This window comes from Bacillus sp. AY18-3, assembly GCF_008042305.1.
Classification (GTDB): Bacteria; Bacillota; Bacilli; order Bacillales; family Bacillaceae_G; genus Bacillus_A; species Bacillus_A wiedmannii.
Window position 1 is genome coordinate 1 of the sequence record NZ_QKQR01000032.1, and the last position, 57,671, is coordinate 57,671.

At 34.4% G+C, this 57,671-nt stretch carries 49 protein-coding genes and 6 pseudogenes (1 of these 55 running past the window's edge); 44 read left to right on the top strand and 11 right to left on the bottom strand.

Translation table 11 applies throughout. From position 1 onward, the window contains the following. Nucleotides 1-935: 935 nt before the first annotated feature. The 16 genes and pseudogenes from DM800_RS24485 (at nt 936) to menA (ending at nt 16,514) form a co-directional block, all read left to right on the top strand. Nucleotides 936-2,102, top strand: a complete 1,167-nt coding sequence (locus tag DM800_RS24485; protein WP_147787805.1) for a serine hydrolase domain-containing protein — start codon at nt 936-938, stop codon at nt 2,100-2,102. 93 nt (nt 2,103-2,195) lie between these two features. After that, complete coding sequence (locus DM800_RS24490) at nt 2,196-4,280, top strand: serine hydrolase domain-containing protein (protein ID WP_147787806.1); 2,085 nt, start codon at nt 2,196-2,198, stop codon at nt 4,278-4,280. A gap of 216 nt (nt 4,281-4,496) precedes the next feature. Beyond that, nucleotides 4,497-4,679, top strand: a pseudogene (locus DM800_RS29985) (S-layer homology domain-containing protein); the annotation flags it as partial. A gap of 945 nt (nt 4,680-5,624) precedes the next feature. Beyond that, a complete protein-coding gene (locus tag DM800_RS24500) occupies nt 5,625-6,245 on the top strand; it encodes a DsbA family protein (protein WP_137015114.1) in 621 nt (206 codons plus the stop codon). 294 nt (nt 6,246-6,539) lie between these two features. Further along, the gene (locus tag DM800_RS24505) at nt 6,540-7,361 is read left to right on the top strand and encodes an MBL fold metallo-hydrolase (protein WP_147787807.1); all 822 of its coding nucleotides are present in this window, start codon (nt 6,540-6,542) and stop codon (nt 7,359-7,361) included. 4 nt (nt 7,362-7,365) lie between these two features. After that, complete coding sequence (locus tag DM800_RS24510; RefSeq protein ID WP_060486500.1) at nt 7,366-7,758, top strand: nuclear transport factor 2 family protein; 393 nt, start codon at nt 7,366-7,368, stop codon at nt 7,756-7,758. A 141-nt stretch (nt 7,759-7,899) separates the two neighbouring features. Next, a complete protein-coding gene (locus DM800_RS24515; protein ID WP_087984491.1) occupies nt 7,900-8,424 on the top strand; it encodes a nuclear transport factor 2 family protein in 525 nt (174 codons plus the stop codon). A gap of 372 nt (nt 8,425-8,796) precedes the next feature. Continuing rightward, nucleotides 8,797-9,102, top strand: a complete 306-nt coding sequence (arsR, locus tag DM800_RS24520; RefSeq protein WP_000046014.1) for an arsenical resistance operon transcriptional regulator ArsR — start codon at nt 8,797-8,799, stop codon at nt 9,100-9,102. 60 nt (nt 9,103-9,162) lie between these two features. Then, nucleotides 9,163-9,600, top strand: coding sequence for an ArsI/CadI family heavy metal resistance metalloenzyme (locus DM800_RS24525; RefSeq protein ID WP_087984492.1), 438 nt, complete (start codon nt 9,163-9,165; stop codon nt 9,598-9,600). Between the two features lie 17 nt (nt 9,601-9,617). Further along, nucleotides 9,618-10,658, top strand: coding sequence for an ACR3 family arsenite efflux transporter (arsB, locus tag DM800_RS24530; RefSeq protein ID WP_046954878.1), 1,041 nt, complete (start codon nt 9,618-9,620; stop codon nt 10,656-10,658). A gap of 25 nt (nt 10,659-10,683) precedes the next feature. Continuing rightward, nucleotides 10,684-11,088 carry an arsenate reductase (thioredoxin) gene (gene arsC, locus DM800_RS24535; protein WP_147787808.1) on the top strand — a complete coding sequence of 135 codons (405 nt, stop codon included), beginning with the start codon at nt 10,684-10,686 and terminating at the stop codon, nt 11,086-11,088. 275 nt (nt 11,089-11,363) lie between these two features. Continuing rightward, nucleotides 11,364-12,347 carry a phosphotransferase enzyme family protein gene (locus DM800_RS24540; RefSeq protein WP_147787809.1) on the top strand — a complete coding sequence of 328 codons (984 nt, stop codon included), beginning with the start codon at nt 11,364-11,366 and terminating at the stop codon, nt 12,345-12,347. A 55-nt stretch (nt 12,348-12,402) separates the two neighbouring features. Then, nucleotides 12,403-13,002, top strand: a complete 600-nt coding sequence (locus tag DM800_RS24545; protein ID WP_147787810.1) for a DJ-1/PfpI family protein — start codon at nt 12,403-12,405, stop codon at nt 13,000-13,002. Between the two features lie 288 nt (nt 13,003-13,290). Next, nucleotides 13,291-14,286: a CgeB family protein gene (locus tag DM800_RS24550; RefSeq protein WP_147787811.1), complete on the top strand. Its 996-nt coding sequence runs from the start codon at nt 13,291-13,293 to the stop codon at nt 14,284-14,286. A gap of 167 nt (nt 14,287-14,453) precedes the next feature. Beyond that, nucleotides 14,454-15,126: pseudogene (locus tag DM800_RS24555) on the top strand (alpha/beta fold hydrolase); the annotation flags it as partial. 476 nt (nt 15,127-15,602) lie between these two features. Continuing rightward, complete coding sequence (gene menA / locus DM800_RS24560; RefSeq protein ID WP_088122548.1) at nt 15,603-16,514, top strand: 1,4-dihydroxy-2-naphthoate polyprenyltransferase; 912 nt, start codon at nt 15,603-15,605, stop codon at nt 16,512-16,514. A gap of 428 nt (nt 16,515-16,942) precedes the next feature. Here the strand turns inward: menA and DM800_RS24565 are convergent, their stop codons facing one another. Continuing rightward, complete coding sequence (locus DM800_RS24565) at nt 16,943-17,143, bottom strand: DUF1657 domain-containing protein (protein ID WP_000218933.1); 201 nt, start codon at nt 17,141-17,143, stop codon at nt 16,943-16,945. A 211-nt stretch (nt 17,144-17,354) separates the two neighbouring features. Between DM800_RS24565 and DM800_RS24570 the strand changes: the two are divergent. Continuing rightward, nucleotides 17,355-17,842, top strand: a pseudogene (locus DM800_RS24570) (phospholipase D-like domain-containing protein); the annotation flags it as partial. Nucleotides 17,843-17,907: 65 nt separating this feature from the next. Here DM800_RS24570 and DM800_RS24575 read toward each other — a convergent pair. After that, nucleotides 17,908-18,207, bottom strand: coding sequence for a hypothetical protein (locus DM800_RS24575; protein WP_001191994.1), 300 nt, complete (start codon nt 18,205-18,207; stop codon nt 17,908-17,910). Nucleotides 18,208-18,756: 549 nt separating this feature from the next. Between DM800_RS24575 and DM800_RS24580 the strand changes: the two genes are divergently transcribed. The 5 genes from DM800_RS24580 to DM800_RS24600 all read left to right on the top strand — a co-directional run bounded on the left by DM800_RS24580 (nt 18,757) and on the right by DM800_RS24600 (nt 22,037). Beyond that, nucleotides 18,757-19,665, top strand: a complete 909-nt coding sequence (locus DM800_RS24580; RefSeq protein ID WP_000957101.1) for an acyl-ACP desaturase — start codon at nt 18,757-18,759, stop codon at nt 19,663-19,665. 215 nt (nt 19,666-19,880) lie between these two features. After that, nucleotides 19,881-20,342 carry a CarD family transcriptional regulator gene (locus DM800_RS24585; protein WP_000486301.1) on the top strand — a complete coding sequence of 154 codons (462 nt, stop codon included), beginning with the start codon at nt 19,881-19,883 and terminating at the stop codon, nt 20,340-20,342. Between the two features lie 547 nt (nt 20,343-20,889). Beyond that, complete coding sequence (locus tag DM800_RS24590) at nt 20,890-21,036, top strand: BC1881 family protein (RefSeq protein WP_000738548.1); 147 nt, start codon at nt 20,890-20,892, stop codon at nt 21,034-21,036. A gap of 295 nt (nt 21,037-21,331) precedes the next feature. Continuing rightward, the gene (locus DM800_RS24595) at nt 21,332-21,565 is read left to right on the top strand and encodes a hypothetical protein (RefSeq protein WP_000340034.1); all 234 of its coding nucleotides are present in this window, start codon (nt 21,332-21,334) and stop codon (nt 21,563-21,565) included. 238 nt (nt 21,566-21,803) lie between these two features. Beyond that, nucleotides 21,804-22,037, top strand: coding sequence for a YuzF family protein (locus DM800_RS24600; RefSeq protein WP_000120818.1), 234 nt, complete (start codon nt 21,804-21,806; stop codon nt 22,035-22,037). Nucleotides 22,038-22,078: 41 nt separating this feature from the next. On the opposite strand, the gene DM800_RS24605 is transcribed toward DM800_RS24600, so the two are convergent. After that, the gene (locus DM800_RS24605; protein ID WP_001087713.1) at nt 22,079-22,354 is read right to left on the bottom strand and encodes a hypothetical protein; all 276 of its coding nucleotides are present in this window, start codon (nt 22,352-22,354) and stop codon (nt 22,079-22,081) included. A gap of 392 nt (nt 22,355-22,746) precedes the next feature. Here DM800_RS24605 and DM800_RS24610 point away from each other — a divergent pair, with 392 nt between their 5' ends. The 7 genes from DM800_RS24610 to DM800_RS24640 all read left to right on the top strand — a co-directional run bounded on the left by DM800_RS24610 (nt 22,747) and on the right by DM800_RS24640 (nt 31,366). Next, nucleotides 22,747-23,109 carry a Na-translocating system protein MpsC family protein gene (locus DM800_RS24610; RefSeq protein WP_001968557.1) on the top strand — a complete coding sequence of 121 codons (363 nt, stop codon included), beginning with the start codon at nt 22,747-22,749 and terminating at the stop codon, nt 23,107-23,109. A 620-nt stretch (nt 23,110-23,729) separates the two neighbouring features. Further along, nucleotides 23,730-25,253, top strand: coding sequence for an NADH dehydrogenase subunit 5 (locus DM800_RS24615; RefSeq protein ID WP_147787812.1), 1,524 nt, complete (start codon nt 23,730-23,732; stop codon nt 25,251-25,253). Further along, on the top strand, nt 25,253-27,877 hold the full coding sequence (locus tag DM800_RS24620; protein WP_147787813.1) for a DUF2309 domain-containing protein: 2,625 nt from the start codon (nt 25,253-25,255) through the stop codon (nt 27,875-27,877). Before DM800_RS24615 ends, DM800_RS24620 begins: the two co-directional genes overlap by 1 nt. A gap of 79 nt (nt 27,878-27,956) precedes the next feature. Then, nucleotides 27,957-28,469 carry a carbonic anhydrase gene (locus DM800_RS24625; protein ID WP_147787814.1) on the top strand — a complete coding sequence of 171 codons (513 nt, stop codon included), beginning with the start codon at nt 27,957-27,959 and terminating at the stop codon, nt 28,467-28,469. An 85-nt stretch (nt 28,470-28,554) separates the two neighbouring features. Continuing rightward, nucleotides 28,555-29,985: a cryptochrome/photolyase family protein gene (locus tag DM800_RS24630; protein ID WP_147787815.1), complete on the top strand. Its 1,431-nt coding sequence runs from the start codon at nt 28,555-28,557 to the stop codon at nt 29,983-29,985. Between the two features lie 111 nt (nt 29,986-30,096). Continuing rightward, the gene (locus DM800_RS24635) at nt 30,097-30,552 is read left to right on the top strand and encodes a TspO/MBR family protein (protein ID WP_147787816.1); all 456 of its coding nucleotides are present in this window, start codon (nt 30,097-30,099) and stop codon (nt 30,550-30,552) included. Between the two features lie 103 nt (nt 30,553-30,655). Then, nucleotides 30,656-31,366, top strand: coding sequence for an alpha/beta hydrolase (locus DM800_RS24640; protein ID WP_147787817.1), 711 nt, complete (start codon nt 30,656-30,658; stop codon nt 31,364-31,366). A 102-nt stretch (nt 31,367-31,468) separates the two neighbouring features. Here DM800_RS24640 and DM800_RS24645 read toward each other — a convergent pair whose 3' ends face one another. Then, entirely contained in the window at nt 31,469-31,834 is a 366-nt protein-coding gene (locus tag DM800_RS24645; protein WP_147787818.1) for a YxeA family protein, read from the bottom strand. Nucleotides 31,835-32,408: 574 nt separating this feature from the next. Here DM800_RS24645 and DM800_RS24650 point away from each other — a divergent pair. Further along, on the top strand, nt 32,409-33,947 hold the full coding sequence (locus tag DM800_RS24650) for an alpha/beta hydrolase (RefSeq protein WP_106382932.1): 1,539 nt from the start codon (nt 32,409-32,411) through the stop codon (nt 33,945-33,947). Nucleotides 33,948-34,063: 116 nt separating this feature from the next. Here DM800_RS24650 and DM800_RS29750 read toward each other — a convergent pair. After that, nucleotides 34,064-34,215: pseudogene (locus DM800_RS29750) on the bottom strand (acyl dehydratase). A 119-nt stretch (nt 34,216-34,334) separates the two neighbouring features. Between DM800_RS29750 and DM800_RS24660 the strand changes: the two are divergent. From DM800_RS24660 to DM800_RS24690, 7 genes and pseudogenes are all read left to right on the top strand, one after another. Continuing rightward, nucleotides 34,335-34,721: a YflT domain-containing protein gene (locus DM800_RS24660; RefSeq protein WP_088063907.1), complete on the top strand. Its 387-nt coding sequence runs from the start codon at nt 34,335-34,337 to the stop codon at nt 34,719-34,721. Nucleotides 34,722-34,806: 85 nt separating this feature from the next. After that, the gene (locus DM800_RS24665) at nt 34,807-35,208 is read left to right on the top strand and encodes a hypothetical protein (RefSeq protein WP_061671948.1); all 402 of its coding nucleotides are present in this window, start codon (nt 34,807-34,809) and stop codon (nt 35,206-35,208) included. A gap of 35 nt (nt 35,209-35,243) precedes the next feature. Continuing rightward, nucleotides 35,244-36,269 carry a ParM/StbA family protein gene (locus DM800_RS24670; protein ID WP_147787819.1) on the top strand — a complete coding sequence of 342 codons (1,026 nt, stop codon included), beginning with the start codon at nt 35,244-35,246 and terminating at the stop codon, nt 36,267-36,269. A 295-nt stretch (nt 36,270-36,564) separates the two neighbouring features. Continuing rightward, nucleotides 36,565-37,515 (top strand): magnesium transporter CorA family protein, encoded by a 951-nt coding sequence (locus DM800_RS24675; protein WP_147787820.1) that lies wholly within the window; start codon nt 36,565-36,567, stop codon nt 37,513-37,515. Between the two features lie 476 nt (nt 37,516-37,991). Beyond that, a pseudogene (locus tag DM800_RS24680) lies at nt 37,992-38,354 on the top strand (MarR family winged helix-turn-helix transcriptional regulator). Between the two features lie 218 nt (nt 38,355-38,572). After that, a complete protein-coding gene (locus DM800_RS24685) occupies nt 38,573-39,451 on the top strand; it encodes a LysR family transcriptional regulator (RefSeq protein ID WP_147787821.1) in 879 nt (292 codons plus the stop codon). Nucleotides 39,452-39,506: 55 nt separating this feature from the next. After that, nucleotides 39,507-39,590: pseudogene (locus DM800_RS24690) on the top strand (DDE-type integrase/transposase/recombinase); the annotation flags it as partial. Between the two features lie 179 nt (nt 39,591-39,769). Here DM800_RS24690 and DM800_RS24695 read toward each other — a convergent pair. The 4 genes from DM800_RS24695 to ycaC all read right to left on the bottom strand — a co-directional run bounded on the left by DM800_RS24695 (nt 39,770) and on the right by ycaC (nt 43,693). Then, nucleotides 39,770-41,605: an amidohydrolase gene (locus DM800_RS24695; protein WP_147787822.1), complete on the bottom strand. Its 1,836-nt coding sequence runs from the start codon at nt 41,603-41,605 to the stop codon at nt 39,770-39,772. Between the two features lie 13 nt (nt 41,606-41,618). After that, nucleotides 41,619-42,212 carry an antibiotic biosynthesis monooxygenase gene (locus DM800_RS24700; protein ID WP_147787823.1) on the bottom strand — a complete coding sequence of 198 codons (594 nt, stop codon included), beginning with the start codon at nt 42,210-42,212 and terminating at the stop codon, nt 41,619-41,621. Then, entirely contained in the window at nt 42,209-42,853 is a 645-nt protein-coding gene (locus tag DM800_RS24705) for a hydrolase (protein ID WP_000067162.1), read from the bottom strand. Before DM800_RS24705 ends, DM800_RS24700 begins: the two co-directional genes overlap by 4 nt. Nucleotides 42,854-43,048: 195 nt before the next feature. Beyond that, complete coding sequence (gene ycaC, locus DM800_RS24710) at nt 43,049-43,693, bottom strand: isochorismate family cysteine hydrolase YcaC (protein ID WP_000131218.1); 645 nt, start codon at nt 43,691-43,693, stop codon at nt 43,049-43,051. Nucleotides 43,694-44,194: 501 nt separating this feature from the next. Here ycaC and DM800_RS24715 point away from each other — a divergent pair. The 6 genes from DM800_RS24715 (at nt 44,195) to DM800_RS24745 (ending at nt 53,122) form a co-directional block, all read left to right on the top strand. Then, a complete protein-coding gene (locus DM800_RS24715) occupies nt 44,195-45,031 on the top strand; it encodes an alpha/beta fold hydrolase (protein WP_147787824.1) in 837 nt (278 codons plus the stop codon). A 106-nt stretch (nt 45,032-45,137) separates the two neighbouring features. Beyond that, nucleotides 45,138-46,778, top strand: coding sequence for a catalase (locus DM800_RS24720; RefSeq protein ID WP_147787825.1), 1,641 nt, complete (start codon nt 45,138-45,140; stop codon nt 46,776-46,778). Nucleotides 46,779-47,477: 699 nt separating this feature from the next. Then, nucleotides 47,478-49,067 (top strand): bifunctional metallophosphatase/5'-nucleotidase, encoded by a 1,590-nt coding sequence (locus DM800_RS24725; RefSeq protein WP_147787826.1) that lies wholly within the window; start codon nt 47,478-47,480, stop codon nt 49,065-49,067. Between the two features lie 433 nt (nt 49,068-49,500). After that, the gene (locus tag DM800_RS24730) at nt 49,501-50,832 is read left to right on the top strand and encodes an erythromycin esterase family protein (protein WP_147787827.1); all 1,332 of its coding nucleotides are present in this window, start codon (nt 49,501-49,503) and stop codon (nt 50,830-50,832) included. Nucleotides 50,833-51,330: 498 nt separating this feature from the next. Continuing rightward, nucleotides 51,331-52,488, top strand: coding sequence for a serine hydrolase domain-containing protein (locus DM800_RS24740; protein WP_147787829.1), 1,158 nt, complete (start codon nt 51,331-51,333; stop codon nt 52,486-52,488). A 343-nt stretch (nt 52,489-52,831) separates the two neighbouring features. Then, a complete protein-coding gene (locus DM800_RS24745; protein WP_147787830.1) occupies nt 52,832-53,122 on the top strand; it encodes a cytochrome in 291 nt (96 codons plus the stop codon). A gap of 265 nt (nt 53,123-53,387) precedes the next feature. Here DM800_RS24745 and DM800_RS24750 read toward each other — a convergent pair whose 3' ends face one another. Together DM800_RS24750 and DM800_RS24755 are read right to left on the bottom strand one after the other, a co-directional pair. Then, entirely contained in the window at nt 53,388-54,500 is a 1,113-nt protein-coding gene (locus tag DM800_RS24750; protein ID WP_147787831.1) for an RNA-guided endonuclease TnpB family protein, read from the bottom strand. Nucleotides 54,501-54,803: 303 nt separating this feature from the next. Beyond that, complete coding sequence (locus DM800_RS24755; protein WP_147787832.1) at nt 54,804-55,955, bottom strand: anion transporter; 1,152 nt, start codon at nt 55,953-55,955, stop codon at nt 54,804-54,806. Nucleotides 55,956-56,912: 957 nt separating this feature from the next. Between DM800_RS24755 and DM800_RS24760 the strand changes: the two genes are divergently transcribed. Further along, nucleotides 56,913-57,671 carry the 5' portion of an alanine/glycine:cation symporter family protein gene (locus DM800_RS24760; RefSeq protein WP_097888723.1) on the top strand. Its footprint extends 666 nt past the window's final position, so 759 of the gene's 1,425 nt are visible here — the first part of the coding sequence; its start codon is at nt 56,913-56,915; its stop codon lies beyond the right edge, outside the window.

Consider the following 57,671-nt stretch of genomic DNA (forward strand, 5'->3'; position numbering starts at 1 on the left):
TTAGCAAGTAGGAAAAAAGGAAAAATTTACTGTAGTTTTCATAGTTAAAAATATACTTTTCTGGTTCAAAAGCCCCACCTTATTTTCGAGAAAAATTTGGGGCTTTTTTTGTTTTGGTGGCGTTTATTCTCCTTAAGTTGATGGATGTGGGGTAGCACCACATTACTATCAAGCTAAGGTTTTAATATATCTCCTAAATGAACATTTTCTTTTTCTACAGGTAGTTACTTTGAGAAGGTAGCTTATTTTTTCGTTTTGAGGGCGTTTATTTTTCTTAAGCTGATGGATATGGAGTATCCGCCCTAAGTTAAATAAATTTTGACTTAAAAACAAGTGATTTTAACAACAAGTGATTTTAACAACGTTAGGAGTGTTTCATGCAGCACAATGTCATTTGTGTTGTATTGCAAGAAAAAAATTACATTAGAAAAGAGCCAGAATTCATCCTGTTAAGGGTAAATCGACTCTTAATATTTAAAAGGATGGTAAAAAGAAACACAGAAGTAAAAAAAACTGTGTTTCTTTTTGATTAATATATTTACTGAACTTTACGGCACAGATGCTCCTTCAATCCTATTATAAAAGCGATTTTGAAAGTAAGTAATTTGTAAGAAATGGGTAAGAAAAAAGAAATTTTCATTGTGTATGATAAAAATATAAAGAAGCGTGAAAGGCGGAACAGATATGACTTATATATGAAAAACAGACCAGTAACAAGACTGTTTCAAGGAAAAGAAGTAATTTATGTGGTTAACATATATGTGGAAAAAGAGGGATTTACCCAGGACAGAATGGCGTTTGTAAAAATAATAAATATGAAGATGATTACGAATTCAATGTTGACCTTTTTTCATTGGTGGAGATGGTAGCTGTGTGGTTAATACGAAATAGCAAGAAACCACCTATACAATATGAATAGAGGAGAGGGATGCCTTATGAAAACATGTAGTCAAATTACATGTGCAAGTCTGGCCCTTTTAATAGCTGGAAGTTCTCTGTTATACACAACGCCAACCTTAATTGTAAAAGCAGAACCTACTCAAAGTGTATCTAGTTCGGTACAAACAAGTACTCAACGAGATCGTAATTCTGTCAAGCAAGCAGTGCGGGATACATTGCAACTTGGATTCCCGGGGATACTTGCTAAAACTTCTGAGGGTGGAAAAACATGGAGTTATGCCGCTGGGGTAGCGAATCTGAGCAGCAAGAAACCAATGAAAACAGATTTTCGCTTTCGCATTGGTAGCGTGACGAAGACGTTCACGGCAACAGTTGTACTTCAATTAGCCGAAGAGAACCGCTTGAATCTAGACGACTCTATTGAAAAATGGTTGCCTGGTGTCATTCAAGGAAACGGATATGATGATAAACAGATTACTATCCGGCAAGTATTGAACCACACAAGTGGTATCGCTGAATACACAAGGTCAAAAAGTTTTAATCTTATGGATACAAAAAAATCGTATAGGGCTGAAGAATTAGTAAAGATAGGGATTTCGATGCCCCCAGATTTTGCTCCAGGAAAGAGCTGGTCTTATTCAAATACAGGATACGTATTACTAGGGATCCTTATTGAAACAGTAACCGGGAACAGCTATGCGGAAGAGATTGAAAATCGGATTATTGAACCGCTTGAATTATCGAATACATTCTTACCTGGCAATTCAAGCGTGATTCCAGGAACCAAGCATGCCCGTGGATATATCCAACTAGACGGAGCAAGTGAGCCAAAAGATGTTACGTATTATAACCCAAGTATGGGGAGCTCGGCTGGAGATATGATTTCTACTGCTGATGATTTAAACAAATTCTTCTCTTACTTACTTGGAGGTAAATTAATAAAAGAACAGCAACTAAAACAAATGCTTACTACAGTTCCAACAGGAGAAGCTGCACTTGGCAGATATGGTCTTGGAATCTATGAAACTAAGCTTCCAAACGGTGTCTCAATATGGGGACACGGAGGTAGCATTCCAGGGTTTGTTACTTTTGCTGGAGGTACACTTGGAGGCAAGCATACATTAGCTGTCAATTTGAACAGCCTTAATGCTGATAGTCCTGATCCTTTTAAAAATATTTTACTTGCTGAATTTAGCAAGTAGGCCAAAAGGAAGAACGGATAAATTTTATCATATTTTCATAGTTAAACAAACAAATGATGAAATTGATCACTTATCTAAGGAGGCAATTCCCTCATGAAAAATAAACTAACTGGTGTATTAGCCGCTACATTAGCGCTAACTATGATTCTACCAACAGGGGCGAAAGCATTTTCTGATAGTAAGACTACAGTTGTATCTAACGTAGAAGTAGCTAGCCAAGAGCTGAAGAAGATTGCAGCAGAGAAGGCTGCGCTACTCACGAAGTCCCATGGGACGACTAGCGTGCAGTATGCGCTAATTGATAATGGCAAGCTTACTTTGTCGGGGCAGGCTGGAAAGAACGATATGGAAGGGGAACAGCCACTAACCAAAGATACTCTATACGGGATTGGTTCAGTCAGTAAAATGTATGCAACAGCGGCTGTAATGAAATTGGTCGACGAAGGAAAAGTCGATTTGGATGCTCCTGTGGTTAACTATGTTCCTGATTTTAAGATGAAAGATGGGCGGTACAAACGCATTACCCCGCGTATGTTGTTGAATCACTCCTCCGGCTTGCAAGGTTCCACGTTAAGTAATGCATTTTTATTTAACGATAATGATACCTATTCCCATGATTTCTTGTTGCAGCAATTGTCCAACCAGAGCCTGAAAGCAGACCCTGGCGCGTTCTCGGTATACTGCAACGATGGTTTTACTCTGGCCGAAATTTTGGTGGAAAGAGTCAGCGGTATGAGCTTTACCGAATTTCTACATCAACGGTTTACAGAACCCTTAAAGATGAATCATACAAAAACGCCGCAGGACAAATGGAGAGACGAAAAGCGGGCTGGACTTTATTTTCCGGCGTACCAAGGTCAGCTTCCAATTGAATCGGTGAATGTGATTGGTACGGGAGGGGTCTCTTCCACGGCAGAAGATATGGTACGATTCTCACAATTATTTATGGGACAGGGAAAAGGGATCCTCTCTGATAAGGTAGTCAAGGCGATGGAGCAAGAGGAATATAAAAAAGGAATGTGGCCGGGGGATGGAGATAATATTTTTAACTATGGTCTTGGCTGGGATAGTGTGAAACTATACCCATTCAGTGAATATGGGATAAAAGGCTTGGCTAAGGGCGGCGACACGGCACTGCAACATGCTATACTGGTCGTGCTTCCGGAACAGAAAATGGCAGCGGCTGTGTTGTCATCCGGTGGACGAAGCTCTACAAATCAACTGCTGGCAACTGAATTGCTGCTCGCCGTGCTTAAAGAGAAGGGGACAATTAAGAACATCAAGCCGAACAAATCTTTTGGCAAGCCGGTCAAGGTCAAGATGCCTCAAGACGTGGCAAAGAAAGCGGGCTTTTATGGCAATAGCGAAACTCATTTCAAAATTGAAATTACGAAGAATGGAGAACTGTTCTTACCATCTAATCGAGAAGAAAAATATGTATATACTATGGATGGAAGCTTTATTAATGAGAAGGGTACTTCTAAGCTCAACTTTGTCACCGAGAAGAATGGAAGAACTTATTTGAGGGAGAGCACATATAAATCGACACCAGACTTAGGTCAAGGTGCGATGACTCACTATTTAGCCGAGAAACTAGAAGACAATGTGCTATCGAAGAAAACCGCTGCCGCATGGGCGAAGCGGGAAGGTGTCAAGTTCTATCTCGTGAATGAGAAATTTAGTTCTATTGAATATCTCGTACAACCGAAACTTATTACCACACAAATTACTCGTAAGGAAGGCCTGGCGGGCTATTGGGAGGGCAGAAAAATTACAGGTCCGAACACCGCGGCGCATCAGCTCCAGATCCCTGTGATGAATGGCCGTGATACGACGGAAACGCATTTCTATACAGAAGGCGGCAATGAATATATGGAAATGGCCGGGTTGTTATACGTAAGTGGAAACAACGTAAAACCACTTGATGCTGGCCAATCATCCAAAGTTACTCTGCAAGCAAATGGGCATGCTAAATGGTTTACGATTCCGCAAGCGGCAGCAGGAAAAAGGATGACCGTGACATTGCCATCGAAGGGTGCGTTCGCGGTGTATGATGAGAATGGAGTATGTGTCAACTTTACCATCGTGAGCGGCAATAACAAAGTAAAACTGCCGAAGAATGGAACGATTGTAATTGCTGGGGTACCGAACTCAGAATTTGCAATTACGTTGAACTAGCTACAATTCAAAATGGACTTCAACAAAACCAGTACGACATAGGAACGTTGTTTTGCTGGTTTTGTTTGTATTTACGTATTATCTTTAAGAAGAGAATTTCAAAGAATAATATCACGCTCAAACTCTGCAAAAACAGCTATCAAACCAATTTAGGGCAATCATCATTTGCTCCATTAATCTTCTTGATGTAAATACGTTCGCAGCTGGTATTATGATGTACAAGCCCTATACGGTACAGGAATTATCCGAGGTGTTTCAGCTACTAAGTTTACGCCATATGGCACACTCACACGTCAACAGGCAGCACTTATGTTAGAACGAACTCTAGAATATCTAGGTGTAGAAAAAGAGTCAAATATAGGGCCCTACCACATCGCTATCAAGCTAAGAAAAGCATAAATCCCCAAATAGTAAAATTGAGATCCCCAGAGTAAAAATCATTGTTTTTGGGTAGCATAAAACCTTAGTATGTTAGCGATGTGATGCTAACCCAAATTTGAACCCTATTCCTCAATGAATCAAACAATTTAACATGGTAAAAGTATATTTGGATGAGAGTCCAATACTTACTATTGAAATTGTGATGGTTCACATTGAAAGAAGGCACTTTAGGGTGTCTTTTCTTTATGAAAAAAATTCCCGCACAATGTACAGGGATAAAAAATTATAAGTCATGGTGGGACAGTTCCTGTTTTAGTTAATCAGGTAGTTTCTATTAAAGGTAAAAACAAAATGTAATGCTTTGAAAAAAACTATGTACTAGAACTGGTACTCTGTCGGTAAGCCATGAAAGAGGTATTTATATTATTTGTTTTGTAAATTATCTTGAATTTGTTGTTCCATATTTACTAGTGATGTTTTTAGGGAATTACTAAGCTTTTTAACAAATTTAAGAACAAGAAGCCAGTTTTTAATAATAGAATTCTAAAAGCGTTAGGGTAGAAATTTATTGTTTTTGTTAAAAAAGAATTGACTTCTACTACAGTTGTAACTAATATGGTTACATAAGGTTGTAATTGAGTTAGTTACAACTTATGGATATTTAAAGTGAAAATAAGGTTTATATATTTAATTAAGGATGGTAGTCCACATGTTATCGCCCGGTGTAGAAAGTTACTAACATATTTAAATCAAGATATATTCCGAATTTTAGTATCTTCTATTTTGGAGCAATGATGTGCAGCGCTATCTTTCATTAGAAATCTTATCTAATCTTTTTGGGAAAGGTTAGTTTTGAAAAATATAGTAAGGTAACTCAAAAAAGAACAAGATATAAAAAGATGTACTTATATAAACCAGAAATTTAGCTGAGCTGGATAATAAAAATAAAGGTAGGAGATTTAAATGGAGACGAAACAAGATAACCTTATTTATGTATGGGACGCTTATTGTGGATGGTGCTATGGCTTTTCAGAAAGTATTAAAGGGTTTTACAAAAACCACACTGAAATGCCGTTAACCGTTTTATGTGGAGGTTTATTTTTAGATAATTTACCAATAAAAAATTTCTCATATATAGAAGAGGGGAATAAAAGAATTAATCAACTTACAGGTGCAGAATTTGGTCCTTCATATCAAAAATTGGTGGAAGAAGGGACTTTTAAAATGAATTCGAAAGATGCTGCAATTGGCTTTTCAGCTTTACGCTCATTAGCACCAGACCGTTTGTTAGAATTCACTGCGGCTATGCAAAAAGCGTTTTATTATGAGGGCCAAAGTCTGAGTGATCCTGAAACATATCGTAAGATTGCAATCGAGCATGGTTTGGACCCTGAACAAGTACTAGAACGTTTAAACGCTCAAGAAACAATAATAGATGTCCAAAACGATTTCAATAAAGTGCGACAACTTGGTGTTAATAGCTATCCTTCATTACTTTTACAAAAGGATAATCAAATAATCCCTATAGGTGGCGGGGTAATGACGCCGGATAAAATTGAAGCACGTTTTAAAAATTTATATTAAAAAATTTTAAGTTAAAGTATATAGCATTTAACGTTTTAAAAAAGGCTAGAAGTGGATGGACTTAAACCTTTTTATAACAGTCATAGTTTCAACTTATTTTTAAAAAGAGTCCAATTTTAATGTTTCTATTGACTATAGTAGCAAACATGTTAGCTTACACCAACCGACATTCATCTCTCGCCTATTTGCTGGTGCTATCACACTTTCAGGTAAATTGAAGAGGGAGCTTCTGTCGGAACAAGATAAAAATATGTTAACTAGAAAATAACTTTAACAAAAGGAGAGTAACATTCTATGTTTAAAACAATTGATACAAATCAAAAAGATGTGAAATTGACGGTGTTTAGTTCAGACGAAAAAAGTTTTATGGTCACTGCAACCTTAGTTGAGAAAGCGGGACATGCATTTTTAATAAACTCAAAATTTACTCAATCTGATTCGAAAGAAATTGTTGAGTATCTGAAAAAAAACGACTTATCTTTAGATAAAATCTTTATTATTCATGGGGATCCTGATTACTACTTTGGATTAGAAGTTATTAAGGCTGCTTACCCAGAAGCTATAGCGTATGCTACAGAGCCTACTGTTGAACATATTGTTCATTCTGTCTTAGGTAAATTAAAAGTTTGGAAAGGTGCCCTAGGAGAAAACGCACCAAGCAACGTAGTATTACCTCAAGTGTTTAAAGAAAAAACGATTGATTTTCAGGGGTTAACATTTGAACTAGTAGGCTTAGATCATTACAGAACTAGCTTATTTAATAAAGAGCTAAAAGTATTAATTGGTGGTATTGATGTATTTAACGAAATACATGTATTCTTAGCGGATACTAGCTCAAAAGCGGCTATGGAGGCATGGATTGAGAACTTGAAAGTATTACAAGCATTAAATGCTGACATAATTGTACCTAGCCATGGATCAATTGAAAAATCCTTAGATAATCAAGCGATTATTGCAACTATGGATTACCTAAGAACTGCGGTTCAAGCTTCTGAGGAAAGTAAAACTTCAAAAGATTTTGTAGCGAAACTTGAAGCAGCATATCCAGACTATGCAAATAAAGGTGTATTAGAATTAAGTGCAAAAGTTGTAACAAAAGAAATGCCTTGGGGTTAATGCTATGAATAAATATCAAAAACTATTACATGAAACGTATGTGTTAACTGGCGAGGGGAAAATGGATGCTTTCAAAACGTATTTAAGTGAAAATGTATCTTGGACAGAAGCTGCTGGGTTTCCATATGCGGGCACTTATACAGGTCCTGATGCAGTAGTGAAAAATGTACATGAACGTCTTGGCACGGAATGGGATAACTATAACGCTAAAGATGAAATTTATGCTTTTAATAACAATACTGTTATCGTGTATGGAAAATATAGTGGAACATATAAAGTAACAGGGAAATCATTCATAGCAGATTTCTGTCATCTTTATGAGTTTGATGAGAACGATAAGGTTAAGAAGTTTATTCAAATTGTGGACAGTGCAACTGTTAATGAGGTATTAAGTTAGAGTTATTAGTTTCTAACATGCCTTGTATAAGGGGGAGTGTAATTTCCTAACATTCCCCCTCACATTACATTTTTGGGAAGGTTTCTACTTCTCAAGTGTGTTATGGAAGATAACTTATACGATTAGAAGAGGTAGGCATAAATGAAATTAGAGAAAAATTTAATAGTAATAATTATTTCTGTGTTTATTTTAGGAATTGTGTCGACTTTGATATTTCAAGCTTCAACTGGTAATACCAAAGGTCACTCAATAAAGAGTGAGAATGTTGCATCGGTATCGAAAGAAGCGACAGAAAATGAAAAGAATAAAAAGATGGTAGTTGATTTCTATAATGAAGTTTTTAACAAACATGATATCGATATTATCCCTAAATATGTAAGTGAAGATTATAAGCAACATAATCCTTTTGTTGCTGACGGACGAAAAGCCTTCATGGATTTCTTTAAGGAGGACTTTGTTAAAAATCCTAATTCTTCTGCAGAGATTAAACGAGTAGTAGTAGAAGGAGATACAGTTGCTCTTCATGTACATTCTCGTACTAATTCTCAAGATAAGGGAGTTGCTATAGTCGATATATTTCGTATAAAGAATGGTAAGATTGTTGAACACTGGGATGTAATTCAAGAGATTCCAAATGAGGCAGCTAATGATAATACTATGTTTTAGACAGAAGGTATATTCAATTGTTAGTGATGTATAGAATCTAGAAATTATAAAATGAAGGGGATGTCCTAGGTATACTACTAGGACATATCTTTTTGTTTTAACGAGATTTAATATATTATCATTTGTAGAGTGCTTACTTCATATGTTTTCTGATAACTTACCCCTGAAACTGCACCATGTTAATATTAAATTATCGTATTAATTTGTAAGAAAGCTATTTTATATTGAGCAAGAAAAAGTATTCAAGTATAGATTTTGAAGAGGAAGTTTTTTTGATAAATCAAAAAAAATTGATGAATTAGTTGCATATAGAACTCATCTGCGTATATACTATAAATATCAAAAAAAATTGATGAAGGGAGAGTGACTACAGTGGCACAAGATTTTCAGCTCTATGAGAAAAAGTTTAAAGCGTTGGCGGATCAGAAGCGTCTAGAAATCATGTATGAACTTTGCCAGCGAGGCCAGACTTGTGTATGTGATTTAACAGAGATTTTTGAAATGACGCAATCTAAGTTGTCATATCATTTAAAGATCTTATTAGATGCAGGTTTAATTGTAAAAGAAACAAAAGGTACGTGGAGTTATTATGATTTAAATGATGCGGAAGTAAATAATTTATTATCAGAAGAATTATGCTGTATCTTTAGAAAAACAGGCAAAGGTAGTTGCTGTTAAAATTTTGCACCATTAATCAAAAAAAATTGATTAATGAAATATAAAGAGGAGGAATTAGCTATGAGATATGTTCACGTTGGTATAAATGTTACGGATTTAGAGAAGTCTATTGAATTTTACGAAAAGGTATTTGGTGTGTCACCAGTTAAGGTGAAAGTGGATTATGCAAAATTTTTATTAGAGACGCCAGGACTTAATTTTACACTGAACGTAAGAGATGAAGTGAAGGGAAATCAAGTAAATCATTTCGGTTTCCAAGTGGATACAGCTGAAGAAATTACATTACATAAAGAAAGGTTAGAAAAAGAAGGTTTCTTCGCGCGTGATGAGATGGATACGACTTGTTGCTATGCGGTTCAAGATAAGTTTTGGGTAACAGATCCTGATGGGAACGAGTGGGAATTCTTTTATACGAAAGCACATAGTGATGTTCATAAAATTGAAGAGCCTTCTTGTTGCACGACTTCTAACGTAGTAGAAAAAAATTCTTGTTGTTAATAGGAGATGGAAATAAAATGAAACGTTTATCTTTTCTAGATCGATATTTAACGCTATGGATTTTTCTAGCTATGGCTGTTGGGATTGGTTTAGGGTTTGTGTTTCCTAGTGTAGTAGACGGACTAAATACATTACAAGTTGGAACGACGTCTATCCCGCTCGCTGTTGGTTTAATTGTCATGATGTATCCACCATTAGCGAAAGTTCGCTATGAGGAAATGGGCCGAGTATTTAAAGACGTAAAAGTATTGGTTTTATCTTTAGTACAAAACTGGATTATCGGACCTGTACTTATGTTTGTTTTAGCAATTATTTTTCTTCCTGATAAGCCAGAATACATGGTCGGGCTCATTATGATTGGTTTAGCACGCTGTATTGCAATGGTAATTGTTTGGAACGACCTTGCGGATGGGGATAAAGAGTATGCTGCAGGTTTAGTAGCTTTTAACTCAGTATTTCAAATGTTATTTTTCTCCGTTTATGCATACGTGTTTGTAACAGTCATTCCAGAATGGTTAGGGATTGAAGGGGCTATTGTTGATATTACAATGATAGAAGTAGCGAAATCCGTATTTATCTATTTGGGAATTCCTTTTATAGCAGGTATGTTGACACGCTTTGTACTCGTTAAGTTAAAAGGAAGACAGTGGTATGAAAAGGTGTTTATACCGAAGATTAGTCCACTTACATTGCTGGCACTACTATTTACAATCATCATTATGTTCTCTTTAAAAGGGGAAATGATTGTTAGCGTACCATTAGATGTAGTAAGAATAGCAATTCCATTACTCATTTATTTTATTGTCATGTTTTTTGTTTCTTTCTTTATGGGAAGAAAAATTGGTGCAAACTATCCAGTGACTACAACGTTAGCATTTACAGCAGGTAGTAATAACTTTGAATTAGCGATTGCTGTAGCAGTTGGTGTGTTTGGTATTCATTCAGGTGCAGCATTTGCAGCTGTTATTGGTCCGTTAGTGGAAGTACCTGTAATGATTGCACTTGTAAATGTCGCTTTTTGGTTTAAGCGTAAATATTTTAATGATCAACCAGTATAATTTAAAAACAAAGGCGGAAAACAACATGGAAAACAAAAAGACAGTCTATTTCTTATGCACAGGAAATTCATGCCGAAGCCAAATGGCAGAAGCATGGGGCAAACAATATTTAGGTGATAAGTGGAATGTATATTCTGCAGGAATTGAAGCACACGGAGTAAATCCAAATGCTATTAAAGCAATGAATGAAGTAAATATTGATATAACGAATCAAACATCGGATATGATTGATTCAAATATTTTAAACAACGCTGATTTAGTTGTTACCCTTTGTAGTCATGCAGATTCTGTTTGTCCTTCGACACTTCCGCACGTAAATCGTGTTCATTGGGGATTTGACGATCCAGCAGGAAAAGAGTGGTCTGAATTTCAACGTGTTCGCGATGAAATTGGAGAACGTATAAAGCGATTTTCTGAAACAGGGGAGTAAATAAAGGAAAGAGCCAATCTTCTATTGTATAGGGGATTGGCTCTTTTTTCTATAGATAGTCACCACTACATTGGTTTACAACAACTATCTCAACAAATGTAGAATATTATGTAAGGATGATATAGTTAGAATAGTCATCCCCTTTTATTAAATTTATACATATAAAACACTATTGATAGTTAATAATGAATAAAATTTGGTTTTTATAATAATCGAGATAGTGGTTATAAAAAGTAGTTTGTAATAAAAAAATTTTCACATGAAAGGAAAAAAGGATGAAACATATAATTAAAGATGTATTAATGAACTATTTTAAAGAAATCCGTACATTAATAGTTGAAGAAGAACTACATACGAACAGTTGGCATACCGATCTACACTATAAAATCATCGTAAATGGAGATCGGTACTCAGCACGGTTTATAAATAGCGATCGAACAATCAATCCGGCCTTTGGGACGTTATCAAATGAACAATTGAAAGAGCAAGTGCGGTTTACGTATTATTTACGAGAGCATGGAATTCCATTTATGCAGATTAAGGAGAATAGGGCGGGAGAGTCCTTTACATTACTCACTTGGAATGAGGAACAGTACCGGTTTGTATTGTCTACTTGGATGGAAGGGGAACATGTCACTTATTGTACAGAAACGATGGCAGAAGTCTTTGGAAAGGAAGCAAGAAAGATACATGATATTTCTAGTACGTTTCAAAGCCCGATTTTTCAAAAGAAATCTCATTTAGATGGATATGGTGAGTTTATAAGATTATTAGAAAATAAGGGTGGTACACGCAAGGAATTGCAGAGATATATGGATTTAGCTAAGTATCATATAGAATGCGCACATACGAGTGATTTGGAGTTTATTGTACAAACTGATTTAAATCCTTTAAATGTCATATGTGATTCAAATCAATGTGTAAAAGGGATTGTAGATTTTGAATCGATTGGATATGTAGATCGTATTGAAGGTTTAGCCTTTTTAATAAAATGGTATTCCCGGACAGAAGGAATAGAGTCGCATGAAGTATGTTCGAAAGTTGCTAGAGCATTTTTAGAAGGGTATAAGGGCCATAATATTTTAACATCAAATGATTATAAAAGGCTTTCTTCATTATTATGGTTATCCGGTAGTTTAAATTGGAACTTTGTGAAGAAAACGCTACTTGTAATAAGTGATGAGAGGGAATTGGAAAAACATTTGGAAGTTTATAGAGTGAGAGGAGAAAGACAATCTTCATTGTTAATTTGTAGATAACATTTATTCTCTTAATTTTGGATGCGAAAAAGAAAGCATATGAGGTGTTCAAAAAATGAAAATACAAATTGTATTGTTTGACGGTTTCGGAGAACTTGTCTCCTTTGCACCTTTTGAAGTACTAAAAAGAGCGATAGAAGAAGGGGCTCCATTTACGGTTGAACTCGTATCAAGTGAACGAAAACAAGAAGTTACTACTTCGTTCGGAGTTACGATTAAACTACATGATTTTTTACGAATGGATAATCGTCCAGATTTATTAATTGTGCCTGGTGGTGGCTGGAATCATAAAGCTGAACATGGGGCGCGAAAGGAAGCTGAGCTTGGTACTTTGACTAAAATAATTAGAGAGATGCACAATGAAGGAACGATCGTTGCTGGAGTTTGTACTGGAGGTATGTTACTAGCTGCATCCGGTATATTGAATGATAAAAAGGCGACAATGCATCATTTGGCGCAGAATGAAATGAGTGAATATGGAGCAGAACTGCTTCCTTACAGAATTGTGGATCAAGGGAATGTTATTAACGCAAGAGGAGTTACTTCAGGAGTTGATTTAGGACTTTGGATCACGGAAAGATTCGCAAGTCCTAAAATTGCAGCTGCTGTTGAATATAGAATGGAATATGAGCGGCGAGGTGTTGTTTGGAAGTAATTTGACCGTAATCATAGTTTTTTTGCTGTATAGCGTATTAGATATTGTAAAAGAGAAAGAGCCAACTTATACGAGCAGGCTCTTTTTTTTTTATGTATTCATTCTCTATGTTTAATAATTGGGCTGAATATAACCTAATTTTATTCCTTTCGTGACAGCTTCTAAAATGAGGGAAGTGCAACATAATGGACATAAACGTTGCTTATACATGTAAAGTAAGATGTCATAAAATGAATAAAGACTGCTAATTTTCGTGCACTTTGATTATGTAGAAATAGGGGGGATGACATGAAAGACAATACGCCTAAGAAAATTTTATTTATTCAATCAGGAATTCCTTTTTATTACCCAATGATCGAAGCAGCAATTTTGAATAGTTTACAAAAGGTAAACAGTAATACAATTATGGTGAACCCAGAAAGAGCGATAGAAACCGCATTAAAAATGAAACCGGATTTTATTTTGGTACTCGGTGGTTTAAACGAGGGAATTATTAGTGTCATGCCAGTACTAAAGAGTGCGGGTTTTACTACTGGACTTTGGCTGACAGATGATCCGTATTATACGGAGGTAACACAACATCTTGTGCCGTATTATGATTACATATTTACGCAAGATTTAAATTGTATCAAGTTTTATAGAGGGTTAGGATGTAAGAATGTGTTTCATCTTCCGTTAGCAGCAAATCAAGATGTGTTTAAACCTTCTCAGAAAGAAGATACATATAAGTATGATCTTAGTTTTATAGGCACAGCATTTGAAAATAGACTTACCTTTGTTGATTCTATTTCAGAGTATTTAGCAGAAAAAAACATAAAAATTGTGGGATTCGGTTGGGAGAAGTTAAAGAATTACGAAATGTTAAAGGATAAAATACAACTTTTGCCACTTGCAAAGTATGAAGATGCGTTACAATTTTACGTATCGACTAAAATCAATATAAATTTACACCGTTCACCAAATGATCAGGAATTGAATTGTAATGCTGCAAATATCCAAGCCTATTCAGTAAATAATAGGACGTTTGAAATTAATGCCGTAGGTTCTTTTCAATTAACTGATATACGACCAGATGTAGCGAAGCATTACATACCTGGTGTTGAAATAGAAACGTTTAATAGTGCACGGGAGTTTATACAAAAAGCGGAGTATTATTTGGAACATGTACAAGAAAGAAAACAAATAGCAAAAAATGGACTGGATAGAACTTTGAAACATCACACATATGATAAACGTATATTACAATTATTAAACTATATTAATTTCATAGGCGTGAAGATGTAATCTAACCATTAACTTAAATGATAAGCGTTTGGTGCTTTCTAACTCTCGTATTCTATAAAAATTATTTACGAAAAATAGATTTGGATAATTTTGTTGAATTTATTTATTATGAAAATACAATTTTATATTCAAACTAATTTATATCTAACAATTAGAGGAGATTAAAAATGAATCACTTTTTTGTAGAATTTGGTGAATATGAAGCAAGTGTTTGTGAATGGGGAGATAAAAGTAATCCTCAAATCATTTGTTTTCATGGTCTAGGAAGTACAAAATTAAGTTTTATAGAAATAGCGGAACTTTTAAAAGATAAATTTCATATTGTATCGTTTGATCTACCTGGACATGGGAAAACACCAAGTTTCGGGAAGGATGAAGATTACGGTGCATCTCATTTAACAAAATGGGTAGTAGCATTACTTGAGCAGCTAGGAAAAGAAACATTTCATATAGTAGCACATTCATGGGGAGCAAGCGTTGCGCTTCACTATGCAGCAGAATGTCCAGAAAAAGTGAATAAAATGGTATTGTTAGATGGTGGTTATCATCATGGCAAAATGAATGCAGATTATTTTGCGAAGCAGAGGTGCGAAAGAAGGAGAGTGTCCACCGCGATCATTAGAAGAAGAAATCACCCATTACGAAAAAGATTTTGATGAATACATTGTTGACAGTAAAGAAGCATTCATCCAATCAGAAAAAATGGTTTACAGCAGGTGGTCACCATTAATAGAACGTGCGGTTTATGACTTAATGCGAGAAGAAGATAATAAAGTGAAATGGCATGCTACTGGCGATATCGCTAGAAGTGTAATTAAGTTTCAATCTTGGAGTTATAGGGTTTAGGCAAGAGAAAAGCGCACTAGCGATGATAATTATGGGAATATGTGCCTTTGCTCTAGTCGTTCTATATACTTATGCGATTATAAGTTTTCTTGAGCATTAAGCACCCTAAAAAAGAAACGAACATATATGTTCGTTTCTTTTTTAGGGATGATTATTATAAAATAGCCTCTTCTAATGATTGGGTGCTGAATCCAAGAATTAATTTTTGAATGTTATTTTCATGATCTTTTACAATGATATATGGAACGCCCTGTACGTTAAAGGATTCAAACTCTTCTTTTTCTTCTGGGGTATTAGGGGTACCACCTCATATTAGAAAAAATGATATTTAGATGCAAAGTTATCGTGCAAGCAAGAGCATTAAAGTTCTATCGCCAATTCTTTTTTTGCTATAATAGATGCGTGGCAGGAAATAGATAGAAAAATACTGCTAGTAATTTATACTTAAAGTAGGGAGATTGAAAAGAGTTATGGGGACAGAAAAAGAAATTAGTTCCGCTAAATTAATATGGAAGATGACGCGCCCGCATACATTAACGGCGACATTTTCTCCTGTAATTTTAGGGACAGTGGCATCACTTTATGTTGCCGAAATTGATTGGCTTTTATTTATTGCGATGATGGTTGCGTGTTTAGCATTGCAAATCGCAACGAACTTATTTAATGAGTACTATGATTTCAAACGTGGATTAGATACCGCTGATTCTGTTGGCATCGGTGGTGGAATTGTCCGTCACGGATTGAAACCAAAAAATGTGTTAACAGTTGCGCTTTTATTGTATGTAGTAGCAGCAATTATTGGAGTTTATATTTGTATGAATAGCAGTTGGTGGTTAGTCGTCATTGGTTTAATTGGGATGGCGGTTGGCTATTTATATACAGGTGGTCCATTACCAATTGCGTACACTCCATTTGGAGAATTAGTTTCTGGATTGTTAATGGGGACATGTTTTGTACTCATCGCTTTCTTTATTCAAACGAATACGATAACAATTGAAAGTGTATTGATTTCCATTCCAATTGGAATTTTAGTCGGTGCAATCAACATGTCGAATAACATCCGAGATATCGAAGAGGATATTAAAGGTGGAAGAAAGACATTAGTAATCCTCCTCGGTAGAGAAAAAGCAATAGTAACACTGGCTGTAGCCTTTTTCATTGCTTATTTATGGATCGCGGTGATTGTATTGATGGGTTATATAAGCCCTTGGGCATTAGTTATGTTCCTAGGTTTGAGAAAACCAATCTCTGCCATTCAAAGTTTCCAAAAAGGAGCAAAGGATCCTGGGTATATGCGCATCGCAATGAAATCAACAGCGATGACAAATACGATTTTTGGCTTTTTATTATCGGCAGGATTATTAATCAGTTACTTGTTTTAAATAAAAAATATTATTACGTGACTAAACCCCAATTTCTCAATTTTAATATAGAGAAATTGGGGTTTTATTTTTATAGCGTGTATTTTCCCTTTTAATCAAAAGCAAACTTTAAAAACAAATAAAAATATCGAGCATGTGAGCATCAAGAAAAGAAGTGCATGGAATATACATCTTTAGCTTGATGGGTATGTGGCGGTACCCCTATGCCAATCAAGCTAATATTTTGAAATGCCCAAAAACGAAAATTTTATCTTTTCATAGGTGTCCATGAGAGTTGAACTCATTTTTTCATTTTGGGGTAATTTTGAATGCTTAAATTGATGGCAATATGGTGAGACCCTTTAATCGTAATTAGCATTATGATAATCGTTATTTAAGCTGGGCACTCTTCCATGGGGACGATATTCTATGTGAAAGGTATTATGTTATTACTTGTACTGAGGCTCTTCATGTTCAATTTGTTGAAGACGAGGATTTAAAGATTCAATAATTTCTTGAGTTTGTTGTGCTGCACCTTTATATAATTGTTTTGCTTGCTTGTTATCAGTATCAAGAACAAATCCTTCTAGGCATGCTTGAGCACTCTTTAATCCAGCGATAGTTTGTTTAAGTTTAGTGCTTACTGTCATGTAGTATTCCTCCTTGTAAATGTACTTCAAAATATAGAATGCCTATTTTGTTATCATCGTACGACTTCCAATTTTAGGGTTATGCGAATGAGAAATTTTATAGTTAATCATTCAAAGAAGGATTTTGTTAGCTAATAGATGCATGGAATAGTTTTGTCCCAATAACAAAAACTAACAGAAATAAAACGATAATATATAAAGGAGATTAAATATGCTGAAAAAGATAGGAAGAATTTTCCGAGTATTCCTCTTTTTATTTATCGGTGGATGTTTAGTTCTGTTTGTTTGGGGTGAAATTGACAGAACGATAGCCGAAAAAAATGGGGTATTTAGCCAGAATTCTAGTCAATACCCTATGCGTCAAAGTGATATTACTTTGTATACAGATGGGAAACAGTTAAACAATCAACTATTCTCAGATATAGAGAAAGCAAAGCATTACGTGCATGTTAACTTTTTTTCTATTGCTGATGATAAAGTAAGCCATCAGTTTCTAGAGTTATTACGGAAAAAAGTCAAGAAGGTGTAGAAGTATACTATGCTTTGGACAGGTTAGGTGGAATTTTACTAAAGAAAAAGGAAAGAGAATTATTAGTTAAAAAAGGAGTTCATTTTACATATTACAATAAACCTGCTTTCCCTTATCTTTTTTCTTCTTTGGATCATCGGAATCATCGTCGTATTTCAGTTATTGATGGAAATGGGGCGGTACCCCTGGTTTTAAGTTAAAAAAATCCCCGGAAATAAACCTTTTATAAATATGATTATTTTATTTCGAGGGGCTCCTTATAAATCTTAGCTATATATTTTACGAAATCAATGACGGGATAGTGTATGAGGGAACGGTGCTGCGTAAAACGGATCCCTTCTTTTTCCATTTTCGAAATGAGTTGTTCAATTTCCAACTCTTTTTGTTGTATCCTATTATAATTTTGATATACAATGTTTTTCCATTGATAGGAAGAACCGTGAAAAAAATTCTCCCCTTTTACCCTGTGACTAAATATAATTTCTATTTTTTCTCTACGTTGTTTTTCCTTCATATGCGCTTCCGTTGACTGCATGTTTATCGCCTCTTCCCTTTTTTTGTATACTGTTTCACAAAATTTGGTCTAACTCATCATAGCCAATGTGCATTAAGCTTGTTGGGAATTGTCGTTTAAGGCTATCTCATCAACTATATTTTTTTCAAGCGCTTAATCTAATATATTGGATTATAATCTTACGTCTAAATAAATTGATAGTGTATATAAAACACTATCAATCTTTATTATAAAACGATTCTTTATAGGTATGCACCTTTTTACACTCACCAAAATTTACAACATGACGAGTATCTTTATCCATGAATGTTATTCTGTATTTACTGAGGTTAGTTTTTATTTTGACTAACTAACATATTGTTTGCCTCAATATCTATTTTATAAAAAAGAAAATAGATGTAACGGTCCCTCTTTTGATAAAAAAATCCTATGAAAATATAGCGCTCTTAAAGAGTTTTGTTACAAGTTTGTTATGTTTGATTTAAAAAAAGGAAAGTAATATTTATTTGTAGAAAATTTTTAGAGATAAAAATAAGCTGAATATTCATGGTAAGAAAAGGGGGCACTTATATGCTAACAAATGATTTAGATTTCCGATTAGAACCACGTTTAAAAGAACTGTATGAACAACATAAAATAAGAGCGCAGAAGATAGACTGGGGTTATCATGAGTTTTTACCATGGGATAAGGGAATGGACTTTAAAAGAGTTCCTTGGGATGAAAGTCAAGTTACTCTCCCTTCTGGTGTAATTACGGCCATTGAAACAGCTTTATTAACAGAAGTGAATTTACCATGGTTTACAACGTATTTATCTGCGACTTTTAAAGGTTCCCTTTCTGTTATTACAGACTTTATTCATACTTGGACCTCAGAAGAGGATCAACATTCGAATTTATTAGAGACATATTTACTACTCACTCGAAGTGTAAACCCTAAACGTATACATGAATTAAGAAAATCAGTCGTTGAGTGTGGATTTGAGCCTGATTTTCATACACCAATCGAAGCCATGACGTATACGACGCTACAAGAACTTGCAACAATGGTGTTTTACAATAATGTAGCTAAGGTGGCAAGTAAGCATGATCCAGATCTTGCTACATTATTACGCCGTCTTGCAAAAGATGAAACACTTCATTATGCGTTTTATCGAGACGTTATTCGAACACATTTAGAATTGGAACCAAATTATTGCTACCATATTGCCAATGTGATTAGGAATTTTAAAATGCCAGGTGCCGTCATGCCTGATTTTGAAAATAGAATGGCTGTGATTGCAAAAGAAGCAAACTATGGGCCACTACAATATTTTGATCAAGTACTTGATGTAGTGGTTGAGTATTGGGGGTTAAAAGACTTACGACCAATTGCCCCTCTAGCAGAAAAAGCAAGAATTGAGATTTTGGAGTATCATATAAGATTGAAAAAAATACGGGATCGATTTGGCCGTTTTCAAGGAAAAACTGATCTACGTTAATGAGTAGAGATTTCAGAATATACGCGTGGGAATTCCCTTTTCTTTTATTTGAAATCTAGAACGCTCTCTATTATTTTGCGGCTGTTTTCCTAAATTTAACTTCCGAATAAAAAGTGATTGACACCAAAAATAAACTCATGATATTATTAAATATTTGATAAAAAATAACGTATGTGTTAAGCTTGAGAAGGTTACCACATATGGAGGTGGGTTATATGTTTCAAATTGGCGATAACATTGTTTATCCAATGCACGGAGCAGGTATAATTGAAGCCATAGAAGAAAAAGAGTTCTCAGGGAAAAAGCAACTTTATTATGTCATAAAAATGTCCCTTAGTAATATGCAAATCATGATTCCTAAGGGCAAAATATTGAGTTCGAATATACGCCCAGTTATTGATATACTTACATTAACGCGCATTATACACATTTTTCAGCATGGAGAATCAGGCGAATTAATGCCTTGGAAACAAAGGTATAAAGTAAACACAGATAAAATAAAAACGGGTGAAATACAAGAAGGTGCTGAAGTTATACGTGATTTAATCCGTATAAAGAAGGAAAAAGCACTGAATACAAGCGAAAAAAAATTGTTGGATGATGCATATAAATTTTTGGTCAGTGAGCTAGAATTAATTAAAGGAATCACTGAAAAACAAATAAAAAGTTTCTGTTGAGATTTATTATAAATACTGTATGACATCCCTCGGAAATATCCTGAATTTTCTGGGTATATGTTGATTATTAAAAGGAAAGTATTTCAAAGATATTCAATTTCTTCAACTCACTTTTAGAGTAGATACCTCTTTTGTTACTACTTCAATCTAATCCATTTTTATTTTTAAATTTCTTTTACGAACGTTTGAAGTTTCATCAAATAACTCGATTAAATAGTCACTTGATTTTTACAATCCTGATTCACACTGGCACGGACAAGGAGCCGTAAGGATGAAAGAGAGGTAGGGCTTTCATTGTTTTAGGTAATATACTATCTAAGTCATTATTTCTAGAAGAAAAAACAATCAATCTCACCACTATCTGTAAGAGTGCCTTATATCTACTGAGACGGTGAATAGCAATTGTTTATCTTCTTTACGTAAAATTGATAAACGAACTGGTAACACCATATGGTCAACTACAAAAAATTGGTTTCCAGACCAGGAAACCAATTTAAATTTTATTTACATACCAATAGTAAATTAAGCAGTAAGAAGGAGTACACACATGAAAAAAATGTTAACAAAAGAATTAAGTAATGAATTAAAGAAGCGAGAAGGGATCATCTCTATTACAGTTGAGTCTTATGAAAAAATCGAAGTTGGTGGAATTCGTGTAGATGGACCAGCTATTATTCTAATTAATCAAGAATAGGTAAAAATAGTTGCATACAAGGAGAAAAGGATCGGCCTTTAAGAGAAGGGGGATCCTTTTTGCTTGTTGCAGTTAATATGGGATATACATAACTTTTATCTGATTTGTTGGGATTAAAAGGAAGGAGAGGGTCGGGATTATCATGGTGGAGAGCTTAATATTGGTAGGATTTCTTTTTACGTTATATAAATTAGTTGATAAAAAACAAACTAATTATTTAAAACGATAGATTGTTTCCTTTTTAAGGGCTAGATTTATTTGAGAGTGAAATGGATTATTTAAAGGAGGAATTTAGATGGATGCAAGGAAAGAACGCATAAAATACGAGAAGATGTCAAAGAATTATGATCGTATTTATTTAGTTTCGTTTATCCTATTAATTGTACTTGTTTGTAGTAGTGTGATTATCATAGGAGCTACAGGGGGAAAATATGGAGTATTTTTATTGTTAGCAATTTTACTTAACGCACGTATTACGAAAGAATCTCAAAAAAAGTATGAGTACTATTCTAATAAAGGGCGTATTTAAAATGATACATATCCTAAAAGGAACAACCTAGATGTACATTCAAAATATCCCTATATCATCACCTATTAACTAGTAAAAGTAACTTTATATAAATAATTTTTTAGCAATGTAGAAATAGAAACCGTATCTTATTAAAATGTTATTTCCGTTCATATAATGAATTATCCTTCTAGCATATTTATAAGATTTACATCATATATTAGGAGAAAGAATGCGAGTTAGAAAGGAGTCTTATAGAATGAGTTATTTGGAGGGAAATGACTTTAGTAAACAAAATATGGTAAGTGTGCCTAATCCCTATGTATATCAGACATTACAATCAGTAATTGGTAAACATGTGGTTATTGAAACTGTAAGAGGAAATATAAGAGGTAAATTAAAGGATGTGAAACCCGATCATTTGCTCATTGAAGATACAGTGCCATATATTGTACGCATTCAACAAATTGTATGGATTATGCCAAAACAATAATCAAATTAGCGTCATAGAGCATCAAATAAAAACACAGGGTTTTATCTCTGTGTTTCTTCAAATTTTCGTTTTTGGATATATGCTTGAGCATGGATAATTTCTTTCTGAAGTTCTTTTAATTCTTTCGTAGATCCAGATTCAATCCTCATGTACGTAGTAACTAGACTAATCATCATATCCATCTTCTCTACTATATTTTGAATGACCTGTTCAGATTGCTCTTTTTTAGGGTGTTGTATTGCTATTAAAGCATTTTCTATATAATTGTTCTTTCGTTGCTGGATATCATAAATAAACTGTTTTGTGTTTGAGTTCATTTGTTATTCCTCCGTTTTGGATATACTTCTATTCTATCATATTTGAATGGAAAATATTAGATTACCTTAAATTCACACCTGTTTCGTACATCTCCTCAAATATACAACCTAATCTCTTAACGTACAGGGGTCCTGCCCCATCGCTATCAAGCTAAGAAAATACAACTCCCCCCACAATGACCTTTTTAGAAATCTATGCAACAGAGCCTTTATAGTAAGAGTAACTTGTTGGGAATGATCAAAAAATCTATATTGTAATATAAAAAATCACTATGATATGAAAGGATACCTTACAACAATCCCAATAAATTCTTCTCAATAATTGAAAATAAAATCAATCCAGATTATTATATTGTTATTGTAAATTTATTTTATTGAAGGAGGATACATAGATGAAAAGCTCAAAAGGCTCTATTGAATCAGAGATAAGCAAAGCAATTACTCATTGGGAAAAGGACTACTTAGGACGCGGTTCTATATCCGTTAAGACAGATATATTACGGGATATGATTATCGTAAATTTACAAGGTATTTTAACCCCGGCTGAATATACTGTTTGCGAAACAAAAGATGGCATGCTAACGATAAAGAAAAACCGTTCGGAGCTAGTTGAATCTGGAATTGATGATTTGAAAGAGATTATACTAGAATTAACTGGAGAGAAAGTGAAAAGCTTTCATACGGATATAAGCTCCCGTACAGGCGAACGAGTAATGATTTTTAAATTGCTTCATAATCTTGAGGAAAAATTTTAAAAATAAAACTTAAGGTTAGTGGAAGGATTAAGAAACCTACAAGTTTTGCACTTTATTTAACTTTATTAACATGCTAATAATTAAAAAACTTGAAGTTATTTAGGTATAATAAATCGTAATTCAAATAACTCTTAAAAAACTGATAAAGAAATTGACAAACTGCTTAATATGGTTTATCTTATAATTGTTTTAAAAAATTGATAGATGCTCATTTTAACAGTTTGCTATAATTAAGGCTTTAGCATTTTTTTAATATGTAATATTGACTAAATGAAAAAGTTTCTTAATGAAAAGATAGCGTATAACATAAATTGATATATTTGATTGCATAATCTAGGAGATCAGAAATATACTTTTCTTTTTAACAGGATTAATACATACATTATTATCCTCTATACAATGGGAGCTCTTCAAAAAACTTTATTGAAGTTAGTTGAAGTGAAACCGACAATCTCCATAATTCAATGATGATATAAAATCATTGAATTATGGAAGTTGTCGGTTTTTTTTATGGGAAAAAACGATGTACTGAAAAGAGTGAATGAAAATTGAAATTAAAAAACTATCTTACTTAAAAGGAATTTTTATAGGTTATTTTCGTTTGGAAGGGAGTATTGTACATGTTAATTTCGCTGAGTTCATCAACACTGTTAACATTATTTTTTATGGCGCTTAGCGCTTCTTGGCTAAGTGGATTATTGTTTTTACATGCAAGGATGCCTTTACGTTTTGTTCATATCCATATTGGTATCGCTGCTTTGCCTTCATTGTTTTCTTTACTCGCACTTGTTAATCACAATGGAGATAGAGTTGTGGGGCCTTGGCATTTAGATACTTTAGCTTGGTTCATGGCTTTCTTTGTTCTTACAATTGGTTTAGTCATTCAGCGTTTTTCTATACGTTACTTACTGGGAGATCGCTCATATCGAAAATACTTTGCACTTTTTACATTTACTACAGGTATATCTTCGGTTGCATGGTTAAGTGATGATCTTCGTTTCATGATTATGTGTTGGGGAGCAACTCTTATAGGATTGGTTCTACTCATAGGGCTAAATAAAGGGTGGAAAGTGGTTAGTGAAGCAACAAAAATTTCTAGTTATTTATTTACAATAAGCTGGATTGCTTTGCTAGCAGCTATCATTTGGCTTTTTCAAGTTACTGGACAGTGGCAGTTAACATTAGTTTTAACGAATGAAAATGTAGCTCAATTTGGAACGTTGGAGAAAACAGGAATTAACTTATTGATTATAGTAGCTGTGATGATTCCAGCAGCACAATGGCCTTTTCAAAGATGGTTAATTGAGTCAGCTGTTGCTCCAACTCCTGTTTCTGCTGTTATGCATGCGGGGTTAGTAAATGCTGGCGGTATCATGTTAACTAGATTTTTACCTCTTTTTCATGATGATATGGCACAAATCATTTTACTAATTTTCTCTAGTATTTCTGTCTTAATCGGAACAGGAATTAGCCTAGTTCAGGTTGATTATAAACGTCAGCTAGTGGGGTCAACTATTGCACAAATGGGGTTTATGCTTATTCAATGCGCATTAGGAGCTTATTTGGCGGCTGTTATTCATTTAATTTTACATGGTTTGTTTAAAGCTACATTGTTTTTACAAGCTGGTTCTTCCGTACAACGTTTTGGGGCAGTGAAGCAGTCTAATGAAAAGATATCTGATTTATGGATTATGGTCGGACGTGTTTTCGGATTATTTATAGCGATTGCTTTTTGGTTTACGACTTCTGGAGAAGGGTATGAATTAGTTAGTGCGTTCATCTTAGGGTGGTCATTATACTTTTCATGGAAACAACTTGTTGTTTTTGGAGAGGGAAGAATTGTTGGCGTATTTATTTTAGTTGGATTTTCTCTCATTTACTTTACCGTTCATAATTCTCTTTATAAATGGTTGCATACTGACATGTATCCAAATGTTCAACCTTCAGTTTCAGCCGTTATTTTTGTTATATGTCTCTTATTATTTGGTAGTGTTATTAGTACTCTCGTTACTCATAATCAATCCTCTACTATATTTGCTGTAATGTATCTTTGGTTCGTTCGAGTAGGGGAGGCGAGACAAAAGTCAGTAGAAAGTCATCCGAGCTATCTTAAACATTATGTATCAAAGGGAGGTAATCAGTGATGAGCATACCGTCAATCGTAACGAAAGAAACTTTAAAAAAGAAAGATACAAACATTGAAGTACAAGAAAATAATATGAATGAGTTAGTTGAATCTGCTAGCCGAGTGATTGCACCACTTTGGCCGATCGCTACATTTGCAGCTCATCACCCTTGGATGGGACTTGAAAAACAATCATTTGAACAAGTTGCAGATTGGTTAAAAGAAATTCGTAATGTGGATATATATCCTAGTGCTGCTATGATTCATTCGGCAAAGGCAAAAGGAGAGATTGAAGAATCATTTTTACAAAATGGCTTGTCTCATTGGCTTGATTCACAATCTTTTCATATCCCGCGAAAGAAAGCGGAGCAGTTTTGCCAAGCAACTTTAAAATTAGAGAAATTACCTTCTAGCCTATTATCATCGCCACAATTAAATAAACTGGCAGAAGAAATGAGTTATATAAATACAGGAAGTATGAAAGACTCTCCTATGCAACCTGTAAGTTCACTTATAGAGAATCAAAAGGGTGAAAACCTATCTGATATTCTTAATTATCATATCATTAAATGGTGTAAATTATATTTGGATGACTCCGGATCAAGTTGGACGATGCCAAATCGAGAGAAAGGTTTGTATCGTGCATGGCATCACCTTATTAAATTTGATCCAGCGCTCAGTAAAAATGAGCGTAGCATTTTAAAAGATTGGCCAGAGGATGCCGAGGTAGCTTTAACAAGAGCTTTATCTGAATTAGGAATTTCTGAATCTAACAAGCAAGCTTACCTTGAAGGGCACTTGCTTGCTTTGCCTGGGTGGGCAGGAATGATACTATGGCGTTCCCAACAATCAATTCAGGAACAGGAACTTATGATTGAATATTTAGCAGTTCGAATTTCTATGGAGCTGGCCATTGTCAAACCTTATTTACCTACAAAAAATCAAAAGGCTGAGAAGAAAGTTGCGATTGTCCCACTTATAGCTTCTTGGATCTATTGGGGGAATATTTCAACCCTGGAATGGTCACAAATGTCTGCAGCTGAACAAAGCGAATTATTAGCATTTGCATATCGTTTTGATGAAAATATTCGCAGGAAACTTTGGCTAGAAGCTTGGGAACAGACGCATGCAGAGCAATTAAGGGAAAAGATTGTTTCTAAGCAACGTGCAACTAATGATAAAAAACGTGTATTAGCTCAATTAGCATTTTGTATTGATGTACGTTCAGAACCGTTTCGTCGCCACCTAGAAAAATTAGGTCCGTTCGAAACGGTTGGAATAGCTGGTTTCTTTGGGTTACCAATTGCGACTAGTGAACTAGGTAGTAATGACAGTCATCCTTCTTTGCCAGTTATATTAAAACCGAAACATCAAATAAAAGAGCTCACGGATGAAAATGAATATAAATCTTATCAACAACGTAAGAAGATAGACAGCTCAGTAAGTTATACGTTTAAAATGATGAAACAAAATGTACTTACAAGTATGTTACTACCTGAGATAAGTGGTCCTTTACTTGGTCTACAAATGATGACAAGAAGTTTTGTGCCAAGAAGAGTAGGTAGTTTCATTCGTAACCTTCGCAAAACAATGTTACGAAAACCTGATACGACATTCTCACTTAATCATGTTCATGATACAAAATGTGAGATGCCTATCGGTTTTACTAAAGAAGAAAAAGTGAACTATGTGCGTCAAGCTTTAAAAATGGTGGGATTAACAGAAAAATTCGCGCCTCTAGTTGTAATGTGCGGACATAGTAGTCAAAGTACGAACAACCCTTATGCTGCAGCGCTTGAGTGTGGTGCTTGTGGCGGAGCAGCAGGGGGATTCAATGCAAGAGTTTTTGCTACTTTATGTAATCTTCCAGAAGTCAGAGAGGCTTTGTCTGCTGAAGGCATTAAAATTCCGGAGGACACCATTTTTGCAGCAGCTGAACATAAAACAACAGTGGATGAATTGGAATGGATTTACGTCCCAGAACTTTCGGAAACTGCGCAAGAAGCACTTGATCGTATTGAGTCGGTTATGCCAAATGTGAGCCAACATGCAAATAGAGAGCGTTTAACACAATTACCTAATTTTAAAACGAAAATAAAAAATCCGAGTAAAGAGGCACATCGATTTGCAGAAGATTGGAGTGAAATACGTCCGGAATGGGGATTAGCCCGTAATGCATCTTTTATTATCGGACAACGAGAATTAACTCAGGATTGTGACTTAGAAGGTAGGGCTTTCCTTCATAATTATGATTGGAAACAGGATGAAAGTGGCGATATATTAGCTAGCATCATTGCAGGGCCAGGAACAGTAGCTCAGTGGATAAATTTACAATATTACGCTTCAACTGTAGCTCCTCATTATTATGGTAGTGGAAACAAAACAACCCAAACCGTAACGGCAGGTCTCGGTGTTATGCAAGGAAATGCAAGTGACCTGTTGCCAGGCTTACCTTGGCAATCGGTTATGCAGTCAGATAGTGAGACGTATCATTCACCACTTCGTTTACTAATTGTAATTCAAGCACCTATTGAATATATAGAGCGTTTGCTAAATGCCGATCTCACATTTCGAGAAAAAGTTCAAAATGGATGGGTTAGACTGGCGAGTGTTGATCCAGAAGGACAATGGAAAAACTGGTAACAATTATGTAATGAATAATCAACTATCGTTACTAGTTTAAAAGTTCCATAAATACAATAATGAAGAAGGAGTGCTCCATATGAATTCAAAGAATAAAAAAGTATTATTATTAACAGACATTGAACACGGAATAGAGCCTATTATCCAACAAGTAACTAACATTCAACGAGAAAGCATGTTGACTATACACAGCTATGATTCTGTAATTGTACATCCTTATGGAGATATAATGAGATCTATTATTATTGCTATTTATCAAGAAAAAGTTGAAGAAATTATTGTTGTCGGAATAGAGGATAAAGAAACTGATATAGTTAATCTACAAATTCAACGTGATTCCATAAAAAATAACAGAGAAATAGACTATCTCTTTAAAAATTGCATGCCTGAATTTTCAAGTGGTAGCCTGAATGCATGGCTAAGTGGACAAGAAAATGTTAGTGAAAATATTGAGAAGAGTATAGATATGATTCGTCATCATCCGTTAGTACCTTCTGATATTAAAGTTCATGGTTTCATGATTGATAGAACAGGTGAAAAAGAAACGGTTGTTAAAATTGCTACTAATAAAATAGTTGAAAAAGTTAATTAATCTATTAAAGACAAATAAATTCTTATGTATAAATTACTGTTATATAATAAAATTTAATATGTTTTAAGAATTAGAAGGGATAGTTATGCAAAAAAAAATTATTGTTATGTTTCAAAAAGATTTTCGTTTATATGATAACCCAGCTCTATTTGAGGCTGTTCAGTCTGGTGAGGTTCTTCCGGTATATGTACAAGATGAAACTTTTTCAATAGGAAGTGCATCAAAGTGGTGGTTACACCATGCTATAATAGATGTCCAAAAGCAACTTGAGGCATTGGGATCTACTTTAATAATTCGCAAAGGAAATACACTGGAAGAAATACTTTCTCTCATAGAACAATTAGGTATAACGGCTGTATATTGGAATATTTGTTATGATCCGGACAGATTACAATCTAATCAAAAAATGAAAATAATGTTAGAAGGTAAAGGTATTATCTGTAAGGAATTTAATTCGCATTTATTATTAGAACCGTGGATTATTAAAAAGAAAGATAACACTGAATATAAGGTGTTTACGCCTTTTTACAATGCATTTCAAAAGCAGGAAATACCTAAGCCTATTAGTAAAGTGCAGCGTATAAAGGGAGGAAACTCTTTACCAGCAAGCTTATCTGTTTCAGAATTACATTTGCTGCCGACTATACGGTGGACATCTCATATTGAATCAATATGGGAGCCTACAGAAGAAGGGGCATACAAAGCATGTAAGAAATTTTTCTCTAGCAAATTAGCCTCTTATAGTGAAGGAAGAGACTTTCCAAATCAAAATGCTCATTCGATGTTGGCACCATATCTTTCATTTGGCCAAATATCAGTGAGGTGGATGTATCATTACTTAATCAATAAAAGTACCGAAAGACAATGTAGTCTTTTTGAAAAACAAGTGAATAGTTTTATCCGTCAATTGATTTGGCGAGAGTTTTCTTATTATTTGCTATATCATTATCCATTTACAGTATATAAACCTCTTAATAAGAGCTTTGAACATTTTCCATGGAATAATGAAGAGGAGTTATTAACAGTATGGCAGAAGGGTGAAACTGGTTATCCGTTTATTGATGCGGGAATGCGGGAACTATGGCAAACAGGTTTTATGCATAATCGAGCAAGAATGGCTGTAGCCTCTTTTCTTGTAAAGCATTTGTTAATTCCGTGGCAAGAAGGAGCAAAATGGTTTATGGATACACTACTAGATGCTGATATTGCAAATAATACAATGGGATGGCAATGGGTTGCTGGAAGTGGGGCAGATGCATCACCGTACTTTCGTATTTTTAATCCCATCACACAAGGAGAAAAGTTTGATAAAAATGGAGAGTATATAAGAAGATGGGTACCAGAATTAAGAGATATGCCTAATAAATATATACATAAACCTTGGGATGCACCTGAGCATATTTTACAAAAGGCCAATATAAAGCTTGGTCATACATATCCTTTACCAATTGTTGATCATAAGGCAGCACGTGAGAGAGCACTTTTTGCATATAAAAGTATGAAAGAGTTCGTATAAAATAGATTAAACAATATGTATTTGAAATTTAAATATTAGAAATTTATCCATTACGAGGACATACTAATCATATAAAGTTTCTATAATCTTCTAGTAAAAAGGAGAATGTTTATGAAAAAATCTAGTATCATAGTATTTTTACTAACATATGGTTTGTTTTATGTTTCTAGTATTTTCTTTCCTATTGATCGTATGTGGTACGATGCACTAGAAAAGCCGTCTTGGACACCTTCTGGTATGACAATTGGAATAGTTTGGGCTGTATTATATGGACTTATTGCATTGTCGATTACAATTATTTACAAAAAATATGGTCGTAAGCCAAAAACATTTTGGTTTGTATTCCTTTTAAATTACATGTGCAATCAAGCGTTCAGCTACTTTCAATTCAGTCAAAAAAATTTATTTTTAGCAACAGTAGATTGTTTACTAGTCGCTATTACTACGTTACTTCTCATAGTGGTTTCTTCCAAATTATCTAAAGTATCGACATGGTTGCTAATTCCATATTTTTTATGGTCTGCATTTGCTACATATTTATCTTGGACCATTTATAGTATAAATTAAAGAAGTAAATGAAAACTTGAGCATAATAAAAATGCTCGAGTTTTTATGTTTACTAATGAAAATCTAAAATATAGAATATATACATCTTAGGGAGGTCATCTTTGTGAAGAAATGGATAAAAATTACGCTGTACTCTTTACTAGGTATTTTACTTATAGGAAGTATTAGTTTTTTTGTTTGGTCTCAGTTTACTTATAAACCGACGAAAGAGGCTTTATCGTTAGTAGAGGATAAAAAAGATGAAGAGAATATAGTTTTTGGAGAGAAAGATGGTAAAATAGGGGTTATTTTTTATCAAGGAGCTAAAGTAGAAGCTGAGGCTTATAGTTACTTAGGGGAAGCTCTCGCAAAAGATGGACATTTTGTAGTGTTGCCTAAGTTGCCATTAAATTTAGCGATATTTGGAATCAATGCAGTAGACAGTGTAATAGAACAGTATCCTGAAGTTCAGAAGTGGTATGTTGCGGGGCATTCAATGGGGGGAGCTATGATTTCTAAGTATGCTTTTCAACATGAAGACAAGATAGACGGGATCATTTTCTTAGGTTCGTATCCTGCAGATGACTTCTCTACGAAATCGATTCCGATGTTATCAATTTATGGGGAAGTAGATGCTTTAGCAACAGTAGAAAAAATAGAGAACAATAAAAAGTTCATGTCAAAGAATACAACTATGCACATGATAAAGGGCGGAAATCATGCTCATTTTGGCATGTACGGTGAGCAAAAAGGTGATAATGCGAGCTTAATTACGCCAAAAGCACAACAAGATGAAACAGTGAAAGTAATTGAAGAATGGTTGTTAAAACAATGATAATGAATGTAATAAAGTGATCGAAAGAATTCTCCTTCCTCAAAATATCTTAATGGTAGGTTGGAGAGGGAATTAAGAGCCAGCTCATAAGAGTAGGCTCTTTTATTTAACTTCTACCTCTAATTGCTTCCTTATTTTCTCCGGAATATCTTTTTCAGAAATAACGTCGTAAGAATACACATACTTTCCTTTTACATGAATTTTCAAGTAAGTTTTTTTTATAAAATCATTAGGGGTGCTAGTTCCTACTGTATATTCTTTCTCATTCTTTGATTCATCAACACCTTTTAGGGCGTACATAGCTCGTCCTTTATGATGATAATCGGGAACACCATATCCTTTCGCAATGGCGTATACATTTTTTTCTTCAGCAATCGGATTAAATCTATCCAAATCCCCCCGTAATATGAAAGGTAGTAAGTATATAGGTAGGCCTATTCCTAGTATGCAAAGTACAAATTTCTTCATGATCATTTCTCCTCTTGTTCATTTACAGGATTCAGTATAGAAAAAAATTCTTATAAATATAGAGGGAAATTCCTTAAGGTTTTCTTAATAAAGTTTAACCGTGTGAAAAAGATTAACTTGCGTATTAAGCTTACAGAATGAATAGCCAAATCCCCTGTTTTCTTTATTTTTTGATGGTAGGTTATTTGGTTTTATATTGGTATGAGTGAATTAAGAAATAAGTGAGAGTTAGGAACTAGAATAAATGTATCGTACAGTAATAAGAGAATTATCTAAATAAATTATAGTGAGAACAATTAAAGAAAGCATCTAGTGGGGGGCTTTTTTCTTTTGAAACAGAGAATCTCATGGGTCGGTTACATGTAATTTCGTGCTGTACTTCTAGGTCATTGGAAAATCCAACAATAAAAAAAGAGGGGGAAGGCGTTTTTTATTGAAGTTTGTTAATGATAGATTTTTAACTTGAGAGGGGGGATTGTAAAATAGATTATTAATCTCTTTGGTAATTTTTATTTTCCTTATAGTTGGCATATTGTATTAGAAATTTTAAATTTTGAAGGGAGAATCAATAAGTATGGGTAAGAAAAGAAGAATAAGTAATAAGTTATTACTTATCAGTGCAATTTTTACAATAGCAATTCCCTCAGTCTCATATGCGGAGGAAGTAATTTCACCTGAAAATTTTAAGAGCTCTTCAAATTTGTATAAGGGACGGAATACGGAAATTTTGAAAACAAATTTATATCCTAATACATATAATAATCCATTTAACCACCAATTTATTTCAAAATTAAAGGAAGTAAACACAAATATAAAAAAAATAGACAATAGTGATGATGAAAATCCTATTATATCTACTACTCTTTCATTTATTCGCCATATGAATAGTGAAGATTATAAATCTGCATTTGATTTAACCTCAAGGTCATTACAGAAAATAATATCCGAAGAATGGTTGAAGAGCTATTGGGAGGGACTTCCAGTTCAATTACAAGCAGGTTCTTTTATAGAAATTGGAGAGGTTACACAAAAAGAGACAAATCCTGTTCATACAAATGTGGAGATTCAATTAGTTTTTGAAAAAATGACTGTACCTTTACTAATTAAACTAGATCCATCTGGAAAAATAGACGATTTTCAACTAAGCATGTCGTTTAGTCCTGTTGCTGAGCGTCCATCATATAGTAAGCCTGAATCATTTGTTGATAAAGAAGTAGTAGTTGGAAGTGGTGCATTTCCATTACCAGGAACATTGTCGGTTCCAAAAGGAAATGGTCCTTTTCCAGCGGTTATTCTTGTTCAAGGATCAGGAGCAACTGATCAGGATGAAACAGCGTTTGCTTTAAAACCATTTCGCGATTTAGCTGAAGGTCTTGCATCGAAGGGAATTGCTGTCCTTCGCTATAATAAACGAACGTATGAACATGGGTTGAAAACACAATTCAGTCCCTTCTATACAGTTGATAAAGAGACAACAGATGATGCTCTTCTTGTAACTCAATTTCTTAAAAATGAGCCTCTAATAAATAAGAATCAAATATATATTCTTGGTCATAGTCAAGGTGGAATGATGCTTCCGAAAATGATTGAAAAAGACCAAAATCAAAATATTGCTGGGGCAATTGTAATGGGTGGGCCAGCTCGTACGATTCAAGACGTTGTTTTAGATCAATTTGAGTATCTTTTTTCTATTGGAGCAATGAACCAGGAGCAATATAAATTCTACAAATCGCAATTTGAATTATTAAAGGATCCAAATTTCTCTGGTCAGAATCCTTCAAAAGATTTTTACTTAGGATCAGCAGTATTTTGGGATTCTATTCGGAAAATTAAAGCAGCAGAAATGTCAAAAGAACAAAAGACACCGCTTCTTATTATTCAAGGGGAAAGAGACTATCAAGTTCAATCAAAAATCGAAATTCCTCTTTGGAAAGAACAATTAAAAGAACGAGATAACGTTGATTATCAGCTATATCCAAAGTTAAATCATTTCTTTACAGAAGGGGATGGAGAAATAAGTAAACCGGATGAATATTATAGTCCTGCTAATATTCCTGAGTATGTTATAAATGATATTGCTGCTTGGGTGCAAGGAAGATCGCAATTAAATTAGCAACTATATGTTTTAATAAAGACTTTCTTCCTGTAATCAAACTAGAAACATTATTAGGTTATATGTTTTTTAGCACTCTTTTAAAAAGAGTGTTTTTTTATTTTCCTTTGATTTAATTAACGAAAAAAAATATCTTGTACTCCTTTTGTAACTTTTTTAAATAGAAATTTTCTATAAAATAATGGACTTGTCTTCCAAACAAAGCGTTATTTGTAACCCTGTTATCAAAGCAAAGTGCTCGTGACATTTCTTTGATATTTAAAAACATTAATAACCTATTGTGTGAAGTTTTTTGAAAATTTAGGTTTAACATCTTTAAAATAGGTGTATTACATATTACATAACAACTAAATAAGAAAATAAAAAATCTAAGGGAGGAAAAATACAATGCATAAGAATGAAAGAAAACCGGTGGTTCATGAATATGAAAATGAACAGGAAGTAGTTATGAAAGTAAAAGAGCTAGAATTGCAAGGGATTCGCCAAGATGACATTTACGTTTTAACACATGAAACACATCTAACAAAAAAGATTGCGGATGATACAAACACAAATACGATTGGAGTAAAAGAACAAGGATTGGGTACAAGTATTATCAACTTTTTCTCCAAAAAAGGGGACGAACTCCGAAATCAAATGGAGGAAATGGGGTTGTCGAAGGAGGAAGCTAATTTATATGAAGAAAAATTAGATCAAGGGAGAATTTTACTTCTAGTAACAGCTGAAACACCAACGGCGAGTGATAGACAGCCGCAAAACTATCATTCTCTCTAATAGATTGCAACATCTGATAAATAGGTAAGTTAATTATTTTAGGTTGTAGTATGGAAGAAAATAAAAGTAGAGAAGGGTGAGAAAAATGAAACATACAATATTTAAATATGCTGTGATTGGGATTACGACCGGAGTCATGGTCTCCCTATTAAAAAAAGAAAATCGGAAAGCTATACAAACAAAAGGAAAAAGCGTAAAAGACAAACTACAAGAAGGAAACATAAAGGAAACATTAGAGAAGGTAACTGAGACAAGTAAACAATTCTCTGTAACTGCAGCTAATGTTGCAAAACAAACATTACCACAACTGCTTACAGCCACACCGGTTGTCATTTCTACTATTAAAGATTTAACAGAAAACGAAAATAACAAAAAGAAAAAAGATGAAAAGGATAACGAAATAAATCAAAATAGTAAGGACATAGACGGAGAAAAAACGAAAAATGAAAAGAAATATATGAAAGAAGGGAAAGAAGAGAGTGCTTAGATTTAATTCTAAAAAGAGAAAGTGAGGAAAAAAGTATGAAATCTCTGTATGCAATTGATGTAGGAATTGGTTTTACTAAGCGGGCATATCGACAGGATGTAGATTCTGAGGTGACGATTAAGAGTGAAGCTTCCACACTAGCCCCTGTACCTAATCATGCTGAAAGTGAAGATTTAACAAAGGTAAGTTTTATAGACTTAGACTTTGCATACTACATGGGAAATGAAGCACATCAATCTGACGCTTCATTTCTTCCTCCATTTGAAGAAGAAATAGAAAATTATTATGAAAGCGAACAGTTTAAACAACAAATATTTGGTTGCATTGCAAAGGATTATAAAGAAAATGTCGTGTTACCTTTAGTTGTGACCGGGCTTCCCGTTACTTATTTTGGTAGTCAGCATGAGCAATTACAACGTGCACTAAAAAAAGAAACTTCCGTGCAAATTGATGGGAAATTTATTAATATTACGGTGGAAAATGTTTTGATTCTTCAGCAACCGGTTGCTTTACATGCCTATTTCTTAAAAGAGGGAATCATTCAGGAACAAGATCGTATCTTAATTATTGATGGTGGATTTCGTACATTAGAAATGACAGATATGAAACAGAATGTCATTTTAAATCATTATGAGACGGAACTAGGATGTAGCAAGCCTTTGAAAAATATTAAGAATATCCTGCAGAATCATGCAGGGGAAAGTGATGACTTGCATATTAACGACATGCCAAAAATATTAGAAAAAGGATATGGAGGTCGAGAAGAAAATCATCAGACAAGTCAGGTTAATACTTTGATTCAAGAAGAGTTGGATACACACTTCCAAGACGTTATGCGTGTATTACAAGAACAATTTAAGTTAGACCAGTATGACACTATTATTTGGACAGGAGGAATAGTAGACATCCACAAAAAACGAATTGAAAAAATGCAAGGTGAAATTTCTTCTTTCCGTATGGTAGACGCTTCGAAAGAGGCAGCACTTCATGGATACTATATGATTGGAAGTCAAGTATTTGATGACATCACCAATCAATCTGCATATGAATCCAAATTATAATCACGACCGAAATGGAGTTCGTTGAATAGACGTGCCAAATTATGTGGCTTCTTTTCCACATATAAATAAGAAAAGATACAAAGTGCTTGTATAGAGGAAAAGTTTAAAATTTAGAATGAAAATAACTAATATATAGGAGGTCTTCCTTGTAACAGAAGAAGACCTCCTATGCCATTTAGTTTGTAATTTAGAGGATCTAAAAACTTTTCCTCCAAGACATGAATACCTACATATAAATTTCATATTACGGATATTATTCGATGAAACATAAAACTATTCAGAAAGGAAGAATAATATGGAATGCATAAAAATGCCGAAATGGGATTGGTATCATGTGAAAACTAGTGAACTTGAAAAACTTTCTTCTATAATCCCTCGTGATGTAACATCTTATTTCTCTCAATTTGTAAAAAAAATAAGTTCTCCTTGTGAAAATGGATTATATGTTTATACGTTATCACCAAGTCAAACTTGTGTATATGGTTCGTTTTTATATGATCAAGATAAAAAGGACGCCAAAATTCAAAAATTTCTTCATTATTTCGTAGCTCATGGAATACTGATAACGGTCCAGGAAAAAGAGGAAGAGGATTTCCAAAAATTAATACATAATTTCCCTATGGGTATAAAAAAATGTAATAGTTCCACTGAAGGATTATGTGCTATCTTATCAATATTTATATCTCACTATTTACGAAAGGTTGACTATTTTGAAAATAATTTCAGAAATGTGTTATGGGATTTTTATCATCATAATAACATAGCAGTTTTAGAAAGAATTTATCATATTCGTCATGAATTATTTATGAACACACATGTGTTTCGCTTAATACAAGAAGTGTTGCAAGGCTTGGAGGAAGCTTGGTTAGAAAACCTAACAAACACCCTTTGTTATAAACAAACACACGTAAAATTAGAGCGTGGATTACAACTTGTTAAAGAGTACCAAGAAGAATTAGACACGATGATTCATTTACAAGAAGTTGTTTCTTCTCATCGTGGGAATGAAATTATGAAAGCTCTTACTGTATTAACTGCTGTAAGTACGCCTTTGACGGCCTTAGGAGCATTGTGGGGGATGAATTTTAAATACATGCCTGAACTGGAATGGAAATATAGCTATTTAATCGCTCTCTTATTTATCATTTTCACAACAGGGGGGATGTATTTGTATATGCGAGTCAAAGGATGGACAGGTGATTTATTACGAGTAAAGAAAAAGAAATCTTTTTTTAAATCTAATTAATCCTGTTTATAAAAAATATGATAGATATTAACCTAGATATATGGTTAGTAATATTTATTAATGGGGGTAGTGCCATATCCCCATCAAGTTAAAATTTTGATGTCCCCGCAATGATAAAAATGGTGAATATTTATATGAAAGATTAGAGCTCTCCTACACGAAGGAGGGCTCTAATCTTTGTTTAAAAACTATATTATATAAATGGGCAGACACATCATCTGAAATTTGTCCGGATTCAATTTAGAATATGACAAAAGAGAACTTGCGTTAGAAAACAAGCTCTCTTTAAAAGAAATAACGCAATTGAGATACTTATATAGTAACAATTGTTTTCTTCTAATTCTATATGTCTTATGTTGAGAAATAAATTATAAGTGGCTTGATAAAGCTAAAACGAATTATTGACATAATATTTTGACGATAATATAATAAATCTCGAATTCAAGATAACTTGTAAAGGATTGGTAATTAGGAACGTGAGTAACGATGAGAGCTTATCTTTAAAGTTATTTGTTATATTATCAAGGGCAGTACAGTCAATCACTAAGCGTATTGAAGAGGATATAAAAAGTTATAGACTTAATCCAACTGAATTTGCAGTGCTTGAGCTACTATACAGTAAAGGCGATCAGCCTATAAAAAATTGGAGACAAAATATTATTTGCAAGTAGTAGTATCACGTATACGTCAATTACTTCAGAAGGTATTGAATTGATGGATACTATTTTTCCACAGCATAAAGAGGGGATTCGGCAAATATTTGATAGTTTGGACTATATGGAGAAGAAATGATAATTAAAGAGTTGAAAAAGTTAGGATGTTACACACGGAAATTGTAAGTTTTTAGAGGTTATTTCTGTTTAGTAATATCCTAATTAAATATAAATTAAATAAATAGGAGGAAAAATTAATAAATAGTAGTAAATTTGTTGTAATACAAAATAAAAAAATTATGTAATTGCAATTAGTGTAGTAGGTAATAAAGTTGTTATGTTAACGTATACATATTGTCCTTTTCATTATAAATCTTTCATAAAGCGGAGAGTGGGTATCAAGAATGGAATTACGTCATTTAGAGTATTTTATTCAAGTTTGTAATAATAATAGTTTTACTAAAGCTGCGGAAGTTCTAGGTATTTCACAGCCGACTTTAAGTCAGCAAATACGTGTGTTAGAAGGTGAACTTGATACACCCTTGTTTCATCGAGTTGGAAGAGGTATCAAAATGACAGAAGCGGGTAAGCTGCTATTTGATAAAGGAAAATTTATCATGCAACAATTTGATGACGTTTATAATGAAATTTTTGAATTAAAGGGTGTAAAAAGAGGTGTGATTACTATAGGAGGTTTATTAGAGGACCTCACTTATTTAACACCTTATATTATGAAGTTTCAACAACATTATCCCAACATTATAGTAAAAATTATAGAATCCGAAGTTGCTGTAAATCAAATCGTTGACAAAAATATTGATTTAGGGATCACACGTAGTGCTCAAATTCCAGACACATTAACAAGCACCCTTTTGTATAGCGAAGAGCTCGTCCTTGTCATCCCCAAAAATCATCCTTTGAATGAAAAATCATTTGTTTCTTTTCGAGAATTAGCAGGGCTGAGTAGAATAATGGCTTCATGTAGTTGTCGTGAATCTATTAAGATATATTGTGAGAGTTTAGGGTTATCTTTATCTGAAGCAAATATAGAAACAAAATCTTCTATTTCTCTATTGAGCCTTGTATATAATGGACATGGCGTTGCCATAATACCTCTTTCACTAGTTGACTTTGTTAATAATGATAATTTGAGTATAGTTCGTATTATTGATCCGACACCAAGTCAAGATATTAATCTTATTCACTTTGATGATAAATTTTTAAGTTTTGCAGCACGTATCTTTATGCAAAAGTTACATGATCCTGAAAAAGTATCAGTATAATAGAAATAATAATGATTCTAGTGTAAAATTTGAAAAAATCTATAAGTCTTGAGGTGAAACCTATATTAAAGTCAAAGGGCAGTGGCTTTATATGTGTGGTGTGATCGATTCAAATGGGAATCCCATTGATTTTTACTTAAGGGAAAAGGACAGACTTTGCCTGGAGAGAAGGCTGTAAAAAACAAGTCAAGTTAATCTATCAACTCTTCGGTCTTCTCGCATAGTAATAGATTCAATTAGGGATATACAATGCTACTTCAAATCTACATATCCTTATTGTAGAAAGAAACCCACCGGCATTATACCGGTGGGTTTGACTTAGAAAGCAAAACAAGTACAACCAATACCCCACTTAGTTCCATCTTTTCCTATTACAGTATGAGTGTGTTGATGGAGAGGGTTACTGCAACTATGTAACTTGTGATCATGGGCATCGTGAGAAAGTATAGTGTGGGCTAGGTTAGCACCACCATAACCATAAACTCCCGTCGGTGACCAATCAGGTGATGCTGGCGGCAATTCAGGTGATAAATTTTTAAATTCATCATTTCCATAAACAACCTGCCCACCCATAATGGTGAGTAATGATTCAAGGTCTTTGATTTCTTCTTCTGGCACAGTAAAGTAGTCAGCAGACAATACAGCAATATCAGCAAACTGACCTACTGTAAGGGTTCCCTTTTTACCTTCATCACCAGAGAACCACGCACTTCCTTTTGAATATAATTCCAGGGCTATTTTTCTATCAAGTTTATTTTTTTCATCGTATATCGAAAGACCACCAATGGTTTTTCCGGCAACCATCCAGTAAAGAGCGACCCAAGGGTTATAGCTGGAAACCCTAGTTGCATCACTACCAGCGCCAACAGGTATACCTAGGTCTAACATACGATAAATTGGAGGAGTACGCTTTGCAGCTTCCTTTCCGTATAAATCAACAAAGTATTCACCTTGAAAAGCCATGCGGTCTTGGATGGCAATACCGCCATTTAAAGCCTTAACACGTTCCATACTACGATCTGAGATTGTTTCTGCATGGTCAAACCACCATCGTAGACCATTAAAAGGAATTTCTTTGTTGACTTCCTCAAATACATTTAAGAAACGTGTGATTGACTCGTCATAAGTTGCATGTAAACGGAATGGCCAACGGTTTTCCACCAATAAAGAAATTACTTTCTTTAAGTCAGCTTCCATCATCGTAGCTAGTTCAGGCCGTGGCATTTGAAATTTTTCAAAATCAGCTGCCGAGAATACTAACATTTCTCCGGCACCATTCATTTTATACTTATCAGTTCCTTGACCGGGAGAAACAATTTTTGCCCATGAAGCAAAGTCTTCATATTCATGATTAGGATTTTGCGTAAATAGATTATAAGCAATGCGCAAAGTTAATTGTTCTTTCTCGGCTAAATGTTCAACAACTTTGTAGTCATCAGGGTAATTTTGGAAACCACCACCTGCGTCAATGGCACTTGTAATACCTAATCTATTTAATTCGCGCATAAAATGGCGAGTTGAATTAATCTGGTCGTCAAAATTAAGTATTGGAGCTTTACCCAGACTTGAATAAAGAATAGAAGCGTTAGGATTTGCAATTAAAAGGCCCGTTGGATTACCTCGTTTATCCCGCTCAATTAAGCAGCCTGGAGGGTCTGGGGTATCTTTTGTGTATCCCAGTGCACGCAGCCCAGCACGATTTACAAGTGCTCTATCGTAAAGATGTAGCACAAAGACAGGTGTGTCTTCAGAAACAGCATTAATCTCTTCCAAAGTTGGCAACCGTCTCTCTTTAAATTGAAATTCAGACCAACCTCCAACTACTCTTACCCACTGAGGAGCAGGTGTACGCCTTGCCTGTTCTTTGAGCATTTCGAGAGCAATGGCAAGTGAAGGCACACCTTCCCATCGTAATTCCATATTATAATGAAGACCGCCACGAATAACGTGTATATGAGAGTCATTCAGGCCCGGAATAGCTCTCTTTCTTTTAAGGTCTATTTTTTTTGTTTTTTCTGTGGCACTATTAAGAAGCTCATCTCCACCTACTGCAGTTATTAAACCATCAGTTATGGCGATAGCAGACACCTCAGGTTGAGAGGGATCAAGGGTAGTAATTTTTCCGTTATATAAGATCATATCCGGTAAATTCATATTCACACCTCGTCTACTTCCTATTATTTTGTAACCATGGATGAAATAATTTACCGAAAACCGGCATAACTACCCATGATAGCAAGGACACTATACATACAGAAACGAAAAAAGCGGACATAATAGGATTCATATGTTTTATAATAGGTCCTATCAATTTAGGAACTAACATGCTAAGAGGCCATACACCCAGAAGGGTAACGATAGACATTTTCCATTTTGGCGGTGGAACTGGCGTTTTCGGAGTAACAAACCAATAGGCCAAACTGCTTTCAGTTTTGTAACTCGGATTAGTAACTTGAAATTGTTCTGCCGTTTTTAACAAATCTCGGCGAACATCTGATTCTTGCCAAGCACGTAGATGCTCATACGTATCAAAGCGAAAAATAACAGTATACTCTCTGGATGCATTATTAGGGACTATTAGATTTACACCTAAATGCCCTGGGAATTTAGTAGCGGCAGCTTCGATTTCATGTCTCCATGTTTCAAACTGTTTTTCTTTACCTTGTTGAATTTTCCATGTAACAATCGTTGTTACTGGATTAGCAGCATCCATCGTGTTCTCTGTATAAGTCTCCTCGACAGCTACTCCTTCTTGTTTCATATTTTCCTGCTTGGAAGCGCACCATGCACCATAGTATATGCGTATTCTACGCCTTGACCATAAGCACCAGTGTGTTCTTTTACAATCTCCATTACCGCATCATAAGTGTCTTTGTGTGCCCAGTCACGTTGATATTCAAGTAAAACTTGAATTGCTGTTACTGGAATTGCACCAGCTTGTTCTACACGACGCATAGCAGCGTTATGTGCTGTCAAACTAGTACCACCTGAAGCATCATCAACTGCATACACCTCATAGCCAGCTTTAATTGCTTCAAGCACAGGGAATGCAAGGCAAACTTCAGTCCAAAGTGCTGCAAATATTAATTTCTTTCTACCTGTTGCTTTAACTGCTTCAACAAATTTTGGATCTTCCCAAGAGTTCATTGAACTGCGTTCTATAATTTCATGGTTTGGGAATATGTCAAGAATTTGCGGCCAAAAATAACCAGAAAAGCTGCGTGTCTCAACTGTAGTAAGAATAGTAGGTACGTTAAAAGTTTTTGCTGATTTAGCAAGTAGCATAACGTTATTAATCAATGTTTGTCTATCAATACTTGCAACTCCAAAAGTCATTTGAGGCTGAAAATCAATCAAGATTAAAGCGCTGTTCTCCGGATTTAATAATTCTAAATTACTCATAATAAAACGCTCCTTTTTTATTATTTAAGATTAAATTTAGAAAGTAATGTATTTTCTGTCAATATAAGCTGTAATCGTAAAAATAAAAGCTTTACTATACTTTTTAATTTAAAAGAGAGTGCTGACTTAATCAGCACTAAATTTATACTATCCATTTTTTTGAAAGTGATTTAAAGCTATTTCTTTGAAATACATTTATGCATTTTGTTTACTAAGGTCTCGTTGAGCTCCTAAATAGCTTCCAATTATATTTTGATAGCCGGGAAGATTACTAGCAAGTAAATTGCCAAAACCTTCAACATCGTTTCGCCAATCGCGTTGTAATTCGCAAGCTACGCTAAACCAGTTCATAAGTTGTACGCCATTATGTGCCATACGCGTATTGGCAGCATCTGCAACTTGTTTGCTGAAAGTTCCTGAAGCATCAGTAACAGCAAATACTTCATATCCAGCTTTTATAGCAGAAAGTGCCGGGAAAGCAACACAAACGTCCGTAACTACGCCCGCGATGATAAGTTGTTTTTTTCCAGTTTCTTCGATTGCTTTTACAAAATCATCATTATCCCATGCGTTAATTTGTCCAGGTCGAGCTATTTTTTGTGCGTGAGGAAAGAGATCAACCAATTCTTGCATTAAAGGTCCATTAGGTCCGTTTTCAAAGCTAGTTGTTAAAATAACTGGTAAATCAAAAAACTTAGCAGTGTGAGCAAGAGCTAAAACATTGTTCTTAAATTCATCAACACCATAGTCACGTACTAGTCCGGACATAAGACCAGTTTGATGATCTACTAAAAGCACGACAGCATCATCTTTGTTAATACGAGAATAGAGATCAGTCATTATGTATTCCTCCTAAAAATTAAGTAATCGAAGAAAGTTTAAATAGTCAAATATTATCATGATTTTCTTCGTTTGTTACGATTAGTTTGTAACTAAGCTGAACGATAATATTAGTTATAACAGCATTCACAGAATATGAAGCGCTATACAAATTTATAGTATTTGAAAACCGATTCATTAATCAATTCTAAATTATCTATAATTCGGATAGATGGTAACTATAGTTATTTTCACCATAAAATTGATTGGTTTTACCTATACATTCTATAGATAGAACGATATTGATAGTTACCTATTTTTGTTATTAGAATTGAATAGGAGGAATTTTCAGTAAATAATTCGTGATGAAAAAGGTAGGAGATGGGGAATTGTCCATAAACAGAAATTCATCGGAACAGTAGAGTTTCATGCATAGAGTTCACAATATAAATGTGCATAAATAGGTTATGAGATTCATTCGGATTATTGAAGAGAAGGATATATATTAAAGGAGGTAGGAGAATGGCAAAAATTACTGTAGGAACCGAAAATCAAGCACCAATTGAGATATATTATGAGGATCATGGTATAGGAAAACCAGTTGTACTCATTCATGGTTGGCCGCTAAGTGGTCGATCTTGGGAATACCAAGTTCCCGCTCTTGTTGAGGCTGGATACAGAGTTATAACATATGATCGTCGAGGTTTTGGAAAATCATCTCAGCCGTGGGAAGGGTATGAATATGATACCTTTACTTCTGATTTACATCAACTATTAGAACAGTTAGAGCTTCAAAATGTCACACTTGTTGGTTTTTCTATGGGTGGAGGCGAGGTAGCCCGGTATATTGGAAAATATGGAACCAATAGAGTAGAGAAGGCTGTATTTGCAGGAGCTGTACCACCATTTCTTTATAAGTCAGCTGATCATCCTGAGGGTGTATTAGATGATGTAGCAATTCAAGGATTTGAAAATGGAGTAAAAAGTGATCGCCTAGCATTCCTTGATGAGTTTACGAAAGGATTTTTTGCTGCTGGAGATCGAACTGACTTAGTTAGTGAACCATTTCGACTTTACAATAGGGATATCGCTGCGGGTGCATCACCTAAAGGGACACTAGATTGTATCGCTGCTTTCAGCAAAACAGACTTCAGAGGCGATTTAGCCAAGGTTAATATACCTACCCTTGTTATTCATGGTGATTCAGATGCAACTGTACCATTTGAATATAGTGGGAAATTAACACATGAAGCAATTCCTAATTCTAAAGTAGTATTAATAAAGGGTGGTCCACATGGGCTAAATGCAACGCATGCCAAAGAATTTAATGAAGCACTCCTATCATTTTTAAAGGGCTGATTACAACTATATAATTGTTACATTATAAACCAGTTGCAATTCTATCATATTTTTTCTAATAAATGGAAATACCTAAAAATGAATAATTTTGAGGAGGTTTTCAATTATGGCAGAAAACCAGGATATGAATTCTCTAGATGAACAAGACGTGAAACGTGAGACATTGACAACACGACAGGGGCACCCTGTGAAGGATAATCAAAATATCCGAACAATTGGGAATCGTGGGCCAGCAACACTTGAAAATTATCATTTCATCGAAAAAATTTCTCATTTTGATCGAGAAGAGGTTCCGGAACGTGTAGTACATGCGCGAGGAGCTGGAGCATTTGGGTATTTTGAAACCTATGGAAAAGTTGGAGATGAGCCGGCAGAAAAATATACTCGTGCGAAAGTATTTTCAGGGGCTGGTAAAAAAACACCGTTAATGGTTCGTTTTTCTACAGTAGCTGGAGCCAAGGACTCACCAGAAACAGCAAGGGATCCACGAGGTTTTGCAGTGAAAATGTATACGGAAGATGGTAACTGGGATTTAGTAGGGAATAATTTGAAGATTTTCTTTATTCGTGATGCGATGAAGTTCCCAGATATGATTCACGCATTTAAGGTTGATCCAGTTTCGAATGTGTCGAATCCTCAGCGGATGTTTGACTTTGTTTCTCGTACCCCAGAGGCAACACATATGATTACATTTTTATTTTCTCCATGGGGTATTCCAGCAACATATCGCCATATGCAGGGATCTGGTGTAAACACTTATAAATGGGTAAATGAAAAAGGCGAAGCTGTATTGGTGAAATATCATTGGGAGCCGAAGCAGGGAATTCGAAATTTAACACAAGAAGATGCAAACAGTATTCAAGCAATGAATGTTAGTCATGCAACACAAGATTTATATGAAGCAATTGAACGTAAAGATTATCCAGAGTGGGAGCTATTTGTACAAATTATGGAGGATGATTATCATCCAGAACTCGATTTTGATCCTCTTGATGATACGAAGCTTTGGCCAGAGGAGCAGTTCCCATGGTTACCAGTAGGACGTATGGTTCTTGATCGTAATCCAGTTGATTACCATTCGGAAATTGAACAAGCTGCTTTTGGTACAGGAGTACTTGTTGATGGTATGGACTTCTCAGATGATAAAATGCTACAAGGTCGTACTTTCTCTTATTCAGATACTCAACGTTATCGCGTCGGTGCAAACTATCTGCAATTACCTGTAAATGCACCTAAGGCACCTGTTCGTACAAATCAACATCGTGGTCAAATGGATATGCGTAATCCGAAAGAGTCTGGAGAAAATCCGCATATTAACTATGAGCCATCTATGCTGGGTGGTTATAAAGATGCAAAACAAGAAAAGCATCATCCACACCAACCGACTTACAATGCGGCTGCTATGAGTGCACCAATCGATCGTCCTAATAATTATGGTCAAGCGGGTCACACATATCGTAGTTTTGAGGAGTGGGAGCGAAATGAGTTGGTTAAAAATCTATCTGAAGCACTTGCAGTATGTGACAAAAGAATTCAGAATGCGATGATTGAACACTTCACACAAGCTGATGAAGATTATGGCCGTCGTGTCAAAGAGGGTATTGAAAAGAAAATGAAAGAAGCTAAAACGGAAAACAAACTTCCAGGTCGCGAAGTAAGTAAATCAAAATATGGCCAAGGTTCATTAGCTGCAAACGAAGCAACAAAAGATGCAGTGAAGAAAAGCCATGAATCAGATCCTTATTAATTAGACGTAAGCACAATAGGATATACTTAGAGGTGCTGTAAAAATGGTTAGGCAGCCTTTCATACGATTACTAAGTAGTTTTGTTTAAAAATATGAGAGGTACTAAATATCATAAGATAGTTGATAAACAAGTAAAAATAAAGCTTTATAAAAGATGCTCTTGGATAAATCCAGGAGCATCTTTTTAAATGCGGAGTAGTGCACTACTGTAATCAATTTAAAGAATTGAAATCTTCCATAACGAAATTTTTGTTCATTTCTAAATAGTGATATCGGGATGTTAGGTTGAAAAATCTCCATTAGTTTCGAATTGAATATTCTTCTTAACAGCTAAAATGTATTGATTAGAGTTTTTTAGGTCTCTTAGGTGGATTGCTATATCACTATCAAGATAATATTTTGAATAGTCCTCAAAATAAAGAAATGCACATATTCTTCTTTTGTGTAGTGAAGTTTCTTAAGTTGGGTGGGGGATCTTTATATCCTAATCCAAAAGTGTAGGCTACAGCCTACAAATAATCATCTCCCATTTAAAATTGTCGTTTTACAACATCGCATTTTTGAGGAAGAAATATCTTGTCAGAAAACAATAAAATCTTATTAATTTTTATAATTGGTAGAATTTTTGTGGAAATAATTCTCTTAATATATTAAAATAACATCGTATTATGTCAGATTTTAATTAGGGGAGAGAAATTTATGTTGAAAAAAATCATTCCAGTTGCTTTAGCATTAAGTACAGTTACTTTTACTAGTGTATTTGCTGCGCCTTCAGCCCAAGCAAGTACAGAACCAAACCGCTACATAGATGTGCAAATGCTCGGTATTAACGATTTTCATGGGCAACTAGACACTGTAAAAAAAATTAACAATAAAGATGCAGGGGGTATTGAGTACTTAGGGGCTTATTTACGTGATCGTGAAAAACAAAATCCGAATACATTAAAGGTACATGCTGGCGATGTTGTTGGAGCAAGTACTCCTGTTTCAGCATTATTACAAGACGAACCTACGATTGAATTTCTAAATGATTTGAAATTCGATGTTGGAACTATAGGGAATCATGAATTCGATGAAGGTGTTGCGGAAATGAATCGCCTTATTTATGGTGGATACCATGAGAAAACAGGGAATTTTAAAGGAGCAAAATTCCCATATGTGGCTGCAAATTTCTATAATAAATCCACTGGTCGTTTATTTTTACCACCATTCACTATAAAAAAGGTACAAGGAGTTCCTGTTGGATTTATCGGAGTCGTAACAACGGATGTTCCTAATCTTGTTATGCCTACTATGCTAAAGAATGTGGAAATTACAGATGAAGTTGAAGCTATTAACAAATCCGTAAAGCAATTAAAAAAACTAGGCGTTAAATCTATTGTTGTTCTTGCGCATAACGGAGGTACAACAGATGGGAACGGCGTAACAAATGGTGATATTGTCCGATTAGCAAATGAGACTGATCCAGAAGTCGATGTTATTTTTGGTGGGCATAGCCACACTTATGTAAATGGAACTGTTAATAATAAACTTGTCGTACAAGCAAATTCTTATGGTATGGCTTTTGCTGATGTTGATGTAAAGATTGATCGTAAAACACAAGATATTGTTGAGAAAAAAGCAGAAATTGTTACAACTTACCATGAAGGCATGGAGCCTGATAAAAAAATAAAGAAGAAGATGGAGAAATATCAAGCAAAAATCGCACCTCTTGTTAATGAAGTTGTAGGTAAGTCTATTGCTCCACTAGATCGCAAACTCAATACGGCTGGTGAATCTACTCTTGGAAATTTAGTTGCTGATGCCCAGCGTACAACAATGCAATCTCAAATTGCACTTATGAATCCTGGTGGTATTCGTAATGACTTAGATGCTGGTGATATTACATGGGGAGAGATATATGGTATTCAACCATTCGGAAATCAATTAATAAAAGTAAATTTAACAGGTCAAGATATTCGTGATATTTTAAATCAACAATGGCAAAAAGACATAACAAGAATGCTTCAAATTTCAGGAATCCAATACACTTGGGATGCGAACAAGCCTAATGGAGAAAAAGTAACAAGTATTCGCCTAACAAATGGAGAAGAAATTATTCCTTCTCAAACTTACAGCGTCGTTGCGAACGCATTTCTAGCTTCAGGTGGAGATGGGTTTGTATCCTTTAAAAACGGTAAAGATGCTGAAACAGGACCAACTGATTTTGAAGCATTAGTAGATTATATAAAAAAATCAAAAGAACCAATTCAATCTGTTATTGATGGAAGAATTCAAAAAATAAATTAGATTTTTATTAGTCTCAAAAACAAATAGATTACCTGTACGCTAACTTTTTCGTGTGCAGGTAATCTATTTTTTATGGGCTTGAAATAAAGTCTTACTGTGGCCAATGGGTATACCGTCTAGATGCAGAGTGCAGAAAACAATGGAGTAGACAAAAAATAACCCCTAAATTAACTCTATGATGAAGAGACTACAAATAATTAAAATTTGGAACTTCATATTAGCCCAATATTAACTACACTATAATGGATTGAAGCTCATGTAGTTTTATATTCGTATGAGTGAATTAAGGATTTCTTAAGAACCTATTAAGAAATAAGTGAGTTTGAGGAATTAGAATAAATGTATCTTAACAGTAATAAGAGAGGTAATGGTATTAAACGGTAGTCCTTATAGTATGTCAAAAATTAATAAATTAGTATTTCAGGAGGTTTTTATGAAAAAGAAAATAATTATTGCACTTAGTGCTTCTGCTATAATACTGACTAATTTTGTAGGAAGTACTTATGCAGATTCGAAAATAGAAGTTTCTGTTACAGCTCCCTACAATACAAATCAAATAGCGGGATGGTTAGAAGCACATGCAAAGCCTTTAAAAACAACTAATCCAACTGCATCTCTTAATGATTTAAAACCACTTAAGAATATGGTAGGTTCAGCTTCAATCGTAGGTTTAGGTGAAGCAACACATGGGGCTCATGAAGTTTTTACGATGAAACACCGTATTGTTAATTACTTAGTATCTGAAAAGGGCTTTACCAACTTAGTTTTAGAAGAGGGGTGGGACAGAGCTTTGGAACTTGATCGATATGTTCTTACTGGTAAGGGAAACCCAATCCAACATCTATCACCTACATTTAAAACGAAAGAAATGTTGGATTTACTTGATTGGATTCGGCAATATAATGCTAATCCAAAACATAAATCTAAAGTGCGTGTCATCGGGATGGATATTCAATCAGTAAATGAGAATGTTTATAATAATATAATAGAATATGTAAAGAGGAACAATTCAGATCTTGTGCCTAGAATAGAAGCGAAGATAAAAGGTCTTATTACTGTAACAAAGGATATGAATACTTTTGAGATTCTTTCGAAAGAAGAAAAAGAAAAGTATATTTCAGATGCTAAACAAATCAGTGCTTTATTAGAACAAAATAAAAGTTATCTAAATGGAAAATCCAAAGAGTTCGCATGGATAAAACAAAATGCCCGTATTATTGAACAGTTCACTACAATGTTAGCGTCACCTCCTGATAAAACATCGGATATTTTTTTGAAACATGATATCGCAATGTATGAAAATGCGAAGTGGACTGAAGAACATTTAGGAAAAACCATTGTATGGGGACATAATGGGCACGTTTCGAAAACAAATATGATTCCTTTTATATACCCTAAAGTAGCTGGGCAGCATTTAGCAGAATACTATGGGAAACGGTATGTATCTATTGGAACATCAGTTTATGAAGGACAATATAATGTTTATAATAGTGACGGTGAATTTGGCCCTTATGGAACATTAAAATCAGATGATCCAAACAGTTATAACTACACCTTCGGACAAGTTAAAAAAGATCAATTTTTTATTGATTTACGTAAGGCGAACGGAGTGACAAGAACTTGGTTAAACGAACAACATCCAATTTTCGCGGGGATAACTACCGAAGGGCCTACTATACCTAAAACTGTTGATATATCATTAGGGAAATCATTTGATATACTTGTTCAAATTCAAAAAGTGAGTCCATCTCAAGTGCATCAATAAAAGTAGAATCATATGTCTTAATGACAACGTGATAAATGTTTCATATAGCGCTATGAAATTTTGTTATATAGCAAGAAAAATAATCATATTAGAAAAAATCAGCAATGTAACTTGTTAAGAGTAAAAAGAATATTCAATATTTAAAGCGCGAAAAAACACTGAAGCGACATCGGTGTTTTTTTGCACTTTCGAGCACAGATGCTACTGCAATCCTATTATTATAGAAACGATTTCGAATGTAAGGAATTCGTAAGGGATAGGTAAGGAAAAAGAGATTTTCATTGTGTAGGATAAAAATATAAGGAGGCGTGAAGGGGGGGGAAGTACGGCCTACATATAAAACAATCAGTAACAAGAGTGTTTTGTGAAAATAATGAGTACAATGATTGCAAATGCATTGTTGCTTTTTCATCATTGGGAGAATGGATAGCTGTTTGGTTCGTATATGACACAGCTATCAACTATCTATACAATTTTAATAGAAGAGAGGAATGCTTTATGAAAACACGCAGTAAAATTACATGTGCAAGTCTAGCACTTTTAATAGCTGGAAGTTCTCTGTTATACATACCACCAGCCTCAATTGTAAAAGCAGAACCCACGCAAAATGTATCTAGTTCGTTACAAACAAGTGCTCAAAGCGATCGTACTTCCGTTAAGAAAGCAATGCGGGATACACTGCAACTAGGATACCCGGGAATACTCGCTCAAATTTCTAAGGGTGGTAAAACTTGGAGTTATACTGCTGGGGTAGCGGATCTGAGAACTAAGAAACCAATGAAAGCAGATTTTCGCTTTCGTATTGGCAGTGTGACGAAAACGTTCATTGCAACAGTTCTACTTCAATTATCTGGAGAGAACCGTTTAAATTTAGACGACCCTATTGAAAAATGGTTGCCTGGTGTCATTCAAGGAAACGGATATGATGGTAACCAGATTACGATCCGGCAACTATTGAATCATACAAGTGGTATTGCTGACTATATAAATTCAAAAGATTTTGATATTACGGATATAAAAAAATCGTATACGGCTGAAGAATTTGTAAAGATGGGGATTTCTCTTCCACCAAACTTTGCTCCAGGGAAGGGTTGGTCTTATTCAAACACAGGATACGTAATACTGGGGATCCTTATCGAAAAAGTAACAGGAAACAGCTATGCGGAAGAGGTTGAAAATCGGATTATTGAACCGCTTGATTTGTCAAATACATTCCTACCTGGCAATTCAAGCGTGATTCCAGGCACCAAGCATGCACGTGGATATTTGCAACTAGACGGAGCCAGTGAGCTAAAAGACGTTACTTATATTAACCCAGGTAGCTCGGATGGAGATATGATTTCTAATGCTGACGACTTAAACAAATTCTTCTCTTACTTACTCAGTGGCAAATTACTGAAGGAACAGCAACTAAAACAAATGCTTACTACAGTTCCTACAGAAAGAGAGGGAACTAGATATGGCCTTGGAATTCTTGAAATTAAGCTTCCGAACGGTGTTACGGTATGGGGACACAGGGGTGCCGTTCCAGGGTTTTCCACTTTTGTTGGTGGAACACTTGGAGGAAAACGTACATTTGCTATCAATGCGAACAGTTTAAACATTCATAATCCGGAATTTTTTAAAGATATTTTACTTGCTGAATTTAGCAAGTAGGAAAAACAGATAAATTTTATCATTTGTAATTTCCATCGGAATAGATTATCGCTTGAAATGAGTATAGAGGGGGTTAAGTATATAGAAACACTCAAACCAACTATAAGAGATGGCTAAGTAAAAGGTTTGGTTTATGCATTGGTCGTTTAAAAGAGCAACACATATAATGGGTGATTATTATATATACTATTGTATTTGTATGGGTATTGTCACTAATTGTAAATTTATATAAATTGCGAAGTCTAATTTAAGACTTCGCAATTTTTTCGTTTAACAGCTTTTATTGTGAAGCTATTTACAATAGAAAAAAGGAGGATGTAACTAGTTATGTGGATACTACTGTATGATTGGTGCAACGAATTGTGACTCTAACGTATTTGAAAGATCTGATAAATTCAACGTTTATCGTCCTGACATTGATATTAAAAAGGCATTTAGTGGTACTGCAAAACAACTTGCTTTTGGATCAAGTATCTATAATTGTGTAGGAGCAGCATTTGTAAAATTAGAAATTGAACTAGATTCAACCATCAAAGATAATATTAGCGGAAAAAAATTGAGGGACATCAAGGATTTTGTGAAGAGGACTTCAAAAATGAAATACTATTGTAATAAGCTATATTTTTATTATTAATTGAAAGTTATTACTCTGTAAATTCAGTCATTTATTATATAACTGAGTGCATAAAAAATGAACCGAATTCTAATAAATAACGTAAAAGCTAAAAGAGTTTTGCTTTGGGAACATCTCAAAATAGTGAACTACCCACCACTTAGTACCTCTTACGAGCTTACTTGAAGTAGGGGCTTCTCGGTTCATCGCTACTTTTGATAGCTAACGAATTTGTCCTAGGACAGCCGAGCTAACTCCCTTGTTCCAAAGGTTATTTTGTTACTATTTATGCCAACACTAATAAGCGGATGGCTTCTTTTTTGATATTGATCGCTGCGTTATAGTCGCGACTGATTGTGAGTCCACACGAACACGCATAGGTGCGTTCACATAATGGCATTTCTTTTTTATTTCCACAATTACTACACATCTTTGTAGAAGGAAACCATTTATCTATTTTTACAAGCTGTTTTCCTTGTTCTTGTAGCTTATATGCTAAAAATGTCGTGAACATCCTCCAACCGTTGTCCGCTACACTCTTACCAAATCTAAATGCTCGTGACATTCCTTTCATATGTAAGTCTTCGATTGCTACAACATCAAAATTCGCAGCTAATTCTTTAGACTTACGATGAAGAAAATTTTTACGTTGATTGGCGACCTTTTCATGCAATTTCGTTACACGAATGCGTTGTTTATTCCAGCGTTCTGAACCTTTCACACGTCTTGCTAATACTCGTTGTGCCTTCGCTAATTTCTCTAACATCTGACGATAAAAGTGAGGATAATTGGCTTTCTCATCTTCGCTACTCACATACAATTCAGCCATTGCGAAGTCTAATCCAACTAAAGTTTGTACTTCTTTTTGTACAATCTCTTTTTCATATTCAGTCAAGATGGACACATAGTATTTGCCAGTAGGTGTCATCGAAATCGTACACGATTTGATGATATGTTTTGGCGGGATTTCTCTATGCTGCTTCAGTTTCACCATTTTCAACTTTGGTAATTTGATATAACCATGAAATAACATAATATTTCCGTTTACTCGATTCGTTGTATAGGATTTTCTACTCTTTTTACTTTTGAATGTAGGAAAATCACTTTGACCACTAAAAAAATTCTTATACGCAGTTTGCAAGTTTAATTGCGCGTTGGCTAATGCCAATGAATCAACTTCTTTCAACCATTCATACTCTGTCTTATATTTTGCAGGAGTAGGGAATTTTTGTTTCTTCAGTTCTTCCTTGTTCCCTTTATATTTTTCATATACTTCTTTTCGTTCAGCCAGCATTTTGTTATACACAAAACGTACACACCCGAATGTTTTTCGTATGAGATGTGCTTGTTCTTCTGTTGGATACAGACGAAATTTATACGCCTTATTCTGCTTTGGCATATCCATTCACCTCATTTTCCATAAGCTATGACGGTGATCACACAACCTGAACACTACAAGATTATTATCTACTTTCATTGTTATATCAAAATTCCCCTCTTATAAGACTGATTATATCAGAGGCGAAATAAATAGGAAAACCCAATGTTTGGCTACGCTAAACCGAAATTCATCTCCCACCTGCCGCTAGACTATCGTCTTTCACACGCCTGAGGAAGGAGACTTCTTTCGGATAATATGTTAAAACCCAAATTTCTCAATTTAATGCTGAGATATTTGGGTTTTTCTGAAGTAATCAATTTTTTAAAAAATTTTTAGAAATTTAAAGATAAAGTATTGTATACATGTAAGTATGATTAAAAATGAAAAGTTGTAAATGCTAAATTTAATTAAATACGCTTTACTCTCTTTACCATTGGCTTGAGTGAATAGTTTATAGGAAATTACACTGGCTAAAGATGCGATAATTGTTCCAAGCCCTCCAATATTTACTCCTAGTAATAAAGCTTTCCAATCAGAAGTAAAGTTTGATAGAAGAATTGAAGTAGGAAAATTGCTAATCAATTGACTCAAAAATATGGAACTAAAGAAGACTGAAGTATCTCCTCTTAAATTAGCGCGAGCAAAGGTCTCCAGCGCATCAGAATGAGAAATGTTTCCAATAAAAATAAAAAAACAGACAAAGGTTATTAGAAGAAAGTAATCAACCTTTAATAGTAAGTTTCTATCTAACGTAAAAGCTGCCATCAATGTAACTATTAGCGCAATGTAATAATTAATGAAACCAAAAATAGATGCAATGATAGTGATAAGTATCAAAACCCAGATGGTAGCTTTTTTTCGATTCTTCACGGTAATAACAGGTAGTTCTATTTTTAAATCTGTTTTTTGAAGTTTTTGAGTAAATATAAACAACAAACTAATTCCAAGTACAGCTAAAAGCAGGATTGAACCTAAAAATGGGATGAGCTTAATTCCATAGTAAGAATATAAGTATAAATTTTGTGGGTTTCCCATAGGCATCAAGCTACTACCGATGTTTGCCGCAATTGTCTGCAGGATGATTGTATCCATCATGTTTATTTGTGTTTTTTTACTAATGACAAGTGTTATTGGTACAAAAGTGAGGAGAGCGACATCATTTGTTACAAACATGGAGCAAATAAAGCATAACAAAATTAGAATAATAGATATTGACCTGCTGTTATTGCATTTATTTAAAATCGCAATGGCAAGTTTTTCTAATATCTTTAGCTGTTCCAAGGCCTTAATGGCTACCATCAGATTAAATAAGCTAATTAACACTTCAAAGTTAATATATTCGATCTTTGGCGAATATATGAAGCAGCTTACAATTGCTAGTATCAGTGAAATGGTAAGTACTAAATCCTTTTTTAAAAATTCGAATTTCATAAGGAGTCTTTTTTTATTTTGAACAAATACTATTTCTTTCACAATACACCACCTGTAATTTATGTTAGTAAATATACGTTTTTGGGGATAACTCGATATTGCTAGAAAAGAGGATGACATAAGGCCCTAAATAAGAGTTTTGTAATGTTTCATCCCTTCAACAAAATCCTTTTTTTCTTAGTGTCTTTAATGTTGTAAATATGTGCAATATAGACGAATCCAGCTAGGGGGATTAATTGAGAAAACAAATGTTTTTTGTATGATACCATAAATAAATTAAATGTTTTATTTTTTAAATATTCCTATAATATTCTGGTGATTCTTGATTTCAAATAATTTATATGAACTTCTAAAAGAGAAAAAGTATGCATGTTTATATGAAGAAAATAGAGGCTTGTCAAAGGTTAGGTAGAACAGAATCCGCGACGTTTGGATACTGTATAAAATTCACAAAATCTCACTGTTTTTTAGATGAAAAATCTTAAAATATTTTTTTATTTTTATAAAAATCTGTACTTTTTCGTAACATTCTGTACTTTTAATTATAAATTAAAGACAAGCTTCTCTTAGTTGAAGTTTGAAAGCGCTTCATAGTTTTTCTATAAATTTTTTATCTAGCCTATTTTTGAGATTAGTAGTGAGAAAGGAGATATTTTCATGTTCTTGAGAAAATTAACAAATAACCAGTTAATCACTATTGATTTTATGATTTAAATGTAAATCACCGGTAAACGAAACAAACATAATAGTACAACAACATTAGTGGATAAGAATATTAGTTTTACAGAAGGGGATAGAGCAACGGGTGTATAAACGTTAAGTTCTTCAAAATTTCAGTTTTACAGTTACATGTTGTGATGTTTGCTTAACAGGTCAATCCTATTAATATAGAAAACTTTTATCCTTGTTGTATTTGAATATGAAAGAGGTATTTATACCAGGAAATATAGGTGATTTTATATAGATTATGATATAAAAAATTTGTTATGGAGTGATAATATGGAAAGTTTTTTTGTAGATTTAGTCGGATCAACAAATGATTTTTTATGGTCTAAATTGTTAATTATTATGCTTGTTATTTGCGGAATTTATTTTACATTTAAATTGAATTTTGTACAGTTTCGAATGTTAAAAGAGATGGTCCGTGTATTAATGGAGGGGAAAAGTGGTTCTAAAGATCAAATCTCTCCTTTTCAAGCGTTTTGTATTGGTATGGCAGCCCGCGTTGGGACAGGGAATATTACAGGAATTGCTATTGCAATTGCATTAGGTGGTCCTGGAGCTGTATTTTGGATGTGGATTATTTCTATTATTAGCTCGGCATCTAGTTTTGTCGAAAGCACATTAGCACAGATATATAAAGTAAAAGATAAAACTGGTTTCCGCGGTGGTCCATCCTATTATATGGAAAAAGGGTTGAATAAACGTTGGATGGGAGTATTATTCTCTATTTTAATCACAATTACTTTTGGACTTGTATTCAATTCAGTACAATCAAATACAGTTACAATTGCTTTTCAAAACTCATTTGGTACAGATCGTCTAACAGTTGGGATAATCATGGCCATTGCTTTTGCTGCGATTATTTTTGGTGGTGTACAACGTATTGCAAAAATGGCTGAATACAAGGTGGTATTTTTAGCGGTATTATACATTGGAGTTGCATTATTTGTTGTAGTTACCAACATATCAAAAATGCCGGAAGTTCTTTCTCTTATTGTTCAAAACGCATTTGGTTTTAAACAAATAGCAGGCGGT

Bases quoted from the DNA above. Each gene is read 5' to 3' on its own strand.
- DM800_RS24485 (WP_147787805.1), top strand. From the start codon at position 936: ATGAAAACATGTAGTCAAATTACATGTGCAAGTCTGGCCCTTTTAATA.
- DM800_RS24490 (WP_147787806.1), top strand. From the start codon at position 2,196: ATGAAAAATAAACTAACTGGTGTATTAGCCGCTACATTAGCGCTAACT.
- DM800_RS24500 (WP_137015114.1), top strand. From the start codon at position 5,625: ATGGAGACGAAACAAGATAACCTTATTTATGTATGGGACGCTTATTGT.
- DM800_RS24505 (WP_147787807.1), top strand. From the start codon at position 6,540: ATGTTTAAAACAATTGATACAAATCAAAAAGATGTGAAATTGACGGTG.
- DM800_RS24510 (WP_060486500.1), top strand. From the start codon at position 7,366: ATGAATAAATATCAAAAACTATTACATGAAACGTATGTGTTAACTGGC.
- DM800_RS24515 (WP_087984491.1), top strand. From the start codon at position 7,900: ATGAAATTAGAGAAAAATTTAATAGTAATAATTATTTCTGTGTTTATT.
- DM800_RS24525 (WP_087984492.1), top strand. From the start codon at position 9,163: ATGAGATATGTTCACGTTGGTATAAATGTTACGGATTTAGAGAAGTCT.
- arsB (WP_046954878.1), top strand. From the start codon at position 9,618: ATGAAACGTTTATCTTTTCTAGATCGATATTTAACGCTATGGATTTTT.
- arsC (WP_147787808.1), top strand. From the start codon at position 10,684: ATGGAAAACAAAAAGACAGTCTATTTCTTATGCACAGGAAATTCATGC.
- DM800_RS24540 (WP_147787809.1), top strand. From the start codon at position 11,364: ATGAAACATATAATTAAAGATGTATTAATGAACTATTTTAAAGAAATC.
- DM800_RS24545 (WP_147787810.1), top strand. From the start codon at position 12,403: ATGAAAATACAAATTGTATTGTTTGACGGTTTCGGAGAACTTGTCTCC.
- DM800_RS24550 (WP_147787811.1), top strand. From the start codon at position 13,291: ATGAAAGACAATACGCCTAAGAAAATTTTATTTATTCAATCAGGAATT.
- menA (WP_088122548.1), top strand. From the start codon at position 15,603: ATGGGGACAGAAAAAGAAATTAGTTCCGCTAAATTAATATGGAAGATG.
- DM800_RS24565 (WP_000218933.1), bottom strand. From the start codon at position 17,143: ATGACAGTAAGCACTAAACTTAAACAAACTATCGCTGGATTAAAGAGT.
- DM800_RS24575 (WP_001191994.1), bottom strand. From the start codon at position 18,207: ATGCAGTCAACGGAAGCGCATATGAAGGAAAAACAACGTAGAGAAAAA.
- DM800_RS24580 (WP_000957101.1), top strand. From the start codon at position 18,757: ATGCTAACAAATGATTTAGATTTCCGATTAGAACCACGTTTAAAAGAA.
- DM800_RS24585 (WP_000486301.1), top strand. From the start codon at position 19,881: ATGTTTCAAATTGGCGATAACATTGTTTATCCAATGCACGGAGCAGGT.
- DM800_RS24590 (WP_000738548.1), top strand. From the start codon at position 20,890: ATGAAAAAAATGTTAACAAAAGAATTAAGTAATGAATTAAAGAAGCGA.
- DM800_RS24595 (WP_000340034.1), top strand. From the start codon at position 21,332: ATGGATGCAAGGAAAGAACGCATAAAATACGAGAAGATGTCAAAGAAT.
- DM800_RS24600 (WP_000120818.1), top strand. From the start codon at position 21,804: ATGAGTTATTTGGAGGGAAATGACTTTAGTAAACAAAATATGGTAAGT.
- DM800_RS24605 (WP_001087713.1), bottom strand. From the start codon at position 22,354: ATGAACTCAAACACAAAACAGTTTATTTATGATATCCAGCAACGAAAG.
- DM800_RS24610 (WP_001968557.1), top strand. From the start codon at position 22,747: ATGAAAAGCTCAAAAGGCTCTATTGAATCAGAGATAAGCAAAGCAATT.
- DM800_RS24615 (WP_147787812.1), top strand. From the start codon at position 23,730: ATGTTAATTTCGCTGAGTTCATCAACACTGTTAACATTATTTTTTATG.
- DM800_RS24620 (WP_147787813.1), top strand. From the start codon at position 25,253: ATGAGCATACCGTCAATCGTAACGAAAGAAACTTTAAAAAAGAAAGAT.
- DM800_RS24625 (WP_147787814.1), top strand. From the start codon at position 27,957: ATGAATTCAAAGAATAAAAAAGTATTATTATTAACAGACATTGAACAC.
- DM800_RS24630 (WP_147787815.1), top strand. From the start codon at position 28,555: ATGCAAAAAAAAATTATTGTTATGTTTCAAAAAGATTTTCGTTTATAT.
- DM800_RS24635 (WP_147787816.1), top strand. From the start codon at position 30,097: ATGAAAAAATCTAGTATCATAGTATTTTTACTAACATATGGTTTGTTT.
- DM800_RS24645 (WP_147787818.1), bottom strand. From the start codon at position 31,834: ATGAAGAAATTTGTACTTTGCATACTAGGAATAGGCCTACCTATATAC.
- DM800_RS24650 (WP_106382932.1), top strand. From the start codon at position 32,409: ATGGGTAAGAAAAGAAGAATAAGTAATAAGTTATTACTTATCAGTGCA.
- DM800_RS24660 (WP_088063907.1), top strand. From the start codon at position 34,335: ATGCATAAGAATGAAAGAAAACCGGTGGTTCATGAATATGAAAATGAA.
- DM800_RS24665 (WP_061671948.1), top strand. From the start codon at position 34,807: ATGAAACATACAATATTTAAATATGCTGTGATTGGGATTACGACCGGA.
- DM800_RS24670 (WP_147787819.1), top strand. From the start codon at position 35,244: ATGAAATCTCTGTATGCAATTGATGTAGGAATTGGTTTTACTAAGCGG.
- DM800_RS24675 (WP_147787820.1), top strand. From the start codon at position 36,565: ATGGAATGCATAAAAATGCCGAAATGGGATTGGTATCATGTGAAAACT.
- DM800_RS24685 (WP_147787821.1), top strand. From the start codon at position 38,573: ATGGAATTACGTCATTTAGAGTATTTTATTCAAGTTTGTAATAATAAT.
- DM800_RS24695 (WP_147787822.1), bottom strand. From the start codon at position 41,605: ATGAATTTACCGGATATGATCTTATATAACGGAAAAATTACTACCCTT.
- DM800_RS24700 (WP_147787823.1), bottom strand. From the start codon at position 42,212: ATGAAACAAGAAGGAGTAGCTGTCGAGGAGACTTATACAGAGAACACG.
- DM800_RS24705 (WP_000067162.1), bottom strand. From the start codon at position 42,853: ATGAGTAATTTAGAATTATTAAATCCGGAGAACAGCGCTTTAATCTTG.
- ycaC (WP_000131218.1), bottom strand. From the start codon at position 43,693: ATGACTGATCTCTATTCTCGTATTAACAAAGATGATGCTGTCGTGCTT.
- DM800_RS24715 (WP_147787824.1), top strand. From the start codon at position 44,195: ATGGCAAAAATTACTGTAGGAACCGAAAATCAAGCACCAATTGAGATA.
- DM800_RS24720 (WP_147787825.1), top strand. From the start codon at position 45,138: ATGGCAGAAAACCAGGATATGAATTCTCTAGATGAACAAGACGTGAAA.
- DM800_RS24725 (WP_147787826.1), top strand. From the start codon at position 47,478: ATGTTGAAAAAAATCATTCCAGTTGCTTTAGCATTAAGTACAGTTACT.
- DM800_RS24730 (WP_147787827.1), top strand. From the start codon at position 49,501: ATGAAAAAGAAAATAATTATTGCACTTAGTGCTTCTGCTATAATACTG.
- DM800_RS24740 (WP_147787829.1), top strand. From the start codon at position 51,331: ATGAAAACACGCAGTAAAATTACATGTGCAAGTCTAGCACTTTTAATA.
- DM800_RS24745 (WP_147787830.1), top strand. From the start codon at position 52,832: ATGATTGGTGCAACGAATTGTGACTCTAACGTATTTGAAAGATCTGAT.
- DM800_RS24750 (WP_147787831.1), bottom strand. From the start codon at position 54,500: ATGCCAAAGCAGAATAAGGCGTATAAATTTCGTCTGTATCCAACAGAA.